The following is a 57,671-nucleotide window of genomic DNA, read 5'->3' as shown; positions in this document are numbered from 1 at the left end:
CCCGGCCCGACGCCATCGTGTGCGGCAATGATCTGATCGCCGTCGGCGTACTGGATGTCACCAGGAGGCTGGGCCTGTCCGTGCCGGGCGATCTCGCGATCACCGGCTACGACGACATCGAGGCCGCCTCCCTCGTCACCCCCGCCCTCACCACCGTGCACAACCCGGCCAGGGAGATCGGCCGGACCTGTGCCCGCATGCTGCTCGACCGTCTCGCGGGCGACTACGACGACGTGGCCCGCGAAGTCGTCCTCGCCCACCGGCTCGTCGTGCGCGAGTCCTCATGAGCCAACGCGTCGTCATGACCTCCACGGTCACCCGCACCACCGCACCACCGCACAAAGGAGAACCCCCGTGTCCCGCAACCTCGCCCGCCGCGACCTGCTGAAACTGGGTGGCGGCGCACTGGCCGCAAGCTGGGTGCTCGCCGCGTGCGGTTCGTCCGACTCATCCGGTTCGACGAGTTCGTCATCGGGCGGTTCCTCCTCCGGGGCCGTCAAGGACGTGACGTACTGGGCGGCGTTCGCCACGCCCGAAGGCCAGAAGTACTTCCAGCAGAACTTCGTCGACGCCTTCAACGGCAGCCAGAAGAACGTCCGCGTGAAGATGGACGTCAAACAGCTCATGACGCTCGGGCAGTTGACGAACACGGCCGTGGCCGCGGGCAAGGGCGCCGACGTGGTCTACGCCGACGGGCCTTCCGCCGCCCTGTCGTTCGCGAAGAACGGCAAGACGGTGGCCCTCGATGCCTACGCGACGAAGTACCAGTGGAAGGACAGGCTTCTCCCCTGGGCGTACGACGTGAGCGAGGTCGACGGCAAACTGCACTCCGTGCCGGTCGGGTACGGCTCGCTGGTGCTCTACTACAACCCCGAGACCTTCGCCCAGCACGGCTGGAAGGTGCCGACGACGCTCGCCGAGTTCGAGGCCGTGTGCGCCGACGCCAAGAGCAAGGGCCTGATTCCGGTCGGTGCGGGCAACAGCGGATACAAGGCGCAGACGGAGTGGTACCTCACGTGCGTCCTGAACGCCGCCGTCGGACCGAAGGCCCTGCACGAGGCGCTGACCGGGAAGCGGAAGTGGGACGACAAGGTCTTCGTCGACGCGATCACGCTGGTGAAGTCGTGGATCGACAAGGGCTGGTGGGGTGGTAGCTCCGACCGCTACTTCACCAACACCGACACCGACATGTTCACCGGACTGGCCGGTGGCAAGGTCGCGATGTATATGACCGGCACGTGGAGCTTCGACTCGGCCGACACGTTCTTCACCGGGGGCAAGAAGTGGGACTGGGCGCCGCTGCCCTCCCTCAACGACGCCGTGCCCGCGGGGGTCTATCCGCTGGCCATCGGCACGACCCTGTCGATCAACGCGAAGTCGGAGAACGCCGAGGCGGCGGCCGAGTTCATCGACTACATGATCGCCGACCCGTCGCGGATGCTCGGCATGCTCGCCGCCACCGGCACGAACCCGGCCCCCCTCAAGGTGGACGCGAACGCCTACCCGGCCGAGGTCGACGAGCGTGTCGCCCGCCTCTACAAGGCCATCCCGCAGACCAAGAACCTCGGCTACGCGAGCTGGAGTTTCGTCCCGCCCAAGACCGACACCTACCTCTACACCGAGTTCGACAAGGTCATCACGGGCGACATGTCGCCGGCCGACTTCTGCGCCGGGCTGCAGAAGGCGTTCGCCGCCGAACTGGCCGAAGGGTCCGTGCCGAAGCCTTTTACCCCGGAGTCGTGATCCGGCCCTTATGAGCACCACCACCGCTCCCCCTCCCGCGCGCCGGCGGCACGCCGCGCGCGGGAGGCTGACGGCCTGGCTGTTCATCGCCCCACTGCTGATCGTCAACGTGCTGGTCATCGCGGGGCCGGGCCTGATGTCCGTCTACTACTCGTTCACCGACTGGGACGGGCTCGACCAGGCGGACTTCATCTGGTTCTCGAACTACGCGGAGCTGTTCGGCGACCCCGATTTCCGCAGGGCACTCCTCCACAACCTGCTGTGGACGGCCTTCTTCCTTATCGTCCCCATGTCGATGGGTCTGCTGGGGGCGTTCCTGCTATCGCGCATCCGGCGCGGCCAGCTCGCGTTCCGGGTGCTCTTCTTCATCCCGTACGTCATCGCCACCGTGGTCTCGGCCACCATCTGGCGGCAGATCCTCAGCCCCACCAGCGGCGTCGGCCCGGCCCTGTCCGACCTGGGCATCCCCCTGCTCGACGACGTGAACTTCCTCGGCGACGGCGACATCGCCCTCGGCGCGGTGGCGTTCATCAACAACTGGCAGTGGTGGGGCTTCCTCGTCGTCATCTTCCTCGCGGCCATGCAGGGCATCGAACCCTCGCTCTACGAGGCGGCCCGCATGGACGGCGCGAGCACCTGGCGCGAGTTCTGGCACATCACCCTGCCGTCGATCCGCCCGACCTTCATGTTCCTGTCGCTGATGACCGTGATCTGGTCGTTCCTGGTGTTCGACTACGTCTACATCCTCACGCAGGGCGGCCCCGCGGGATCGACCGACGTGCTGAGCACCGTCATGTACCGCGCCGCGTTCGAGGAACAGCAGGCGGGCTACGCCTCCGCCATCGGCGTCATCCTGGCTCTGATCAGCGCCACCACCGTCTGCGGATACCTTTACCTTCGCCGCCGGCTGCGGTGGGACATTTGAGGTGCACTCCATGACCGCCGTACTCGACCGCACCCACGGCCGCCGCCCCGCCGCCCCCGGCAGACGCCGCCGGCGGGGCTCACGCCGTACGGCACGGAGCCCGATCGCCTACCTGATCCTGTCGATCCTGGCGTTATACGCCGTCGGGCCCATGCTGGTGTTCGTGCTGGCCTCCCTCAAAACGCCGAGCGAGATCAGCGAGAACCCTCTGGGGCTGCCCGGCGAGTTCCGGTGGGAGAACTTCACCACCGCGTGGGTCGAAGCGAACATGGGCGCCGGACTGATGAACAGCGCCGTCATCGCCATCTCGACCGCCGCAGGAGTGTGCCTCATCGCCGGGTGCGCGGCCTACGCCCTGACACGGTTGAACCTTCCGAAGCCCGGGGTGTTCATCCTCTATCTGCTGGTCGCCACATCTCTCCCGATCCAGCTGTTCCTGGTGCCGCTGCTCTCCCTCTGGACGAAGATCGGCCTCTACGACAGCCGGTTCGGGCTGATCATCATCTACTGGGCCATCTACAGCCCGTTCGCCACCCTGCTGATCAGGTCGTTCCTGCTCGCCGTGCCCAAGGAATACGAGGCCGCCGCCCGGATCGACGGCGCAGGCGAGATCACGGTGTTCACCCGCATCGTGTTCCCCCTCATCTGGCCCGGCGTCCTCACGGCCGGGCTCGTGGCCGGGCTCCAGGCGTACAACGAATTCCTCCTGGCCGTCACCTTCATCCAGGACAGCGCCAACCTGCCCGCCTCCATCTCGCTGTACTCCTTCCAGCAGGGCTTCTCCCCCAACTGGGCCCTGGTCAGCGCCGCCGGCCTGATCATGGTGCTCCCCGTCCTCGCCCTGTTCATCGTCCTCCAGCGCCGCTTCGTCGAGGGCTACACCTCCTCCGGCATGGCCGGCTGACCTCCACTCGGTGTGGAGCCGACACGCCGACAGAGACTCGCGATCGCCGGGATCGGCGCATCCAGCGCGGGTGATCTCTCGGAAGGGCTTCAGGTCGGGTCGGAGAGGTAGAGGGTACCGCCGGCGGATTGGATGCGGTCGGCGATGGCGCGGTTCTGGGCGAGCGCGTGGGTGATGGCGTCGGGGTCGTCGGGGGGCGAGGTGCGTAGGAGGGAGAGCAGGAACGCCTCAGGGTCGTCGGGCAGGGCGAGGCCGGGGGTGGCGAAGCGGGCGGTGGAGACGGGGTAGAAGAGGATGACCCCGCTCGGGCCGAGGTCGGCGGGGGTGAAGTCGGCGAGCAGGTCGGACGCCAGCCGTACGGCGTCGGCGCCGGGCAGGAAGGCGTTGAGCCACGGGTGGGGGTGGTGCCACTCGCCGGTTTGGCGGAGGTATGCCTCGCCTGCGGCCATGCGGTTGAGGAAGTCGCCGTAGGCCAGGTCTTCGATCTCTTCGCCGACGGCCCCGGGCAGGTGGTGCAGCCCCGCGAGGAGTACGGCGTCGCCGGGCGGTTCGCCCGGCCCGTGGTAGGCGGCGGCCTCAAGCCTGTAGGTCCAGCCGGTGGGGCCGGGCACGATCTGGCCTTCGACGTGGTCGAAGGCTCCTTCCGCGATGAGGCGGCTCTGGTCGGCGGCGAGGGTGGCGAGGTCGGGGTAGACGAGCTGGAAGCGCCGGGCCCGGGTGGGTGCGGGGACAAGGCGGAGGACGGCGCGCACGATGACGCCGTGGCCGCCGCGTCCGGCGAGGACGGCGTGGAAGAGGTCGGCCTTGTGATCGGGGCCGCAGCTGGTGACCGTGCCGTCGGCGCTGGCGACGTCGAGGCGCAGGACGTGGTCGGTCTGGGCGCCGTGGCGGTGCGTGGCCCCGCCGACGCCTCCTACGGAGAGGGTGCCCCCAACGGTGATCTCAAGGTAGTCGGTGAGCACGGGAGGCGTGAGGCCGCGCGGCAGGGTGGCTGCGAGCACGTGGCTCCAGAGGGCGCCGCCGTCCACGGTGACCGAGTCGGCGCCCACGTCGTGGATCTTCCTGAGGACGGTCAGGTCGAGCACGAGCCCGCCGGCCACCTGGCCTTGCCCCTGCGTGGAGTGACCCGCGCCGCGGGCCCGTGCGGGGATGCAGGCGCTCGCGGCGAAACGCAGCGCGTGGGCCACGTCGGCGCCCGATCCCGGGCGGAGTACGGCCGCGGGCAAATGATGCGTGATATGGCCGAAATCATCGGCGGCTGCGGCGAGGGACTCGGCGTCCAGCAGCAATTCGCCTGGTAAGCCGGACAGGCCCGCCGACCCTGGGAACTCGTCGGCGAGACCGGTGACCTCGGTGGACCCCGTGCTCTCCTTGGACATGCGGTCCCCTTACGTGGGTCGGATAATCGCGGCGGCCGAGTAGACCACGCCACTCGGTAACGGAACTTTAGATCTTGCCCACTGTTTTGGGTAGATCCGGAATCGGCCTCCTGCACGAGCTTTAGAAGTCCCCGTAGACCCTAGCAATGTCGTGGAACGCCTTCTTCGGTTCCCAGTAACCTGTGCCGTCGTATCTCCCGCCGCAGTGCTCCGGAATGGCTTGGACCACCGCGAACTCGGGCCTCCTGAAGGGGGCCCTATCAGTGTCATGGCAGGGTCGGAGAATGGCGTCGGCCGGGTTCGGCCGTACGCCTGGATACGTGCGTGGAGATAAACGCGCTGTCCAGGACTTCTCCCATGAACAGCCCGTTTCCATGGCCATTAAGGCCCCCGCGGGGTGTGCGGGCCCTCGCCTGCCGCCCGCCGTACGGCCGACGCCGACCGCCCCGGCGGACACCCGCCGCCGCGCGTGGACGGGCGCCGCGGCAACCCTCGTCCAGGGAAGGCGGTCCGCCCCGGCGGGCACGGGCTTGCGGCCCCGCGAGCCGCTCCCCCCGGCCGCCGCGCCCACGGGGGCGGCGGGTGGTTTGGGGCACCACTAACGGCACGCCGCCCGAGACCGGAACCACGAGTTTTCCAGGATTTCCCGACATGCCATCGCCGCCCGCCCCGCGCCTGGCATACTCCCAGTCGAGTGCCGCGTGATTATTCACGCGGCACCGGGCATGGCACGGCGACACCCTCCCCACCGGGCTCTCACTGGCCCGCGACGGGGGTTGCCCGCCAAGCCCGAGCGTCACCGACAACTTCACAGCACGTGTTGAACGACACCAGGAGACTCGCGTCCAGGTGTGATCACACTCTCAAAGGGCGGCCGCCGGAGACGACGGCCTGCGCCCGCCGAGAGGGGGGTCACCCTAGGGCGCCTTTTCATTGTGGAACCCCTTGTGGAGTTCATTGTGCAGCCCGTTGTGCAGCCCGTTGTGGAGTCCATTGTGGAGGCAGCGATCACGTATTCCATCCGGCGGCCGATGCCGCAGGGCCGACCGCACACCGTGGGGCCGGTCCTGCGGGGTCGATCGAAGGGGACCGGGGTCGCCCCGCGGTCGAAACAGGACCGGTCCCACCACGAGAAACGGAGTCCACGTGGCAGACGGCCACCCACGAGAATGCCCGGGAAAGGACAGGCACCGATGCCCTCACATGTGGTTGCTCACCATGCAGGCGGGGCTCATCTGGGTCGACTGGTTTCTGAACAGTAGCGGGCTCAGCTAACCGCAAGGCCAGCTGAGCCCACTCCCGCACCGCGGAGAGCCCCGATCACGATTCCACCCGGGTCGGGGTTCTTCGCATTCCCGGTGCTTCACTATCACCGAGGCGCACCCACATTACGCGGTTTCCCTCAGCCGCCGACGCATCACAGCACAACCCGGCGCCGTGAACCTGGCCCCCTCCACCCGACTGAACCGGTCGCCGTACTGGCCAGGGGCCGCAGCGGCCGTGCAGCGTTGCTGTGCCGCAAGCGCGAGCTCAGCGGCATTGGGCGAACCCGTGATTTCTGCATAAATCATGATCTTGGCTAGCCTGGGCGCGCTGTTGGACCGCCAAAGGGGGCACCATGCGCATCTTCCTCGCCATCGCCGCGAAGCACCACGATCGCGCGGCGACCCGCGCAGCAGAGCACGCGGCGGAACAGGTGATCGCCGAGGTGTTCCCCGTGCCCGCCGGGACGATCCGCCGGGAGGACTGGCGCTCCGCCGACGAGTCCCACGCCCTGCTCGTCTGGAGCAACGAACCCGACCAGGCGCTGGTCACGGGCCCCGGCGCCGCAGCCGGGACCGGAGGAGCCGGGGCCGCCGGATATGCCGGATATCTCGCCGACCCGCGGGACGCCTCGGCCCTGATGACCACGCGGTCGCCGTGGGACCTGGCAGGCTGCTTCTCCCTGTTCCGGGCGGACGAGTCTGGCGTGTTCGGAGCAACCCCTCTGACCCGGGCCTATCCCGTCTTCCACACCGAAACCCCCGAGCTCCACATCATCGGCAACCGCGCCCTGCTCGTCCACCTGGCGGCGGGCGCCGGTGTGCGGCTCGACGTCCTCGCCCTCCAGTCGATGGCCAGACAGGGATACTTCCTCTCAGACGAGACACCGTTCCAGGGCGTCGCCGCCCTCCCGCCCGCGTCCCGCTTCGAGACGCGCGGCGGCGTGGCCACGGTCACGACAAGCCCGCTCCCCACGGCCGGGGCCATGGATCCGCGCACCCGCCGTACCGCGGTCGAGGACCTCGCCGCCGCGCTGGCCGCCTCCGCGGCGCCGCTGCGCGACACGGCGGAACCCGTCAACCTCGCCCTCACCGGAGGACGGGACAGCCGCTTGATCGCCGCCATGCTCAGCGCGGCGAAGGTCCCGTTCATCACGACGACCTACGGATTGGACGACAACCCGGACGTGGTACTCGCCCGCCGGATCGCCGCCGTGCTCGGGGTCGAGCACCGGGTGATCCCGCCGGAACGCTCCGCCTCGCGGTCGGAGGTGGTCGTGGAGCACCCGGCCGACCGCGCGTTCGACGTGATCCGGGTGTGCGAGGGCATGACCTCCGCCTACGAGAGCATCGTGGGCGGCGGGCCGTACTCCAAGAAGCCCACGATGTCAGGGCAGAGCGGCGAAATCCTCCGAGGGGGATTCCTCTGCGGCATGTCGGCGATCACTCCCCAGGCGATCGATCGCAAGGTGCGCTCGCTCTTCCTCAACGACGAGGACCTTTTCACACCGGAAGCGAACGAGCACGCCCGTGCCCTCGCCGCCCCCTGGCTCGAACGCGACAACGGCCTTGAGGTGCTCGACCACACGTACGTCGTCTACCGGGTGGGCCGCTGGCACGCCTCCGCGCGGGCCGGCGCCCTGCGGCGGGGCACCTCGACCACCCCGTTCCTCGACAACCACGTGGTGCGGGCCGCCCTCGCCCTCGACCCGGCCTGGCGGCGCTCCGAAGCCCTCGTCCACGCGCTCCTCGGCGAGTTCGCCCCGGCCCTCGCCGACATCCCGCTCGAAGGCTCACCGTGGCGTTTCCTCGCCGAAGCGCCGCCACCGCCGGCACCGGCGGCACCCCCGACGCCCGAGCCGGGCCGCTGGGCGCGGCTCCGCGACCGCGTGCTCGGCCGCGAGGCCCGCGAGGCCCGCGAGGCCCGCGAGGCGCCCCGGGCGCAGCCTCCCGCGGCGAAGCCCCCCACAGCGAAACCGGCCGCGGCGAAGCGGAAACCGGCCGCCAAAGCGTGGAGCTGGCGCACCCACCCCAACGACGAACTCAGCGAGATCCTCTTCAAGGGAGTGTGCGCCTCACCGGCCCTGGAGCAGATCATCCGCCCCGACGAGGTGGCCAAGCTCTTCGCCGACGGCCCTGTGCGCCGCCCCGGCCTGGCCTGGAACCTCTACACCCTCGCGACCCTGCTGTCGACCGACCTCACCGGCCCCAGACCCCGGCCGCGGGACCCGCTCCACGTCCCCATCCCCAGACATCAATGATTTTGTACGGCACAGCCCGCCCCACGCACTCCCCGACCCCAGCGCGCTCCCCGGCGACACCGAACACGACGCCGAACACGACGCCGGGCACGACGCCGAACACGACGCCGGGCACTGGGCGACGAACGGGACAGCGGGCGGGACAGCGAACAAGGCGGCGGACGGGACGAATGTCCGTCCGCCCCGTCCGCGCCGTCGTCGTGCTCACCTCTCCCGGAACGGCCTCACGGCACAGCCCCGCGCTAGGGAGCGGATCTCACCTCGATATCGGCCAACAGTTCACGTGTCGCGGCCGTCACGGCCTCGACGGCCCGATCGAACGCCTCGGCGTTACGCGCCGACGGTGCTCGAAAACCCGACACCTTGCGCACATATTGCAGCGCCGCCTCCCGCATGTCAGCCTCGGTCACATCACTGGCGAACGGCTCCCGCAGAGTCTTGATACTCCGGCACATAGCCCGACACTACGCCACACGCCCGACACCCGCCTGACCGGCACCACCCGCCCCCCGATCTCCCGCTTAGACGCGATCCACGCCTCCTCCGTGCCCCCGGTGACAGGGCCGGGCCGTACGCGTGTCAGCCGGGGACGCGGTGGCGGGCGAGATGGGCGAGGATCGCCTGGTTGGCGGCCCAGCCGTCGGGGAACTTCACCGGCACGTTGAGCTGGACCCGCAGGCTCGACGGGTGGTTGTCGAGCAGGTCGGCGATGCCCGCGCGGGCCACGACGAGGCAGGCGTGGCGGTGACGGGAGGCAAGGACGCACAGCCGGCCGGATTCGAGGTGGAAGGCGGTGGCGTCGCGTCGGCCCGACAGCGGGTGCCACACGATGGTGACGTCGTATTCGCGCCCTTGCAGCCTGTTGGCGGTGTCGACGGTGACGCCGTCGGGGACGCCCGCCTGGCGTACGGCGGCCACCTGGTCGTTGTGGGCGCAGCCCACCGCGACGCGGTCGGGGGTGACGGGGCGGAAGCCGTACTCGTCGTGGGCGGTGGTGCCGCGCTCCAGCACGCGGCGGGCGAGGGCGGCGCAGGCCGCGGCCGTCTCGGGGTCGGTGCGCACGGTGTGGCGGGGCGGCAGTTCGTGGAGCGCCCACCCCGAGGAGGCGGCCTCCTCCAGTGCGGCGTCGTGGGGGTCGCGCGCGGCGGCCGGGGAGAGGCTCAGCCGCCGTTCGCCGTGCGCGGTGCCGGAGACGAAGGGGCTCGCCGGGTAGAAGGCGTCGGCGATGACGGGCGCGGCGGTGGCGGGCAGCCGCCAGGACACCGGCAGCCGGTGCACGGCGAGGTCGTTGAGCCGCTGGGTGACGGCGACCGCGCTCTGCATGGGGTCCCAGGCCAGGCCCGTCCAACGTTCGCTGTCGACGACGGAGAAGGGGTCGAGTTGTCCGGGGTCGCCGACGAACAGCGTGTGCCCGTCGGCGAAGAGCGGCGCGACGGCGAGCAGTTTGTCGGACCGCATCTGGTATGCCTCGTCGACGATGGCCCACGGCCACGTGCGCCCCGACACGTAGGCCCATTTGTCGGCGGTCGCGACGACGACCTGGCAGTGCTGCACCTTGTCGACCTTGTTGTGGAGCGTGACGTTCGAGTGGCGGGTCACGCGTTCGGGCGGCTGGAAACCCTCCTTGTGGAGGCGCCCGACACTGACGCCGGGGGCCTTGCCCGCGAGCCTGTCGACGAGGTCGTCCACCTGCTCGTTGGTCTGCGCGACGACCATGAGGTCGCGGCCCGCCTCGGCGAGCCGCATCGCGGTCGCCACGACCAGGGTCGTCTTGCCCGCACCCGGCGGCGAGTCGACGACGAGGCCGCGGTGCCCTCCGCCGGTGTAGTCGGCCAGGATCGCCGCGGTGGCGGCTTCGGCGGCCTGTCTGGGGGTCATGACCAGCTTTCCTGCGCGTCCTCGTCGGTGGGAACGTACGGCTCGGGCGGACCGCCGTGGGTCCACGGCGTGTCCGAAAGGGCGGGCAGAGGCGGGGTACGGCCTCCGCCGGGGTCGAGGTCGGTGTAGCAGACGACCTCGCCCAGCGAGGGCACGCTCCCCGGCGCGGGTTCGCGGCCCTGCCCCATGCCGTCGTTGATCTGGATGGTCACCGTATCCCCCGCCACCGACACGATCTCGGCTTTCCGCTGGGTACGGCGGGCTGGCGAGAACACCCGCGTGCCGGGCGCGAGCCGTACAGGGTCGCCGGTCCGGACGGTCACCAGGGGGCGCGGGACCGCTCGCTTGCCGCCGGGGGGCACGATGCGGCGGTCGGCCTCCACCGCGACGACCTCGCCGGCGAACGCCGCCCCTTCCACCCGGTATTCCGCCATCGCCAGAGGGTCGTCGAACGCCCGCGCCGCCTCGTAGGTCTGCTGGGCGATCTCCAGCGCGGCGAGCCGGCGCGCCGCCGCGACCGGACTGTCCCAGCGCCCCTGCGGCGTCGGGTTCTCGCCGAGCCTGGCGACCTCGCGGGCCAGCGCGGTGCGGTCCCTCTCCCACCGGCCGCTCACTCCGGCGGCCTCGGGCAGGCCGCGCAGAAGATCCACCGCGCGCCACATGAGGTCCCAGGTGGGCTGGAGATGCCGGCGCAGCGCCTCCTCCACCCGTTCCGGCGAGCCGGACGCGTCGTAGGCGTCGATCGCCGGCTGCAGGACCTTCCGGTCGAACTCGGGGTCGGTGTCGGGCCCGGCCGGTGGTGTGCGCGTCGGGTCCTCGGACTCGGCGGCGGCCTCGTGCCCGGTGGAGCCCGCAGGTGGAGCGATCCAGGCCAGCAGGGCCGCCAGCGTGCCGTCCTCGACGCCGCTCTGCCCCGTGACCCAGTGGGCGGCGAGAACATCGGTCATGGCGAGGAACATGGACGAGCCCGCGTGTTCCGCGCGTTCGGCGAGGAACGTCAGCCACTGCCCGAACGCCGGCACGGAGGGGGGGACGGCATAAGGGCCCGATGTACGGCGGAACCTCGTGGACCTTCCCAGAAGCCTGCTGAACGCCACCCCCCGGGGGTTCGGGACGAGGATCTGCGGAGCGTCGAGGCACCGCTCATAGGGGGTTTTCGCCTCGACCGTCTCGGTCTCCCCCGCGAACCGCTCGATGTAGGGCAGGACGACGGCGGCGAGTTCCGTCGCGAACGCGAACCGCAGCTCGCGGTTGCGCGGTTGCGGGACGACCAGCAGCGTCGGGGCCGCCCGGTCGCAGCCGACCATCGCCCCGAGCGGCGCCGCCGCCTCACCGGCCATCCGCAGCGGGACGAACACGAGCGGTGCGTGCGACAGGTGGACATGGCGCACGGTCGCCGACGGCTGCGCCCGGCCCTCGTGGAACGCCTGCGCCTTCAGGTAGGAGCGGAACATGCTCATGCGACCGTCTCCTGTGCGACCGTCTCCTGGTAGATCTTCCGGATGTGGCGGAGCCGCTCGGCGACGCCCTGTTCGCCGGCGGTAGCCGTACGGGTGCCCGTGGCGAGCCCGATCGCGGCGCCGACGGTCTCCACCCCGCCGAGATCGTCGCGTACGGCACGGCCCAGCGCATCCAGCGCGCCGCCCGACCTGGCCTCGGCCCGGCAGAAGTAGGCCATCTCACAGGCGGACAGGCATTCAGGGGCGTATCTCGCCGCGATCCCCGAAACCGCCTCGTCCAGGTCGGCGGCGGGCCGTGTGGGGACGCCGGCCTCGATCCGCAGGTCGAGGCTGAGCCCGGACGGCAGGCCGTCGAGGATGCGGTCGATCCGGGTGAGCCTCGCCAGTTGCCACGCCAGCACCGAAAGCTCGCGGCGCACGTCCAGCAGTGAGGCGGTGGGAACGTTGGAGAAGTTCTCCGGGCACACCAGCACGACGTCGTGCGAGACGCGGTCCGGCGCGAGCCCCATCCGGACGAGCAGGGCCCGCATGGCGTGCACATACACCGCGGCCTCGCGGGCCGCCGCCGACACCCTGCCGGTCTCCGCCTGTCCGTCGACGACGGCGAACGGCTTGATCGTCACCACGTGGAAGCGCTCACCGGCCTGGAAGACGAGGACGCCGGGCTCCAGGTGGACCTCGTGGCCCGCAACGTCGAGCCGCAGCAGCAGCCGGTCAAGGACCACGGCCGTGCCCGGGTCGCCGGCCGCGCGGGCGACGAGGGCCTCGGTGCGCGTGTGCCGTACGGCGTGCGCCTCGCCGGCGCCCTCCTCGGCGGACTCACCGCCGCCCTCGTCGGCGGACTCGTCGGCGGACTCCCACCGGGCCGTGTCGATCGACAGACCGAGCGCCTCCCGCAGCAGCGGCAGCAGACCGGCGCCCCCGCCGGCCCTCACGATCTCCTCGAACTGCCGTGTGCGGACCACCGCGAACGGCGACTGCCCGAACTGCGCCGAGTAGCCGAGGTGCACGGCCATGAGGTTCTTGTCGACGCCGACGGCGTCGAGCACCGCGCGGCGGTCGCAGGCGGGGTTGGCGGCGAGAGCGGCGATGCTGCGAGCGTTGTGGTCCAGGGGCGGCGTCGGACCGCGCAGCGCATCGAGCCGGCTCATGGGTGCTTTCTCTCCTCGTTCGCAGAGTGTCGGTGCGCCGGGTCCGCCGGGCCTCGTCTCCCGGCCCCGTCCCGTTCCGCGTTGCCGCAGACTACCGGGATACCGCGCCGATCCTCGCGTCATAGCGCGCGACAGAGTCGGCGGACCCCTACCTGAGAGCTAGACCGAAGTCCTGAGAGCTAGACCGAAGTCCACTCTCCAGGGCGGTGCCGTGGAGGCGAAGGGTTTCTAGGTTGTGGCTGGAAGGCCGTGTACAGGCCGATTCCTGGAGAAACCCCGGCGGAGGAAACATCGTGGACGTGGCAGCCAGAGTCCCGGATCTCGTGCATCGCACTCTCTTCCGTGCGGTTTCGCTGCTCGCCTCCGGAGGTCAAGGGCCACTCCTGCGCACATACTTCGACTGGTGGCATCGCAACCCCGATCCGTGGCGGCTCGCGACCGACCACTATGAGGCGCACAAGTACAAGACCACGCTCGACGCGGTGCCGGAAGGCCGTTACGAGCGCATCCTGGAGGTGGGGTGCAGCGAGGGGGTCTTCACCAAGCTTCTCGCCGACGCCTACCCCGACGCCGGGATCGTGGGCGTCGACATCTCCTCCCGCGCGCTCGGGCGGGCCCGCGAACGCGTCGGGGACACCGGCTCGCGCGTGCGTTTCATCCAGGCCGACATCCTGAACCCCGGGCTGCGCGGCGACTTCGACCTGGTGTTCTGCGCCGAGCTGCTCTACTACCTCGGGCGCACGCCGCGGCTGCGCCACGCCTCGTCGCGACTCACCGCGTTCATGCGCCCCGGCGCCCACCTGGTCGCCGTCCACCCGTGGCCGGAGGCGACGCGGCTCCATGCGTTCCTGGACGCCGACCCCGCCCTCTCCACGGTGGGCAACCACGTCGAGCGCAACGTGGACAGGCCGTTCGCCGTCTCCCTCTACCGGACCGCGCCACGCGACGCGAGCGACCGCGAACCCGGGGAGGCGTGAGCGGTCACCGCGTCGGGGGCGGGAGCCGTACGGGATCGACCAGGCCGATCCGGTAGGCGTGGACGGCGGCCTGCGTCCGGTCGCGCAGGCCCAGTTTGGCCAGGATGTTGCTCACGTGGGTTTTCACGGTCTGCTCGGCGATGACGAGCCGTTCGGCGATCTCCACGTTCGACATGCCGTGCGCGACCAGCACGAGGATCTCGGTTTCCCGCTCCGTCAGCTCCTCGACCCGATTCCCGCCCGCGCGTGCCGGAGGGCCCATGCGGGCGAAGGCACCGATGAGCCGTCGCGTGACCGAGGGCGCCAGCAGCGCGTCGCCCCTGGCCACGACCCGTACCGCCTCGCTCAGCTCGCGCGCCCCGGCGTTCTTCAGCAGGAAGCCGCTGGCGCCGGCGCGCAGCGCCTCGTAGACGTACTCGTCGAGGTCGAAGGTGGTCAGGACGAGCACCTTGGTGGTGGGCGACAGCTCCCGGGCGGCCTCCAGGCCGTTGAGACCCGGCATGCGCACGTCCATGACGATGACGTCGGGGCTCAACGTCGCGGCCTTGGCGATGGCGTCGTGGCCGTCCACCGCTTCGCCCACCACCTCGATGTCGGGCTGGGCGTTCAGCAGTACGGAGAATCCTTCTCGCACCATCGCCTGATCGTCGGCGATGAGCACTCTGATCGTCATGCGTCGTCGCCTCCGTGGAGGGGCAGGCAGGCGTGTACGACGTAGCCGCCGCCCCTCGGTCCCGCGGTCAACTCTCCGCCCAGCATGGCGGTCCTTTCTCTCAGGCCGAGGAGTCCGTGTCCCATCCCGGTCGTCGGCTGCGGCGATGTCCGCCCCGGACCGTTGACCACGTGCAGCTCCAGGTGTCCGGGACGGTGGACGACCTGGACGACGACGTCGGCGCCGAAAGCGTGCCGCAGCACGTTACTCAACGCTTCCTGCACGATGCGGTAGGCCGACAGCCCCACGCCCTGAGGAATCGGACTCGGGGTGCCCTCGGTGCACAGCACAACGTTCAGCCCGGCCTCCCGCACACCCTCGATCAGGTCATGGATGCGCTCCAGTGTGGGTTGGGGGCTCTCAGGCTCCTTGTCCACGGCATCGCTTCTCAGCAGGCCCAGGACGCGCTGCAGCTCGGTCAGCGCCTCCAGCGCTCCGGCGCGGATGACGGCGAAGCTCCGCGCCAGCTCCGCGGGCGTTTCGGCCACCCGGTAGGGGGCCGCCTCCGCCTGGATGGCGATCACGGTCATGTGGTGGGCGACCACATCGTGCAACTCACGGGCGATCCGGGTGCGCTCTTCGAGCAGGGCTCGCCGCGCCTGCTCCTCCCCGGTCGCCTGCTCCGCCCGCGCCACCCGGCGCAGAGCCTCGCTGCGGGACCGCAGCGCCCCGGCCGCGATGAGGACCGTACCGGACAGAACCGTCATGTCGATCAGCGACAGCGGATCCTCGTTCCCCGGCAGCACGATCGCGAGCACCACACCCACGCCCAACGTGATCAGCCACATCTCCACCGGCACCCGCGGCCGGGTCCCCCAGGCCACCAAGGCCAGCACACCCACGTGGAGCACCAGGCTGGGCGCCGGCCACACCGAGCTTTCCGGCACGGGATCGCCGGACGCCGAGGCCGACAGGGCCGCCGATACGGCGGCCGCGAACGAGGCCGACACGGCCATGCCGAGCGACACCCACCAGGCCGCCATCGGCCAGTACAACGCCAGCATGACCGCCGCGCCCTGCCCGACGCCCAGCAGACCGGCGACCTCGTTCCTGACGCCGTAGTCATCGATGAGGGTGTGCCAGGCGAACGCCGAGAGCGATATCGCGAACAGCCCGACTACGAGCTGCACATACCAGGCGAGGGAGGGGAACCGAGGGAAAGGCGGCGAGAACAACGGCGTTCCGCCGCCGGGAGCCAGGTCCCTGCGGAGCACTCCGAGCCAGGCCCGTAAGCGCCCGCCGGGCGGCCCGCCCCCGCTCTCCGGCCACCGTGTCAGCGTCGTCCTCCTCCACCGCCGAGACGGGCCCATTGTCTTGGTTTCGCCCGCTCAACGCTATCTTGCCCGCCGCCCGAGCGCGTCAGCGCGGAACGTCGGGTGAAACATCTCCGAGGATGTCGGCAGGGATGTCGGCGGGAATGTCGGCGCGGATGTCGGCGGGCGGCTGGACGGCGCCGCGGGTCAGGCCGTCGGCCACCAGGCGGGCGAGGCCGTCGCCGACCTCCGCCGCCTGCCGGAGCGCGGCCTGGAACGCCGCCAGGCGGCGGAAGGCCGTGCCGTACCGGCGCTGCTCGTCAAGAGGGAGCAGCGGCACCCGCGCGCGGCGGACGTCCACCCGGAACTGCGACGACAGCGAGCTGTATTCGCGCAGGTTCGCCGAGGCGCAGAGGAACCCCGCCAGGAAGTGGGGGTCCAGCCGCGCCGGGTCGGGCCGCAGGAGCGTGACATGCGTGCCGAGGACCGCACCGCCGCCCGAGACCACGCGGGCGACGAGGGTCTGCACGATCTGCGGCACGACGACGTCGCCCTCCTGGACGACGATGGAGTGCTGGACCGCGGTCTCGGGGGTCGTGCCCGAAGCGTCCTGATCCGTCACGACGTCCTTGGCGGTGAGCACGCGTGAGCCGGGCGGCACCTCCGAGGTGTCGCCGGGTTTCGCGGCGGCCTGCTGGTGCAGCGTGAGCATGCCTCGCCGTACGAGCTCGGACACGGGCACCGCCGGCAGGTCGCGGCCCTCGCCCTCGATGGCGGGCATCAGGCCGCGGGCGGCGTGGAGCAGCCCGGCCAGCCGGTCGCGGGCCCCCGTGACCCGTTCCGGCGACAACGCCTCCCCCGCGGTGGAAAGGTAGCGCCCCGGCGTGAGGTCGACCTCGTCGTCGAGCAGGTCCACCAGCGGCACCGTACGGCACACGCCCGCCTCGTCGAGCGACTCCCCCTCGCGGAACGCCCGCCAGGCCCGCAGCGCGACCCGCGCGAAGTCCTCGGGGTGCGAGGCGGTGTCCACCATCAGCAGGTGGCCAGGCGTACGGCTGTCGACCGGTTTGCGCAGCACCCACAGCGTGAGCGCCACGGCCATGTTGGGCACGCTCCCCGCCGGCAGCGCGATCACGGCGCGCAGCGCCCCGCGCCGCAGCAGTTGGGCGCGGATACGCCGGCCCGACCTGCGGTTGCCGACCGTGGGCGTCATCAGCAGTACGGCGGTGCCGCCCGCGGCCAGACGCGCGAGCGCGTGCTGGACCCAGGCCAGCTCGGACTCCATGCGGGGCGGCAGGCCGTATTCCCAGCGGGGGTCGGCGGTGAGCTCCTCGTATCCCCAGTTGCGCTCGTTGAACGGCGGATTGCAGACGACCGCGTCGGCGGCGAGGTCGGGGAACGCGTCCACGCGCAGCGTGTCGCCGGTGCGGATGTCGGCGTCGGCGGAGCGGAGCGCCAGCCGTACGGCGGTGAGCCGCGAGACGGCGTGGTCGATGTCCTGGCCCATGAGGCGGACCCGGCCGAACCGCTCGTGCGCGCCGATCAGGAAGCTGCCCGAGCCGCAGGCGGGGTCGAAGACGGATTCCGCCTTGTCACCGACGAGGTCCAAGGCCAGGTGGACGATCTCGGCGGGGGTGGAGTAGACGCGCCTGGTGTGCAGTTCGACGTAACGCTTGCGGAGGAACTCGAACGTGTCGAGCGGTCCGCGCTGGCGGGCCTGGTCGGCCACCTGTCTGAGCAGGGCGATCCGGCCTGCGGGAACGGTGCATGGGAAGGCGAGGTCGGCGCAGTGGAGCCGCACCTGTGCGGGGAGGTCGCGCGCCAGGGCGTCGTCGTCGGCTCTGGCGAGGCTCTTCCACGCCGCGGGCCGCCGCTGCAGGAAGAGCAGGAAGACGCCGATGGCGGTGATCCGGTCGGCGAGATCCTCGTCCTCTGTGACCAGCCGCAGCTCCTGCCAGAGCCATTCGTCGGCGGGGAAGGTCTTGCCCTCGGCGTGCGTGCGCAGCCAGTGCTTGACCTCGGCGTAGGAGAAGGACGGGCTGGTGGCGGTGCCGCCGGCCGGCTGCGGGAAGTCCTCGTGGCGGCGTCTCCAGTTGCTGACGGCCGCGCGGCCCACCCCCGCGAGCCTGGCGACATCCGCGGCTGTGAGCTGGACGTCCTTCTGCACGCACACCTCCTCATTGTGCATGTGACCATACTCCACCGGCTTAAACAGAATCAACGTCCCCGAAACTATTGGTTGATGGCATCAACACGTGTTCCAATGGAGGCAGTCCGACACCCACGCTTCGCGAGAGGATTGATGGATCGTGACCTCCCCCAGCCGCCGCCTGCGAGCGCTTCGGCACGGCCGCGCCATCCACCTTCTGGACATCGAGAACCTGACGGGCTCCGGCTGCCCCACCACCGAGTCCGTCCACGAGGTCATGGCCCTCTACGCGCGCCACATCGCGATCGGCCCCATGGACCACTTCATCGCCGCCGTCAGCCACCACTCCCTCATCGCGGCCGGAATCGCGCTCCGCGGCATGCGGCTCCTGGCCCGCTCAGGTCGCGACGGCGCCGACCGGGCGCTGGTCGAGACCGCGCGGCACGACCGCATCGACCTCCGCTTCGAACGCGTCGTCATCGGCTCCGGCGACCACTACTTCACCGGCCTCGCCACCTGGCTGCGGGGACGCGGCATCCACGTCACCGTGCTCTCCCACCCGAACCGGCTCAGCCGACAGCTACGCGCCGCGGCCCTCGACGTCGTGACTTTCCCGCCGGCCCTTTCAGCGCTCGATCAGGCGGCCTGAGAATCCCGCGAAAATTGAAATGTCAGCGTAACCCCCGACAAAGCCATCACTCATCCTGATAAGCGGAAGTCATCGCAGTTCAGAGCGCCAACGGTGATTCCCCCACGCCGCCCATTCACCGCGCCCTACGTACAGCACTATGTACAGCCCTACGTACAGCACTATGTACATCCGACGCGGCACGTGCCCATACTGACAATCGACACGCCCCGAATTCCCGCCCCCCTTCCTACGTGCCCCGGCACGCCCATGCGGGAAATCAAGCGTCGATTCACGAACGGCACTGGCACGCCACGGGGGAATAAATACGATGCCCGTCGCTCCGCTCGCTTCACATGACTTGCTGATATTCCTACTCCAAGTTGGAATTCTCCTTCTCCTCGCCCGCTTTCTCGGCCATCTCGCCGCCCGGTTCTCCATGCCCGCCGTCATCGGCGAACTACTCGCGGGAGTGATCCTCGGCCCCTCCCTGTTCGGCTGGATCACCCCCGACCTCGCCCGGTGGCTCCTCCCCAACGAACCGGCCCAGATGCACCTCCTCGACGCCGTCGGCCAGATCGCCGTACTCCTCCTCGTCGGACTGACCGGCATCGAAATGGACCTCGCCCTCCTGCGCCGACGCGGCGGCACCGCGCTCCGGGTCAGCGTGGCGGGACTCGTCATCCCGCTCATCCTGGGAATCGCCCTCGGCTACCCGCTCGCCCGGCTCGTCGGCGTCGCCCCAGAAGGCACCCAGGTGTTCGCGCTCTTCCTCGGCGTGGCCATGTGCGTGAGCGCGATCCCGGTCATCGCCAAGACCCTCATGGACATGAACCTCATCCACCGCAACGTCGGCCAGCTCACCCTCGCCGCGGGCATGGTCGACGACGCCGTCGGATGGTTCCTGCTGTCGGTCGTCTCCGCCATGGCCATGGGCAGCGTCACAGGCGCCGGCATCGCCGTCTCGGCACTCAGCCTCGTGCTGGTCGCGGTCGTCGCCGTCCTCATCGGCCGCCCGCTCGTCGGCCGGATCCTGCGGCTGAGCGGACGCTCCGACCAGGGCACCGTCGCCGCCACCACCATCATGATCCTTCTCAGCGGAGCCGCGACCCACGCCCTCGGCCTGGAGGCCATCCTGGGCGCCTTCATCTGCGGCATCCTCATCGGATCCAGCAGAGCGTTCACCCGGGCCCGCATCTCCGCCCTGCGCACCGTCGTCGTCGCGTTCCTCGCACCGCTCTTCTTCGCCATGGCCGGCCTGCGCATCGACCTCACCGCCCTCGCCGAGCCCGCCGTACTCGCCGCCGCCGCACTCGTGCTCCTCATCGCCATCGCCGGCAAATTCGCCGGCGCCTACATCGGCGGCCGGATGAGCAGACTCACCCACTGGGAATCGCTCGCCCTCGGCGCCGGCATGAACGCCCGCGGCGTCATCGAAGTGATCGTCGCGATGGTCGGACTGCGCCTCGGCGTCCTCGACACCGACACCTACACCATCATCGTCCTCGTCGCGGTGGTCACCTCCCTGATGGCGCCGCCCATCCTGCGAGCCACCATGCGCAAAGTCGAATACACCGCCGACGAGCAGCTCCGACTCCACGACCGTACGGCGACGCCCGTCTCGCCGGCGGAACGCGACTGACCCGGCTCCCGCCGTACGGCACCGCCCCGCGAGCGCGTCGCGTAGTCGGCCGACCGCGAACGGCTATCGACACGGACTGTCATAGCCTGGATACTCTTTGTGTCAAACCCCACCTGTCACACCGGTCACAACGCTGCCTGTGGAGCGGGCTGGGGCGAAACCGAAGAAGGAGTAGCAATGCAGCTCACCCGCGCAACTCTCGCCGTCATCGCCGTCGGCGCCTTCCTCGCGACGACCGGTCCGGCCAGCGCCACCCCGGCCACCTCCGCCGACAGGCACTCCCCCGCCGCCGACCGCATGTCCGCCGCCCCGCCCGGCTACCAGATCGTCACCCTGCCCAACGCCAACGTCCCCAACTTCCAACGCCGCACCGTCTACTGCCCCGGCTCCAAACGCGTCCTCGGCGGCGGCGCCGAAGCCCGCGGCAGCAGCGCCATCCTCGTCGGCTCCTTCCCCACCTCCGACGGGCGCGGCTGGATCGGCCTCGGCCGCCAGCAGAACGCCGACAACGTCGGCATCAGCGTCTTCGCCATCTGCGCCGACTGACCCCCGCCGACATGTGGGCACCCCACCACCGCGAGGGTGCCCATGTCGTGTCATAGCCCACCCCCACAGATCGTGGTAGCGTCGCGGAAGGGCCGACGCAGCCCGCCGCTTGCACCCGCCACGGGATGGTGAATGCGTCCACGTTCACACTGATCCGGTTCGCGTTCACGGCGAAGGAATCAGCAACGCAAGCACTGATGAAGGCTTCGCCGGAAAACAGGACCCGGACATGCGCACATTCCGCGACGCCAAGGCGATGGCGAAATCCCTCCGCACCGAAATGGCCGCCCGAGGCGTGCCCCTCTCCCACAGCGAAGCGCTGGAAATCGTCGCCCGCCAGTTCGGCCTCGACAACTACAACATCCTCGCCGCCCGCCTCCGCGACGCCGGCGAATCCGCCGTACGGCTCAACCCCGCCGTCCCCGTGCTGCGCATCTTCTCCCTCGACAAAGCCAAGGAGTTCTACCTGGACTTCCTCGGCTTCACCGTCGACTGGGAACACCGCTACGCCGACGACATGCCCGCCTACATCGCGATCTCGCGCGATGGCCTCACCCTGCACCTCAGCGAACACCACGGAGACGGCAGCCCCGGCGCCACCGTCTTCGTGCCCATCACCGGCATCGAGGCGTTCCACCGCGACCTGTCCGCCAAGCGCTACCCCTACGCCCGCCCCGGCCTCGACGAAGACCCCTGGCAGGCCCGATCCGTCACCGTCATCGATCCCTTCGGCAACACCCTCCGCTTCAGCGAGCCGAAGGACCTTTGAGGCTTCAAACGCCCTCTCAGAATTCGGTTCGCCCAACGGCATCGCAGGACGGGTCAGTTATCCGCCTCTGGGGACCACTCATCGGCGAATGCCTCGATCTGCTCAATATCCTTCTGGATAGCGTTAGCCGCCTGAATGCGCTTGATGTATTCGTCGTCCAGGTGCGAGAGGTCGGTCAGAAGAACATTCCACGAGTGGTCGCCGCGAGGTCGTCCAGGCTCCCCTGCTCCCGCGCGCGTTCGTTGTTGATCCACTCTTTTCCTTCGGCGGCGACACCTTCAAGGACGTGGAGGGTGTTTCCCAGCCCCGCCGCGTCGAGCGTCACCTGTGACGCGGTCGGCGTGTCCGCTTCCAGCTCGACGACGTCCGCCGGCGGGCCAGTCATCTCAAGCTTCATCGACTGGCCGTCCATCAGCGTCAGCTCCAGGCTCTTGTGTCCGTCGTCCGCCTCGGCGACTCGCACCGCGGCGACGGCGTCGTAGCGGTAGTTGGTCCGCCCCCGGTCGTGGAACGTGGCCTTCTCGAAGTCGAGCTCCGCGGTCACCTGCCGCACCCCGTCCGCGGTGAGCAGGAAAATCAACAGCTTGTATCTCGAATAGCGCCACGGCCCTTGGGGGACGCGTCCCCGGTCGTAGCGCGCCCCAGGCGCTTCGATGAACGCGTGCGCCACGATGTCGCGCGGGCTCAGCTTGTAGTGACGCATCGCCTCGTCCATCAGCGCCTTGCGGTCGCAATCGAGCCAATGGGCCATCTCCGCGTCACTGGGCCTGTCCGCGAGCTTGTCCTTCCACCGCTGGAGAGCCGCCTCGCGCCCAACCTTCAGTCGGCTGAGCTCGGCCTGCTCGGCGTCGAACCTCCTGCGTTCCGCGACAATGCGTGTCCAGCCGCTGACGCCGGCACACCCCGCCACGACGGCGATGAACATGGCGGCGATGACGGTCACCGGTCTGACGTGCAGCCCGCTCCAGGTCGCGATCGCCCCGCCCATCGAGGTCGCGGCGAATCCAAGGGTGAAGAGCATCTTTGTGGACGCCGGAACCCTCAACTGGTCGCGGTAGGCCCACAAGGTGCCGTTCACCCACCTGTTTCTCACATCGCTCGCGTGATATCTGGTGAGCCAGGCGACCCGCTCCGCGCCGATGCGGCTCTCGCGATACAGAGAGACCACCTCGTCGCGCAGAGTCTGCCGAATGCCCGCCGTGTGGGAGAGCCAGTCCGACCGGCTCACCCCCTCCGGAAGATATCTCCCGAAGTAGTAATCGAACTGCCGGTCGATCCTGCTCGCGAAGCCGCGCTGCGGCGCAGGAAGCGTGCGCCGCACTCCGGAGAGGTGTTCCCGGTCCTTGGCCTGGCGCCGATAGGTCAAGGTCTTCCATTCCGCGCCTGCCCACACGCACGTATGACAACCAGCGGCCATGAGCAGCATGGCGAACGCTGTCGCCGGCCAGGCGTGCTGCCAGGAGAAGCCGACGACAGCAAGCACCGACACCAGCGCCACCGCCATGGCCGCCGCCGATCGGATCCAATCGCCTGTCGTGCTCGCGACCGGACGCGGAGCGCGCACCCGCGCCTCCATCGGCTTGGGCTGGAAGAACTTCCAGACCCTGTCCAGACGTCGGCCGTCGCACCGGTCTTTCCTCGCCGACTCGAACGCGCGGATCCAGAGCCCGTCCTGCACGGGGCCGCTCAGAAACATCTCCAGATGCCGGAGAATCTCGTCTCGCTGTGCGGCGTCCAACGCTGCGAGCTCTTCGTCGATGATGTGAGGATCGACGTCTTCCTTCTGAAGGACGATCAGAAGGCGGTCGATCATCCTAAGCCCGTCGGTCCAGCGGTCGGCGCTCCTACCGGCGATCCTTCCCCGGACAGAGCGCAGCACGGAGAAGTCCTCCTTCGACACCTGCTGCAGGGTCCGCCCGCTGAGCAGGGCGAGCAGCAGGTAATAGCAGGAGCGGCTCGTCACATAGCCGTCGACCACGGCCTCGGTGATGTGCTCCCGCGCCTTCTCCGGCACCCCGCCGTGCAGATAGCGGACCCCCACCTCGAACTTCTCGTGCGGGGAGGCGTTAGGCGAAACGGTGTAGACATTGACGTCCCCATGGACCGCTTCCGCCTGAACGCCCACGGTGGCGAAGTCGCCCGCGACGTTGGTCGGACCGAAGCTCGGGTCTCTCATAACTCGCCCCGAACCGCGGCGATGACCGATGTCACCGCCGCCGCCAGGCCGACCACATCCAGCAGCAGACCGCGCAGCCTCTTGAGCGCGACCAGAGCCCTGTCCTTACCGGACTTCGCGCTCGCCCCCAAGGACTCGGCGACGACGATCATCTCCTCCTCCGCGGCCGCACAGGTAGCGTCGTCCACTTCCCCGGACGCATGCGCCTTTGCGAGCCTGTCGCGGAGATCGGCCAACTGCGCGGCCCAGTCGAGAACGGCCTCCGGCTGATGTCCGATCGACACATTGCCGTAGATGCGCCCGGCCTGCACACCCACGCGCGCGTATCCGTCGGCGACGTTCCTGACGCTCTCCGTCATCGTTTCGCCCTCCGCCTTTCCCGCCACCCCGGCGGACCGGCCATCGTGTGGTTCCCGTGCCAGTTCTTCGGCGAGGGCGGTGGCGAACGCGGCGGCGTTCGCCACCGCGTCCGCCTGCCACCCCCTGCCGTCGGTGGCCACCTTGGTGCCGTCGGCCCGATCGCTGATGCCACGCACCACGACCACCGGCAGTGACCTGTTCAGATGGCCGGCCTGCGCCACACCGGCCGCCTCCATCTCGATCGCCAACGCGTCGTTGTAGGTCTGGCGGACCCACTGAGCATGAGCGGAGATCGCGGAATCCTGCACGACCTCACCGGCCGCGATCGGTCCGAAACGCACACCTGGTACGGCTGCGCCGTCGGCGAGCCGCCGGGTCCAGGAACCGCTCCGGTAGAGGTGGCGCGCGATCTGATCCGGCGCATGCGAGATCTCCCACACGCGCGGGCGCGCCTTGAATCCGTCGTCCTCGCTGGTGCCCCCGTGGTAGGCGTACACATGGGTCGCCACCACCACATCGCCCAAACCGATGTCAGGCCAGAGAGCACCGGCGATGCCCACGAACAGCAGCGCGAACGGATCGAACTCATTGATGGCCCGCTCAGCGATCACCGCCGCGGGCTGGTTTCCCTTTCCGACCAGTCCCAGAACCGCTCGGCACCTGCCGTCCGCAAACTCACCGACCTCGAATCGCGTACCGGCGCGGTGGCGATGAAGTCGCGGCTCGGCCAGATACTTCCGAACGGCCTGATACTCCAGATCCAGCGCTGTGAGAATCACGATGGGGCGTTCGTTCAAGAGTTCACGCCTCCCGTAGGCATGATCTAGGCTGCCGGGCCCTCCGGGTCTTCACATACGGCTTGGGCCGTGCGGACCATCGGAGGATGCAGCACGTGAAGCGGACCCGCCGTAAAAAGGCGGGCGGGGCGACCGTTCTCTGTTCGTCGTGTGGGGCCGACCGCCACGATGAAACCGCGGGCACTCTGAACCTTGCGGTAGAAGTTCCGGGGATCGAGCTTGACCCCCCACACCGCCTCGTAGACCTGCTGGAGCTCCGAGATCGTGAAGGTGTCACCGCAGAACGCCGTCGCGAGCGGCGAATGCTCCAGCTTGGCGCGGGCACGTTCCACGCCGTCCACCAGGATTCGCCGGTGGTCGAACGCCAGCTCCACACCTGCGGACAACACCTGCTCCACGGGTTTCCAGCACGCCCCGGCCGCATCCGTGCCGGCCACCGGCTCCGGCAGACGCGGCGCGATCGCCAAATAGGCCACCGACACCACCCGCCCACGCGGATCGCGCCCCGGCTCGCCGTACACCCCCAAGGTCTCCAGATGCGGCGCATCCAGCAGCCCGGCCTCTTCCGACAGCTCCCGCCGGGCCGCTGCCGTGATGTCCTCCCCCTGATCGCGGAGGAAGCCTCCCGGCAGGGCCAGAGCTCCCAGATAGGGCTCGACTCCACGTTCGACGAGCAGGACATGCAAGGACGCGCCACGCAAGGTCAGGATCACCAAGTCGACTGCGAGCAGCACACTCGGCGGCTTCCAATGGTCGTCATCCACACGCCCACCCTAGCTTCTTGTCAGACTGACAGGAACCCCTGAACCGGGCGACTTTCATTCTGTTGACAAGGCGTGCGGGCGTCCTTAAAAGGAGATCCCCTCCTCGGTCCCCGCCACCGAAGGACGGGGGAGCGTGTCTCGGCTGGTGGCTCTTGGCGTCCTGCGTTGGCGCGGAATCACCCGAGCAGCTGAAGGACCCTGTCGGCCTGGCATTCCAGGGTGCCGACAGGGTTGTGGGGCGTCGCCGGTCCATCGGGGCCGAGTTGCAGGAACCATCCCAGCGCGATCAGGCGGCGGAAATCGCGCACCCGTTCGGCCTCTCCCGCCTGGCGATCGCCGAAAGGTGGGAGGCCGACCTCCCACGGGCGCGCCGCGACAGCCAGGACCTGGCGAAGCGGCGCAGCGAAAGCGTCACCGAGCTGGAACGGCTCACCCTGCGCCAGCTCCGGCGGCACGACGCCGCCATGCCCGCGGGAGCCGTACGGCTATGCGAAAACCCCGTCGTCGTCGCAGCGGCGGCCGACCAACTCGGCGCCGACTGCGCACCGCTGCTGTGCGTCAACGGCCGCCCGTCCGCCGCTGTCTGGCGGCTGCTGGACCTGCTCGCCCAAGGCGGCAGCCGCTTCGCCTACCACGGTGACGTACAAGCTGCGCGACGGGTTGGCGACCGTCAGGAAGACGCGTCTGCCCGTCCCTCTGACGTGACCATCCCAGTGACCGAGGTCCGGGAGATGGAGACGATCTCCACGCGCACGCCCATCCCCTCCAGAGCGGTCACCGCGTGCAGCAGCGAGACCTTCGCGAATGCGAACAGGGAAGCCGGGGTCAGCGGCACCCCGTCCTTGAGCAGGATGCCGTAAACCAGGGTCAGCGACCTGAACGTTCTATCCAGAGGGTGGCCCGGGGCGAGCCTGTCGACCTTGGCAAGGAACTTCTCCTGGGCCTCGGGGTCGAAGCGCAGGGTTTCCATGGCGACCCGGCCCTGCGCGAAGAGGTGGTTCAGCTCGGCGGTCGCTTCGGCCTTCTTCACGCAGATGAACTGGCATCGCGATCCTGCGCGGTGCGGGGGCACTTCCAAGGCTCACCCAGGTGGACCGGACCATCGGCACCCCACCGTACATGTCGCCAGAGCAGTCCATCAGCCAGGCCGTGGCCTCCGCCTCGGACGTCTACTCGCTCGGCTGCCTGCTGTTCGAGCTGCTCACCGGTGACGTGCCGTTCCACGGCACCACCGACAGACCTATGCGCTTCCACCACCTCCAGACGGCGGCACCGTCGGTACGGGCGCGCCGCCCGGACATCCCGGCGGAACTCGATGCGCTGGTGTCGTCGATGATGGCGAAGCAGCCGGCGGCTCGGCCCTCGGCGGAGGCCGTCTACGAGGAACTCCTCCCGTTCGTCACAGTGCCGGGCGGACCAGACGGTGGGGCGGGGAACTTCGACGAGAACCGTGACCCGACCCGTCCATTCCGGCGGCCACTACTGACTCCGGCCAAGCGTCAGGAGCGGGGCACCTGCCAGGACAAGCTCACCGAAGACGAATTCGAGGAGTTGCGAGCCAACGTCCAGGTCCTCCTGGAGAACGACCATCCATCCGAGGCAATCCGTCTCCTAGAGGACGGCGTCGCCCGTGCCGAGGACTCGTTCCTGGACTTGCGGCTGCGGCACTTCCTGGCCGCCGCGCTGTTCTACGCCGGGGAGTACACTCGGGCGGCCTCGCTGTTCGACGTCGTCGGACGTGACTACCGCAAGCGTCTTTCCCAGAACGACTTCTACGTCCTCGACTGCTCATATCACGCAGGTCACGCATACGCCGAGATCGGCAAGCCGGACAAGGCCCTGCCCCACCTGCGTTTCTACGTGGGCAACGCCGTCAACGCCAACCCCGCAGCGGACGACGACACTGCAGAGCGGATCCGAGAATCACGCTTCGTCATCGCGCAGATGCTCGCGGCGTCCGGATACCTGGACGAAGCGATAGCGGAATTCGAAGCCGTCCGTCCGCTTCTGACGGAGGCGTTCGGCACGGGCTCGATCCAGATACGGAATCTCGACAAGCAGATCGGGCGACTGAGATCAGTCCAAGGAGAGCCACTCTTCCTCGAATGATGTCCGGCTGTTTCTAGGAGCCGTCATCCTTTGGCTCTGGGGAGCCAGTCGAGTGTGCCCTGGATGAGAGCTTCTTCGGCACGGCGCTCGGTGGGCGGCTCGTGCACGGTTGCCAGTCCGTCCCGAACCAGACCGGCGGCGCGGTCGTCCCCTACGGTGCTCCGCTGGAGCGGTTCCGCGCCGAGCTGTCCGCCATGAAGGACAGTTGGATCGCGGCCGTCGAAGCCTGCCGCGTCCCCACCGCTCGATAAGGAAGGCCAAGGATCTTGGACACCATCGAGGTAGACGCCCTGCTCGCCCGGCTGCTGGACGACCTCGGACAGGGGCCGGCCGAACGCGAGGAGGTCCGTGTCTGGGCACGCTCGGGCGTGGAACGCCTTCACCTGGCCGACGGCACCTCGGTGGTGTTCAAGTACGCCGAAGGCCCCTTCGCCGCCGAACATCACGCCCTGGCCGTCGCCGAAGACGGCGGCCTGCCCGTCCCCGCACGCCTCGCGATCTCCCACCCACCCGAGCTGCTGGGAATGCTGCTGATCGACCTCGGTCCGACGGAGCGCGAGGCGACCGATGCCGAAGGAGCGGCTCTGGCCGTCCGCGTCCACGCCGTCACCGACACCAAGGACCTGCCGGTCCTCGATGAGCAGGGACTCGCGGCGATGCCCGAGAAGATCCGCACACGCCTCACCCGGCATGACCGAGGCAGGAGTGACCTCGGCCTCCTCACCGAGACAGCGCACGCTCTCACGAAAGTGGCCGACGCCCGCGCCGCCAGAGCCGAACTCGCACCGTTCGGCCTCTGCCACTCCGAATGGCACCCGACCTCGATCTACGTCACCGAGAACGAAACATACCTGCTCGACTTCGCCCGAGCCTTCCGCGGGCCGGGCCTTCTCGACCTGGCATCTTGGCACGGCACAATCGACGCTCCCGACCCGGCCAAGCTCAGCGAGCTCATCACCTCCTACATCGCCGCAGGCGGCCCCGAGGAGGCAGCGGCCGGCCGGGGCGGCTTGAGCCCGGCCCGCTGGGCTCTCGGCTGGCACCGCGTCTGGGTGGCCGACTGGTTCACCCAACAGCTCACGATCGGGTGGGCCGAAGGAGCCGAAGACGCATGGATCTCCGCGATCTCCCGCCACCTCACCGAAGCCGCACTCCTCCTGCGAGCCTGACCGTCCGCGACCGGTTCGAATGGACCCGCGCCGCAGGCATCGGCCCTCCGCCGACAGTCTTCGGCGATGTGGAGGGCAGGCAGGTTGTCGAACTCGGTTGCGGCAGCGGACACAACCTCGCCCACCTCACCGCCTGCCACCACGCCATAGCGGTCGGCATCGACCACGACCCCATCAAGGTCCAGCGTGCCCGAACGTTCTACGGAGAAGGGCAAGCAGGTGGGTGTGGACCGTACCACCGAGGCGTTGCTGATGCTGAAGCACCTCACCTCGACAATGGCAGGCTCTGGCTGCCACGGGGCGGCAGGCTCCCGGACGAGGGGAGGCGTCTGCTGGCGGCCGTCACTTCAAGCGCTGATACATGATGTGCAAGCCGACGAGGCCCTCGTCTGGGTGCTCGAACGCTTCGGGAACGGTGCCGATCACATCGAAGCCGAGGGAACGCCAGAGGTGGACGGCTCGGTGGTTCGACTCGACCACCGCGTTGAACTGGATGCCGTGGAACCCTTCGGCGCGGCACCAGTCGAGCACGTGCCGCCCCAGAGCCCGGCCTATGCCCCTCCCCTGGTGCCCGGGATCGACCAGGAAAGACGCGGTCGCCACATGCGAGCCCCGTCCGGGCCGGTTGGGGCCCATTTTGGCCGAGCCGACGATGGCACCGTCGCCGACCGCGACGACGGTTGTCCCCGGTGCCTGTTCCATCCACCACGGCCGGGCCTCTTCGAGGGTCTGCCCCTCCGGAAAGGGATAGGTCCTCCCTTCCGCCATGACCGCGGAGTAAAAGGGATAGATCTCCGGCCAGTCCTGATGGGTGGCATCCCTGATAATCACCCCGTAACGTTAGCCCGCTGCCCCATGGCCGTCCCAACAGGATTTTGATCTTCTCTGTCCGGTCGGCCAGTCCAGACGTGTCCACGGCCGAACAATGCCGCGCGGTCCAGGACCCATCGCCGGTCAGATCTCCTGCGAGCGGGCGAGGCGGTGAAACAGGCCATCCCGTTGGGACATGAGTTCGGCGGGGGTTCCCGTCTGCACGATCCGTCCAGCGGACAGAACGATGACACGGTCGGCTTGCGCGATGGTGGACAGGCGGTGTGCGATAACCACACGTGTCGCTTTCAGTCTGCGGGTGCTCTCCGCGACGATCGCCTGGGTCTCGTTGTCGAGGGCGCTGGTCGCCTCGTCGAAGAAGAGGATCTTCGGGCGCCGGATCAGGGCCTGTGCGATCATGAGCCGTTGACGCTGGCCACCGGACAGCGCTGGGGCGCCTTCGCCTAACAGGGTGTGCATGCCCATGGGCATTCGCTTGATGTCCTGGTCCAGACCGGCCGCCACGGCGGCGGCCCACGCCTCGTCGACGGAGTACGATTCGGTGCCGCAGATGTTGCTCATGATTGTGCCGGCGAACGGCTGGGCGTGTTGCAGGACGACTCCGCACTGCCGCCGGACCTCCGTGAGGTCGAGCTGATCGAGGTCGATGCCGTCGTAACGCACCGAGCCCGAGGTCGGTTTCTCGAAGCCGATGAGCAGCCGCAGCAGCGTTGACTTGCCGCACCCGGTGAGACCGACGACAGCGACGAATTCACCGGCATTGATCTTCACTGTGACGTCGTCCAGGACAATCGGGCCTTGCTCGGCGTATTTAAAGGAGACGTTCACGAGTTCGATATCGCCGGAGAGCGTCTCAGGTATGGTGCTCGCCTCGGAGACTTCGGGCAGTTCAGCCAGGAGCGGCTTGACCTTCTCAAAGATCGGATACACGTCCCCGGTCGAGGAGATGGCACTCGTCACCTGCGTCATCGCCGTCAGCATGGTGGTGAACGCCATGAGGAAGGTGAGGAAATCACCCAGGGACATGGTCTGGGCGGCCGGTCCGGCGAGCAGCAGGAACAGCACGAACGTGCCGGCCGGAACGGATACCGTGTTGATCACCGTGATGATGATCTGACCGCGCTCCACCTTGCGGGAGAGCTCACGGCTCTCGCTGAAAGCGGCTGCCCACCGGGCGTAGGCGTGGGCCTCCGCGCCCGCCATCCGCAGTTTGGGCAGTCCGCGCAAGGTCTGGAACGCCTGATCGGAAAGCCCGTACTCCACGTCGACCAGTCTGCGCTGCCACCGCAGGTGCCGCATGGTGACGGCGGCGAAGGCGGCGGCATGAACCGTCACCAGTGCCACCGCCACGAGGCCCAGCGGACCGCTGTAGACGATGAGGAGAACGAGGTTGACCAGCGCGAGTATGGTGGCGTTCACTACGACAGCGGCGACGCCGGTCAGCCGCGCCCGGATGGTGTTGATCCCCAGTGCCGCGTTGGCGAGTTCGCCGGTGGAGTACCTCGCGAAGAAGGACGTGGGCAGTCGCAGCAATCGGTCCCACACCGCGGCTTGGAGGGTGGCGTCCAGCCGGCCTTCGAGCCGAAGCATCGCCACTGAGTTGACGATTCCGAAAGCGGTCGCCACGACGCCGGTCATGAGCAGTGCCAGGCACACCTGCACCACCAGGTCGGTGCGGGCCGACGGGACGTACTCGCCGAGTATCTCTCCGGTCAGGACGGGGATTCCCAGACCCAGTCCGAACGCCACGAGCCCGCCAAGCAGAAAGCGGGCCAGATCCATTCCGCTTCCTCGCAGGCCGAACCATAACAATTGGACGCCGCCGATGCGGCGGTGCGGCAGGGGCGGGGAGAACATGACCGCGTCGGAGCACAGCTCCCGCGACATCTGTTCGGTGACCCGTTGGCGACGACCGTCCGGGTGGACGATGTCGTAGCCGCCTCGCCGCCACAGCAGGGCGACAGGGCATCCGTCCTCCGTCTGATAGGCGAGCAGCGGCCCGGCGTCTTCCCGCCACCACGAGTCGGCCAGACGCACTGGGCGGGTACGGATGCGCGAGGCCGCGGCGATCCTGGTGACCGGATCCACGCGGCTGTGTGCCGATCCGGGGGGCGGCGGCCGGACGTCCGTGACGCCGATCGCCCGGGCTACCACCCTGCAGATCGCCAGGGCGGTGTCGACGTCACCGGCCGCGGCGCCCTGGCGGCGTCGGGACGCCGACAGGGCGGCGTCGCGCAGGATCGAGGCCGCCTGCTGCATCGCGCCCTCACTGGCCTGACGGCCTGCCTTGGCGCGTTCCTCGGCGGTTCGGCGTTTCCGCTCGGCCCACCGGTCCAGGGTGATCATGAACTCGGCGTGGTGGCGTACGAGGTATTCCCACAGGACGCCGTCCGCCAGCAGTTCACCAGTCCGGCGCAGGGTCAGCTCGGTGTCGGAGACCGCGTTGATCCGGTCGCCCGCGGTCAGGGCGAGCACGTCACCGGCCATCTGCTCCCGGTGCCCGCCGGCGCCCGCCGGACGGATCCGGCCGGAGTCGATCATCGCCCACATCACGCCATTCCCAACACGGGCGACGTCGTTCGCGGCCAGCCGTACCGTCGGCCCGGCACCGAATACAATCGGTGTCTCGCCGGAAGCTTCGGACTCGACCCAGTCGTGCAGCAGCGTGATTCCGTGGTCCAGCGCCTGTACCAAGGTGTGCCAGTCGTGCGGTCCGGGGTGCGAACCGGCGCCTCCAATGTGCCGGTACTGCGCCTGCGCAAGTTGCGACAGAGGCACTCGGCGCAACCTGCAGCCCGCCTCTGGACGCGCCGCCAGCATGTGCCGCGTCTGGCGGGCTGAGCCGAGAATCACGGTGCCGGCCTTTGCCCGGCCGACGAAGTGCCATGGCCCATGCCGTACGGAGTCGACGACGAAAAGATCTGCCGGCGCTCCGACGATCACCCACAGGGTTCGGCCCCCGCTCAGCATGACATGACCGGCGTCACCGGCTTCCACCGCCTCCCCAAGCGCGGCGGGAAACCAGCGCTCGTCAGGGGGACCGGTATGGCCGGGCTCCCGGCCGGAGCGCTCTCTCCGGGCGTGGTACAGGGGAATAGTGTCATCCCGATCACCGCTCACGGTCGGCTCTCCCGAATCAGAGCCGCGTAGGCGCCACCGCGGTTCGCGAGCTCGTCATGCGTGCCGCGTTCGACGATCCGGCCATCGGCGAGAACGAGGATCTCGTCACTTCCGCGGACTGTGCTGAGCCGGTGGGCGATGACGACGCAGGCACAGCCGCGCCGGCGAAGCCTCTCGATGATGCGCGTCTCCGTCTCCGCGTCAAGGGCGCTGGTCGCCTCGTCGAGGATCAGCAGGCTGGGCATCCGGACGAAGGCCCGGGCGAGCTCCAGGCGTTGCCGCTGCCCTCCGGAGAAGTTACGCCCATCCTGCTCAACGCGGCTGTGGATGCCGCCGGGCCTGGCGGCGACGACCTCGTCAAGCTGGGCCTCCCGCAGCGCTTCCATGACGGCCTCGTCCGGGATGGACGGATCCCACAGGGTGACGTTGTCGCGTACGGTGCCCTGGAACAGATGGATCTCCTGATCGACGAACGCCACCGACGCGGTGAGCAGATCTTTGCTCACATGGGCCTGGGGCCGTCCGTCGAACAGGATCCGGCCCTCCCACGGGTCGTGGAAGCCCGCGATGAGCCGGCTGACAGTGGATTTGCCGCTTCCCGACCCGCCGACGAGGGCGATCTGCTTCCCGGGGTGGACCTTGAACGACAGCTCTCGCACTTGCGGTGGGGCAAGGGGGCTGTAGCCGAAGGTGACATTGTCGAAGCGGAGGTAACCGGTCAGGCGCTGTGAGATGTCGGACGAAGGCTGGTGGAAGACGTCGGCCTGCTCGATCGTCTCGACGTCACGAAGCCAGGCGAGGTCGGCGGACGTGTCCTGCATCTTGGGCACCAGGTTGATCAGCTCACCGACCGGCCGACTGAAATTCACGAGCAATGCCTGGAACGCCACCAGCGCTCCAATGGCGATCTGGCCTTCGATGGCCCGGAGTCCGCCGAGCAGCAGAACCGCCACGGCGGTCAGGGTGGTGAGAAGCAGTCCGGCGGCCGACAGGACGGCTGCGGGGAACGACGCCCGCTGTTGCTGGGTCAGGAGCGCGGCCTGCCGGTCACCCCATCGGCGGAAGTAACCGTGTTCGCCCCCGGTGGCCTTCATGGTCTCGATGAGCTGCAGCCCGCTGTAGGCGGTGGCATACAGCTTCGACCGTTCCACCCGCAGCCGCGCGGAGGCGTTCTGCCGCATCCGCACCACCGCGTACACCAGGGCGATGTTGAGCAGTGATGTCGAGACTCCGGCCACCGTGAGCAGCGGATCGTAGACCCACAGTAGCGCGACGTAGGAGCACACCACGATCGCGCCGGTGACGGCGGACGAGATGGTGCGGGTGAGTGCCTCTGAGACCGTGTGGTTCATGCCCAGCCGCTCTGCGATGTCCGCTGGGCTGCGCTGATCGAAGAAGCTGACGGGCAGACGTAGCAGACGGTGCATGAACCGGGCGCTGTGTACGGTGGACACATATGTCTCCACCCCCAGAAGCTGAGTCTGCTCGACCTTTATCAGCAGCGCCGTGAGCAGGATCATCCCCGCCATGAAGGTGAAGAACGGCACGATCGGGCCTGCGATACCGGCCATCAGGATGGAGTCGACGAAGCCCCGGATGAGCGCCGGAAAGCCCATGCTGACGCCGGCCAGAAGCAGGCTTGCCAGCAGGGCCGCCGCCAGCGCGGGGTAGGCGCCCACGAGACGGCTCCGGACATCCCGCCAACCTGAGAACCGCCGACCGCCGGGGTGGAAATGGGGGCCCGGGCGGAAGGTCAGCACGACACCGGTGAAGCCGTCGCTGAACTCCTGCGGTGTCAGCACCCGACGGCCTTGGGCGGGATCGTTCAGGCGCACCACCGTCTTGCCCAGACGGCGCCCGTACCCCTCCCAGACGACGTAGTGGTTGAACTCCCAGAACAGGATCGCGGGCGGCGGTAGCGCGGCGAGCGCCCCGAGGCTCATCTGCTTGCCCTGGGCCTCAAGGCCCAATGTGCGAGCGGCCCGCACGAGCTGCCCTGCCTTGGACCCGTCGCGTGACACTCCGCACAGCACACGGAGGTGCTGGAGACTGACGTGGCGGCGGAAGTGGGCGAGCACCATGGCGAGTGAGGCCGCCCCGCATTCCACAGGGTCCATCTGCAGCACTGTCGGGGTCCGCACCGGACGGTGCGCACCGATGGGGCCGTTCGGGCGAGCCGTAGGGCGGCGGAGGCCGCGCAGGCGCCTCGCGAAGGTCATCACGGCAGAATCCAGTCGATCGGACGTATGTCGGGTTTATGGATCGCTCCGTGGACCGTGGTGCGTGCGCGCGGGGCGGACGGCGGTCCGGATGCCGTGGACCAGACATAACCACTGGCCGTGACAGGTGATCGCTCCAGCTCCACCGTCACGCGCCGGACAGGGCCGGCAGGGCTGAGGAGTTCCGCCAGGCCGTCGTCACCCACAAACGCAGCCACCTCCTTACGGGTCCAGAGGGTGGAGTCGACGGCGGCAACACGGCCTCGGAGAACGCCGTGCGACATGACGGCGGCCGACTTCACGGTCAGGTCGACCCGCTGGCCGTCCTGTACGGCCATCGCCTCGGTGGTCGGCACGAAGAGCACTGCCACCAGGCGGTCTGCGGGGCCACCGGTGTATTCCGCCACGGCCAGCGTCTCGCCGGTGCGCACGACCTGACCGTGCCGGACCGGCACGGAGAAAACACGTCCCGCGACGGGTGCCTGCACCGTTGTCTCCAGGCGTCCGTTGCGGACGGCGGCGACCCGGCCGCCCGGCCGCACCTTGTCGCCTGGCTTCACGAAGATGTCGGTGATCTGACCGGCGTCGACCGCCTGCACGGGAAAGCTGCCGCGGGGCGACGTCAGGAGCCCTTGGCCGCTGACGGACATGCGCAGGCTGCCGGTGAACGCCCAGACGACGCCTGCGGCGACGACGGCGACAGCGGCAGCCAGAATCAGCCAGGTATACGGACGGGTCAGACGTACGGGTAGATCAAGGACCTCCGGCGTCTGGTGGCGCTCCATCGCCTCGCTGCGGAACTGCATCGTCGTGGGTCCTTCTCTACGGAGGCGCCGGCGCGCGGACTCGTCGCACCCCCGCCGCACCACGCCAGGCGTTTGCCGAGTAGCGCGACGGAGGCCGAATCACAGTCGACGAATAACGCGCCCACTCGTGTTTACCGAGCGGGCGCATTATTCATCAGATGAGGCGTCCCGCCGCGTCGCGCGCGCGCTTCTCCAGCTTCCCCGTGTACGAGCTGCCGTAGGCGCCGTTGATCGCATCGAGCTCGTCATCGGAAAGCGACGTCTCGGCGACGTCCTTCCACTCATCTTTCGGCTGCTTCGCTTCCGCCGACATGGCGACTCTCCTTTCCAGCCGACGGCTCTCACCGCCCGGCTTAATTTCATGGACACGGTCGAGAATAATCAGGAACGACATGAATGGCATATCAAAGAGTCAAATCTGCCCTTTTGGGCATCGCGTTCTGCCCCATGGGGTCTGAAAAGACTCTTCGCTTTCTCTTTCTCCATACAGACGGTTTCCATGCACACGCGATAAGCAACTCGCCACCCCAGGAATAAATCAGACATCTCCACCTGCCGCTGTCGCCTCACTCCCCGGCGAGGACACGAAGGCGGCGCCACACCGGAACCCGGCTGTCCCGGATGGCATGCAGAATGTCGACCGCTTCGGCCCGCGTCACCTCCGAGCTACGTTTGACAGCGTTACCGGAGATCTCAACTTGAATGTCGCAATCGTGCAGCCGTGCCAGCACACGTTCCACTGTGTCGGCCCCCAGGCCGGGATCGTCTCCGGTGAGCGCAAGATAGACCTGGGCCTGGATGAAATTGAGCGGGACCCCACTGCTGATCACCGGTGACGCCAGTGCGTAATGCGCGCTCTGAGGGGCGGCGGTCTGCGCCCGCTCGGCCAGGACGCGGTTCAGCCGCCAGGCGGGCTCCGCCGAGTTCGCCTGGGCAGATCGCAGATACGGACTCGTCCAGCCCTCGGCGGTCAGCCGTTCACCGAAAGCCACCACGGCGGCCATGCTCAAGCCGGAGAACGCGGGCACCTGAGCGATCTCGGTGAAGGTCATGGGCCGCTGCTCAAGAGCATCGAGCAGTGGGTTGAGGAGACGGCTTGAGACAGTGTGCAGATGCATCGCTCCGCGGCGTTCCGTCAGGCACAGCCCCACCTCGTCGCACCATTCCCCCCGCTCGCGCGGGGACAGCCTCCGCGGCTGACGCACGTAGACATCCTCCCGGAACTGGGTGTCGTCGAGGAAGTCGGCAACGACCTCCCGCAACGCGCGGTCGGTGATTCCCTCGAACAGCTTCCGCTGCTCTGGCGTGCGCCGCAGGGGACGTACGGGACTCACCGATCCGGCGAACTCCAGCCCCGCACCCGCCACCGCCCGCGCGACATCCGTGTGAAAGAGCGCCTGCCAGCCCCTGTTTATGAATTCGTGCGCGACATACCCATCCGCCCACTGGCCGAAGGAGTCGAGCCGGGGACGCAGGGCGGCTTCGTGTGATGAGAAGAACCGACCGTCGGCGTGGACGAGCCGGTCGACCCATTCCCGTGTCGCGGACAGGCGGTGCAGGACCCCGCCGTCCAAGGCTTCCGAATACTCCAGGATGAGCCGCTGCAGGGGCGCTGACACGGCCCAGCCCGGCATGGCGTTGTAGTTGATGTAGACGACGCCGCCCGGCTTGACGTGGCGGTCCAGAATGGTGAGCACGTGTTCGCGCTGCTCGGCGTCGACCCAGGAGTAGACGCCGCTCAGCGCGACGTAGTCGAACGCGGGCAGGGCCACCTTCCCCTCTGCGAGATCGGCGAAGCCGCACTCTAGAAACGACGCGTTGGTCAGGCCTGCCGCCCGGATCATCTGGGTGCCGGCGGCGATGTGCCGCGGATTGAAGTCCGTCCCGACGAACCGTCCCTCGGGATTGGCCGCGGCGAGCACCGCCGTGGTCATCCCTGCGCCCGCGCCGAGCTCTAGATACGTGAAACCGGGTTCGGGCCGCACGGCATCGAATCCGGCAAGGCGGCACAGGCTACTGAGCAGGAGCGGGCTCATCTGCGAGTGGAAGTAGTCGGGATAGTCGATGTCCGTGACATAACCGGTGTCTGTTATGACGCCTCCTCCAAGGAACGCGGATCGTGGTACGGCGGACGGCACGACGGCACGACGGCACGACGGCACGACGGCACGACGGCACGATCACCTCACTCGATCAGGCCGGTGCGCATCGCGTGCGCGACCGCGTGGGTGCGGTTGCGCAGGTTCAGTCGGTGGGTGATGTTGTACATGATGCTCTTGACGGTCCGCGTGGAGCAGCGAAGCTGCTCGGCGATCTCGGTGGTGTCCAGCCCTTCGGCCACCAACTGCAGGATCTCGATCTCGCGTTCGGTGAGTCCGCTCACCCAGGTGAAGGTCGGCTCGCGCGAGGTGCGCTGCAGCCGGTGCAGGTGCTCCAGGAGGCCGCCGGCCAGTTGGGGTGGCATGAGGCCGTCGCCGGCGGCCACCGCGGTCACGCCGCGTATCAGCAGTTCAGCGGTCATGGCTCGGCGCGGCAAGACGGCCATGACCTGGTAGCGCACGACGGTGAGCATGTCGTCGGGTGACAGCCGGTCAGTGATCAAGATGACCGGTGCCCCGAGGTCACGGGCAGCCCGCCTGAGGATCCCGTGGTTCTCCGCCATCTTTCCGGCGGCCGCGACCACGGTCACGTCGGCGCGCTCTCGGGAGCTGTCGGACAGCACGATCACATGGGCCGCCGCGTGCAGGAGAGCAGTCAGTCCGGCATGGCTGAGCAGGTCATCCGTCCGTACGGCGACGCGGAGGTGGTCTGCTTCATAGGCAGGGTCTCCTTCTTGGAGACCACCCGCTGACTTCGGCATTGATAGATCATCAGAGGTCGGCCCACGCCGATACAACCCCGCACGCTACCAGGAAGGTGGTACAGCAGGTACTACCTTCGTGGCTCACGCGGGGACGCCCTCACCACAAGCTCAAGACGCAAAAAACCCCAGGTCGAACCCATCGACCTGGGGTTTGTCGTTGGTGCGCCGCCAGGGACTCGAACCCCGGACCCGCTGATTAAGAGTCAGCTGCTCTAACCAACTGAGCTAGCGGCGCCCTTCGATGGCGTAACTCTAGCAGCAGGCGAACACCCCTCGCACATCGGCGAAGCCGGGGGTATGGGGGTGGACAACGCCGAGGCCGGACAGTCCCCCAACTGTCCGGCCCCGACTTGACGCGGCCCTTTCGGTGTCTTCCCCCCTGACACCGACAGGTCCGACTGTGCGGTAGCGGTCCCCCTCCGCATTCCGCACCGAGAAAAGCTTGCGGCTTTGAACCTGGTTCCAACATACAGAGGCGAACACCACGGACTCGTCATGGTGGGGTTGATTTCTCGCCTACACCCGGGCTTGACCTGGTACGCCGGGAGGTGGGAAGGCCCACCGATCATGGAGAGGTGGCGAATGTCCGTGCCTGCAGGGGGTGCCGACCGCGGGAGCGGGGCTGCGGGAGGTGGGCGCCGGGGCCGTACGGCGGGGCGGGATGGGGAAGCCTTTGCCGGCGTCGACGGTCGGCGGCCCGTCGAAACGGGCATCGGCAATCCTTGGGTCAAGTCCCCTACCGCCGGATAAGCCCCGAAACACCCTGAAAAATCCTGTCAAGCGTCGTCGTGTCTACCAAGGTAGTCGATGTACACCGGGCGGAGCGCCTCGCCCAGATGACCTTCCCCGGCCGAGAGGACGTCGCTGAGCAGCGCGGACACCCTGCTCAGGTCGTTGGCCGACTCTCCGCTGTGACCGCTCGCCGCCTCAGCGGCCGGGATGGCCTTCAGAAGGCGCCAGAGGAACCCGAGATCGCCGCGCCGTACCGCGTAGGCCACGGCCCGATCATGCAGTTCCCTGGTCGACAGCGCGGAAAGGTCACGTTCTTTCATTTCCATGGAAACTTCCACCCCCGTGAGCTACCTGCCCCTTCACCTACGATCTCACCCACCTGTGAACAACCGGCGGTGCGGTGGTGCCTACTTTCCGAATGGATGACTACGCGTAGTCACCGCCGGGCAGACTCACGGGGTGTCGCACCCTGATCTTGCCGACTCACTGGGCGGATCCATTCACATCCCGCGTCGGAATCGGGTCTCCACGCGTTCACGCCGGACCTATCAGACTGGCAAGCAGAGGCCGATCGGTGGGGGGTGCGGAAGGTGAACGCGGGCCACGTCGCCACGGGCGCGGTCGCCACCTCGCCCGCAGGGCCACGGGCACGGGCGCGAGAGCGTCGGTGGCCGCCAAGACCGCCGCCGGTGCCGATCCCCCCACCGGCGCCGGTGTTGCAAATGTACTGATCTATCCCCTACCGGCCTGCGATCCTCCGCACGGCCGATCATCGATGTGAGGATGCCCAAGCGTGATCAGATTCATTGTGAAAACCGTGATCGTGGCCGTGGCCCTGTGGGTCGCGACCCAGCTCGTGTCGGGGATCGAGGTGACGGCCTCGACCACGGCCAAGGGCCTCGGCACGCTGCTGGCCGTGGCGTTGATCTTCGGTCTCGTCAACGCCGTGATCAAGCCGATCGTCCAGACCATCGGATGCGCGTTCTACGTGCTCACCCTCGGGTTGTTCGCGCTCATCGTGAACGGGGCCCTGCTGCTGTTCACCAGTTGGATCGCCGAACAGCTCAATCTGCCCTTCCATGTGGACGGTTTCTGGTCGGCCCTCGTCGGCGCGGTCATCGTGGCCGTGGTGAGCTGGATCCTCGACCTGATCATTCCCGGCTGACGGGGCCCGTGGCGTACGCGGGACCGCCCCCGACCGACCCGCGTTCCCTGAGGTCGGGTGCCTGGACGACGCGACGCCGGCGGGTGGTCTGCCCGTCGGCGTCGACGGCCTCCACGACGAGGCGTACGGCGGCGCGCACAATGCCGTCGATGTCCCAGTTGACGCTGGTGAGCCCGGGCGTGAGCAGGGCCGACATCGGATGGTCGTCGTATCCCATGACGGAAAGGTCATCGGGGATGCGCAGGCCGCGCGTGGACGCGGCGGCGTACACGCCGTAGGCGATCGAGTCGGCGAAGCAGAACACCGCGTGGGGCCGCTCGTCCGCGGGCCTGTCGAGGAGGGCGCCGGCGGCCTCGGCCGCCCCGTGCGCCGACTGGGCGGCGGTGACCACGGTGATGTCGAGGCCGAGGCGGCGCGCTTCGGCGGTGACGTGGACGTCGGCCGGCCGGTCGGGGGTGCTGGCCCGGGTCGGTGTGAGTACGGCGATGCGCCGGTGGCCGCGGGCCCGCAGGTGTTCGAGCGCCATCGTCACCCCGGCGCGGTTGTCGAAGACGACCTCCCCTGCGGAGGGCGCTTCCGCCAGGGCGTCGCCGATGGCGACGACCGGCATGCTTTCGCAGAGTTCGCCCCAGTACGGCGAAGCCGGGTCGACCGGCTGCACGATGAGCCCGTCGACGCGCTGGTCGCGGAGCTGGCGCGCCAGCATGTATTCCCGGCGCGGGTCGCCCGCGGCGTCGAGAATGAGCGCGTATCGGTCGTTGTCCCGGAGCCCGCGGCCGATGCCGACGGCGAGGGACTGCTGCCAGAGGTCCTCCAGTGATCCGCAGAGCAGGCCGATCATGCCGGTGCGCCCGCTGGCGAGGGCGCGGGCGATGGGGTCGGCCTCGTAGCCGAGTTCGGCCGCGGCCCGCCGTACACGGGCGATGGTCTCCTCGGAGACCTGCAGGCCGCGCAGCGCGTAGGAGACGGCTGCCGGAGACAGACCGGTGGCCCGCGCCACTTCACGTATGGTCGCTCTTTTTCTCGACGGCATCAGATCAGCGTATGTCGTTCCACACAGGGCGAGATGGATTGCGGATCAACACAATGAGATTAACCTATATTCTCAGTAGGGATTAAGGGGAAGGATGTCATCTGTGGCCGTCGACGTGCACCAGCACCTGTGGACGCCCGCCTTCGTGCGGGCGCTGCGGTCGCGTTCCGCTCCCCCGTTCCTCGGCGGACCGGACGGATGGACGCTCCATCTGCCGGGCGAGCCGCCGTACAAGGTGGATCCCCGCGACCACGACGTGACCCGCCGCGCCGCCCGCAACCGCGGGCTGCGACTGGCCCTGGTGGGGCTGTCGAGCCCGCTCGGAGTGGAATACCTGCCTCCCGAGGAGGCGTGGCCGATTCTCGACGCTTACCACGAGGGGGCCCTGTCGCTGCCGGCGCCCTTCGGGGTGTGGGCGGCGACCTGCCTGAGCGAGCCGGATCCGGCTCGGCTCGCCGCCGACCTCGACCGGGGGGCGGTCGGCCTGCAGCTCCCCGCGACCGCGGTCGCCGACGCCGCCGGCCTGCTGCGGGCGGGGCCGCTGCTGCGCGTGCTGGAGGAGCGCGGGCTGCCGCTGTTCGTGCATCCGGGGCCGGTGGCGGCGCGGGCCGCCGGGGAGCCGGCCTGGTGGCCGGCGCTGGTGCCGTACGTGCAGCAGATGCATGCGGCCTGGCACGCGTTCCTGGCGGTCGGGCGGGCGGAGCATCCGCGGCTGCGGGTGTGCTTCGCGCTGCTCGCGGGGCTCGCGCCGCTGCACTCGGAGCGGCTGATCAACCGCGGCGGGCCCGGGCGGGGCCGCGTGGACCCCGGCGTCTTCGTGGAAACCTCGTCGTATGGGCCCCGGGCGATCGACGCGGTCATCCGCGAACTCGGCGTCGACGTCGTCGTGAACGGCTCCGACGAACCTTATGCCACCGCCCCGGATCCGGGGCTCGGCCGTGCCGCCGAACGCATGATCCGAATCGCCAACCCTCTCCGCCTGCTCGGCCGCGCGGGCGCGGCCGTACGGGCGGGCGCAGAGACTCCGGCCGACATCAGCGCCGGAACCGCGAGAACCAGGTAGTTCCCACGATGGAAGGAGTCGCGTCGATGAACACGAGCCAGGTCCCGGGCATGACATCCTGTGCGCGGCCCTCCGACCGGGGAGTGCCGCGATGAGCTGGGTGGGACTGCCCGAGCGGGCGCTGGACCGCAGGGAGCTCCACGACCTCGTCGACGGGGTGGCGGCCTCGCCGGAGCTGTGGAAGGAACACGTCGGTTTTCCCGATGCCGAGGACGGGCGGCACTACGTGTCGCTCTACCGGGACGCGTATGTCGACATCTGGCTGCTGTGCTGGCGGCCGGAGGACGACACAGGCTGGCACGACCACGACATCTCCTCGGGAGCGGTGCGCGTGGTCGCGGGAGCGCTCCGCGAGTGCAATCCGCGCATTGGCGGCGAGCACCTGGAAACCGTGGTGAGCGAGGGCGAGTCATTCTCGTTCGGACCTGACCACATCCACCGGCTGACCGGCGCGCTGGAGAGCAGCGTGTCGATCCACGCCTATTCGCCGCCGCTGTGGCGGCTCGGGCAGTATTCGATCAGCGCGACGGGGGTGATGCGCAGGACGTCGGTGAGTTACGCCGACGAGCTGCGCCCCCTGGACGGCGAGGCCGGCCTGGCCTCCCTGGACAGCGAGGCCGACGAGGCCCACGAGCCCGCGGAGAACGTGGCCTGACGAGGCGGGGGTGTGCGCTATCTGGCGAGACAGCAGGTGGCGCACGCCTCCGCGCCCGGCACCTTCACCCACATGCAGCACGTGCGCCGGCGGTAGCCGGTGCCGCTGTCGATGATCTGGATGAGGTTTCTGACCGGCTTGTCGACCAGCCCGAGGAGGGTGGGCACGTCGACGACGGGGTCGCCCGGCAGCTCGGCGGCGTAGGCCCGCAGCGGTTGGACCAGCGCTTCGGCGGTCGATCCCCACAGGGTGCGCTCCCCGACGCGGGACACCGCGTTGATGGCCTTGATCACCGGTGCCTGCACGGCGCGGAGGGACTGCCTGAGGGTCTCCCCGAGATCGCTCACGACGATGGTGCCGGGTGCGCCCGCGAACGCGTCGTCGGGCAGCACGGCCATGGTGACCGCGGTGGAGGCGATGGTCACCCGGCCGTCGTCGGCGATCCGGTAGAGCATGTCCTCGAATCTCGTCAGCGGCACTCTGCGGTTGAGCGCCCAGCCGAGGGTCATGGGCAGCGTCTGCCAGTAGCCGAACCCCTTCCACAGCAGCGCGGCGGCCACGTGGAGGGAGGCGTCCTGGTTGCGCCGGGCGTGGGCCTCGATCAGCCCGCGCAGCTCGTCGTACGGCTCCCGCACGAGGTCGGCCGTGCGCGACCAGTCGGCGCAGGACTCCACCACGAGGCCGGGATGCACGCCGAACGTGCCACCGCGATCCTCGGCGGCCCTGGCCAGCAGGCCGGAGAGCCCGCTGAGCGGACTGTCGGCGACGACGGACATCCAGCACCCCTGTCAGACTCGGCTTAGGTAAGCCTAACCTTAGTTTCAAGACCGGTGGACCCGCCGCCCTCCTGAATGTCCTGCTCTCACGGGCAGGCCGAACAGACCGGTCTCTCACGGCCCCCTGCGGGCCGGAGCGGTAAGGTAAGCCTAATCTAACCGATGGAAGGATCTCCCGTGGAATCGATTGCGACGGTGGCGACGGACCGCCCGGAGCGCTACCTCAAGCAGCTCTGCTCGCACCTCGGCCGCAAGATCCAGGCCGACTACACCGAGACGGAGGGCCACCTCACGTTCGACATGGGCCGGGGCGTGGTGTCGGCGGGCGAGGGCGTGCTCACCATGCGGGCGATCGCGGACGACGCCGAGAGCCTCGCCATCGTGGAGGACATCATCGGACGCCACCTCGAAGGCTTCGGACAGCGCGACAACCTCAAGGTCATCTGGCAGTTCGTCCCCACGCTCTGACACGCACACGCTCTGACACGCACACGCTCTGACATGCACATGCTCTGACACTCACAGGCTCAGCCGGCCTCTGACATGCTCTGACGCGAACCCCCGCCCACGCCCGCGCCGTGTGCCCCGGGTCACGTTTCCCGGACCGGGCTACCCGCCGAGGGCGGTGGAGACGCCGCGCGGTGAGCCCCTTCCGGGATCCGCCCTCCTGCGCCGGACGGCGTGGGCGACACCGCGACGCCACCGGGTTGGCCAACGTGCGCTCGGGGCGGCAGCCTCGCACACCAGCGGGAGACCATCCCGTCCGCGTAAGCCGGTCGCGGGGGCCTCGCCGCCAATGGCGGTCAGGCGCGACGTCGCGGCTCGCGCAGCATCGGCCAGATGGTGGGGCCGTCGGGAAAGACGATCGGGTCTCCGAGCGGCTCGAACGCATGCCGTTCGTACAGCCTCACGTTTTGCGGCGAGCCCGCTTCCAGGAAAACGGGCAGGCCGGCGTCGTCGGCTCGCGTGAGGCCGCGGGCGAGCAGGGAGGAACCGATGCCGAGCCCTTGACTGTCTGGGTGCACGCCGAGGAACTGCAAGTAAAGGTGATCGCGGCCACTCGGGTGCCGGGGGGCGGTGAGCTCCACGTATTTCCTCAGGCGGAAAGGCAGGTGCGTTGGCGGCTCGGCCTGCGGGTCATCCGCGGGCCATGGGAGCCATACCGCCGCCGCGACCTCGTCCAGAACGTCAAGACCACCGACAGCGGCAGATTCGGCCACCACGGACTCGAACAGCCGGCTGGAGGTGGACGGCATGAGCCAGCGGATGAGGTCGTCCTTGGAGAACGCGGCGGTGAGCACGCGTACGGCGCGCCTGGCGGCGTCCTCCGATGCCTGGTCGTGGTCGCCGGGGTCTGCCGGCATAGCGTCGCGCCTCATCGCGCGCTCTCCTCCTCCGGCGTGGCCGCCGCGATGTCAGCCGCGGTCTCAAGAAGTCGCCGACGCTCGTCCGGCCCGACGTACCGGCCGGCGGCGACGACCGCGTGGATGCGCCGGGTGTTCCGGATGTCGGCCAGTGGGTCGGCGGAAAGGATCACGAGGTCGGCCGCCTTGCCCGGCTCGACCGTCCCGGATGTCCGCTCACAACCGAGGAACCTGGCGGGTTCGAGTGTCGCGGTCTGGAGGGCGCGCATCGGCGTCAGCCCGGCGCCGACCATGAACTCGAGCTCATCGTGCAGCGCGAAGCCCGGGAACAGGCCGGGGGTGACCGCGTCCGTACCGGCCAGCAACCGCACGCCCGCCTCGTCCATGGCCGCGACCGCCGCCCGCCGATGGTCGAACAGCATGCGCCGCTTCGCCGCCTCGTCGGCACTTCGTCCTCCGCCATGGAAGATCTGGTCCCGGACGAATGACCATATGGCAGGCGTATCAGGGGTCATGTAGGCGAGCCGTTCGTCGTCCAGCCGCATCCACTCCGGCAGGTCGACCGCCGCGTGCATGGTGAGCGTCGGGCAGTAGGCGACGTCCTCGGCGACCATGCGCTCGAACAGCGCCGCGGCGGACGCCGGACTGTAACGCCCTACCGACTCCCACTCCACCTCGTTGATCCGCCTGAACCAGTCGGCGTAGTAGAAGCCGGGCTGAGGGGAGATCCTGGCCATGGCGGCCTCCAGCCGCTCCACGTCGTCGGAGGTGGCCGGCCACAGGCCGTGGACGTGTTCGAAGGACCGCTGGCCCGAGCCGATCTGCTCCGCGAGCGGCACCCGGTCCGACCGGTGGCCGACGACTGTCATGTCCTGCCTGGCGGCCTCCCGCAGCAGCGCGAAATACGGCTCACGCTCCAGCCGGGAGTACACCTTCACGAAGTCGGCCCCGCCGTCTCTGGCCGCACTCACGGCACGCCTGGCCTCCGCCTCGGTGGTGACCGTGGTGATCGGTGCATCTATGGGGACGTCCTCCCACAGGGCGGGAGATCCGTCCACGATCGGGCCGGCGATGAACGAGCGAGGTCCGAGCATTTCGCCGGCAGACGTCCGTCGCCGCCATTCGTGGAGGTACGGTTTCCCCCACATCTCGCGGACCGTCGTCACGCCGTTGGCGATGTAGACCGCGGGGAAGTGCCGTTCGTCATCCCCGGCCGACTCGCTGTGCACATGCATGTCGGTCAGGCCCGGCAGTACGTGCCGCCCACTCAGGTCATGGATCCTGGCCCCGGGCGGGATCACGACGTGCGGCTCGGGACCCACCGCCGCGATCGTGCCGTCGACCACGAGGACGGTCTGGTCCGGTTGAGACGGGCCGCCGGTGACGTCGATCACGGTGACATGGGTGAGAGCCAGGGGTGTTCTGTCGTGGGTCATGTATACACCGTATGGATGGGCGAAAAGACCGGGTAGCCACGGCAGTGCACTTGCTCAACCGTACTGCTGGCTAGGTGCTGAACTCCCAGCCTCGGATCCGAGGCGACCTCCGTCCGAACTAGTACAGTTGGGCCCGTGACAGTGGAGGATGACGAACTGCGGCCGGCCCAGCGCGTGGCTGTCGAGCTCCGCCGGAAGATCGTCGAAGGCGTGCTGCGCCCCGGGGAACGGGTGCCCTCGACACGGCAGATCGTGCGCGACTTCGGCGTCGCGATGGCGACCGCGAGCCGCGCGCTCACCCTGCTCCGGGACGAGGGCCTCATCGTCACCAGACCCGGCTCGGGCAGTGTGGTGCGGGCCGCCGCGCCCCGCGCCCCACATGCTCCACGGCTTTCGCCCCGCGAGCTGACGAGGCCGGGGATCGTCGCGACGGCCATCGCGCTCGCCGACCGCGAAGGGATCGACGCGGTCTCCATGCGCGGTCTCGCGGGCCGGTTCGGCGTGACGCCGATGTCCCTCTATCACCATGTTTCCGGCCGCGATGAGCTCGAACTCCTCATGATCCGCTCGGTGTTCCGTGCCGAACCGCTGACGACGGCCGCTCCCGCGGGGTGGCGCGAGCAACTGGAGCAGGTGTACCGACTGCAGTGGCGTCTCTACCGCCGCCACCACTGGCTGGCCGAACTTGTGCCTCTGACGAGGCCGCCCCTCGTCCCCGAGGCGATGGCGCACAGCGAGCGGACCCTCCACGCGCTCACGCGGGCCGGCCTCTCGCGGGCCGAACGCAACCGCGCGACGTTCGCCCTCCCGGCTCTCGTGCGCGGCCTCGCGTTGGCCGCGGCGGACGAGCTGCGGGCGGAGCGCGAGACGCGCATGCGCACGGCCGAGTGGTGGACGGCGATAGACGCCGAGGCCCAGCAATGGTTTCGGTCAGGGCGCTTTCCCCGTCTCGCGGCCGAGGGAGAGCAGTTGGCCACCGATGACATGGACGCCCTGTTCGAGCATTCTCTCGCGCGCTACCTCGACGGGCTCGCGGTCATGGCCAAGTGATATCAGGGCCCCGCCGCTTAGGGAATCCGGCCGAATATGACCAGGACCCAAGGTCTGCGCGGTCACGTTCGCCGCGGCTGGTCTCGAGCTCGTCCGAGAGTGCTTGAGAACGGAGAAAGTCGGCGTCGACGGCCTCCACCACCAGCCGTACGGCGGCGCGCACGATGCCGTCGATGTCCCAGTTGACACTGGTGAGCCCGGGCGTGAGCAGAGCGGACATCGGATGGTCGTCGTAACCCATGACGGAGACGTCATCGGGGATGCGCAGGCCCCGTTCGGCCTCCGCGGCGTAAACCCCGTAGGCGATGGGGTCGGCGAAGCAGAACACCGCCTCGGGCCGCTTCCCCGCGGGCCCGTCGAGGAGTGCGCCGGCGACCTACTCACGTGGACAGGGCAGGCAGACCAGTCCCACGAGGCCCTTGCGGACCTTCGGCCAGTAAGGTAAGCCTAATCTAACCGATTGGAGGTGCGAAGGTCGCGACCCAGCGCCCCGAGCGCTACCTCAAGCAACTCTGCTCCCACCTTGGCCGCAAGATCCACGCGGACTACACCGAGACCGAGGGCCACCTCACCTTCGACATGGGCCAAGGCGTCATAGGCAAAGGCGTCGTCTCCGCGGGCGAGGGAGTACTCACCTTGAAGGCCATCGCGGACGACGCCGAGAACCTCGCCGTGGTGGAGGACATCATGGGAAGCCACCTTGAAGGCTTCGGGCAGCGTGACAACCTGAAGGTCGTCTGGGAGCTCGTCCCCTCGCTCTGAGGCGCGTCCTGCGGACGGCTCACAGACGGGTGATCTCGCCCCCCGGCAGAGTGATCACCGTGACGCCGAAGTCGTGGGCGGTTCCCGCCAGCTCGGCCCCGCTCCCCCCGGGGGCGGCGACGACCAGACACCCTTTGCCGAGGGCCAGTCCGACCAGCGCCGGCAGGTCGGGGTCGCCGTCCGGCTGCCAGGTGACCAGCACGACATCGGACTCGGTGAGAACAGTCCCGCCGTCCAACTCCGCCATTCTGCCGAGCAGGTCGCGATGGGTCAGCACCTGTCCGTCGACGGCCGTCAACGCGGGCTGGGTATTCGGATCGAGCACCGGCAGCGGCCCCGGCTCCATGTCGAGCAGATCCCGGAAGGCCACCGTGTCGACCGCCGCGCCGAAAGAGACGACCTGCCGCACCCGGCTGTCCTCGGCCAGCCTGACCGCCGCCCCGGCCAGGTCGGGGCCCGTGATCAGCATCCTGGCGTCCACATCCACCAGCCGCCGCGCCGTCTCACACTCCTGCGCCCCGACCGCGAGGAGTACGGCACAGCCCCCGGCGGCGATCGTCGCCTGCACCGCCACGGTCTGGAACGCCACCGTGCCGACGTATACACCGACCGCCTGCCCGCGGGGCGCTCCCCGCCGGACCAGTGCGGAGGCCGCACGCGTCACATCGGACAGCAGGCGGCGGTAGCCGTACATGACTCCCCCGCCGAGGTCGACCAGGGCCGGCCGGTCGCCTCTCTCGTGGGCCCGGCCGAGCACGTGCTGGAGCACGGTGCCGGTCGCGGGCGGGGTGAGGGGCATCATGCCGTGACCGTATGACGCGATCGCCGGCGGCGGCATCGGCAGATGTATGTATGCCGATGTGTATTCCCCCAGTCAGGAGTAGGCGTCGGCCTGAAGCGTGTACAGCTCGGCGTAGACCCCTTCCTTGTCCATCAGCTCCTGGTGGGCGCCCTCCTCGATGACCACTCCGCGGTCGAGGACGTAGATGCGGTCGGCGTAGCGGACGCTGGCGAGCCGGTGGGTGATGAGGAGCACCGTACGGCCGTCGGCGTGGCGGCGCACCCGTTCGAACAGGGCGTGCTCGGCCCGGGCGTCGAGGGCGGCGGTGGGTTCGTCGCAGATGAGCAGCGGCGCCTCGCGGTGGAATCCCCGGGCGACCGCGACGCGCTGCCACTGCCCGCCGGAGAGCTCGTGGCCCTCCTTGAAGCGCCGGTCCAACAGCGTGTCGTATCCGTGGGGCAGTTCGGCGGCGACCTGGTCGGCGCCGGCGACCTCGGCAGCGGCCAGCATCGCCGCCTCTCCGCGGTCGGTTCCCATGGTGATGTTGTGGCGGACCGAAAGCGGCCAGTGGGTGTGGTCCTGGGCGATGACGGCGATGCCGCGGCGCAGGGCGTCGGTGTCGACGTGGGCCAGGTCGCGGTCGTCCCACAGCACCCGCCCGCCCTCGGGCGCGTAGAGTCCCGCCAGCACCTTGGAGAGGGTCGTCTTGCCGGAGCCGTTCTCCCCGACCAGCGCGATGATCTCGCCCTTGTCGATGTGCAGGGACACCCCGCGCAGGGCGGGCGTCTCGGCCCCGGGGTAGGAGAACGTGATGTCGTCGACCGTGATCCGCTCGAAGGCCGCCGGGGTGTCGGCGGAGGGCACGCCGGGCAGGCGGCGTTCGGCCTCGGCGCAGAACTCCACGTAGTCCGTGAAGTACAGCCCTTCCTCGTAGAGCCGGTTGGTGGCGTACATCAGGTTCTGCAGGGAACCCTGCCCCGATCTGATGGCGAGTACGGCGGTGCCGGCGACCGCCAGCGGCACGATCCCGAGGCCCAGCAGCAGGCCGAGCGCCACGTAGACGGCCAGCGTGCCGACCCCGCCGAGCGCCTCGCCGACGAGCCTGGCGACGGTCTGCCGGCCTGCCACGTCCAGCATGACGTTCTGTTCGGCGCGGGCCACGGTGTCGTACATCCGCATCAGGAAGCCGCGCATGTTGAACGAGCGCACCTCGGCGGCGGCTTCCCGCCGGGCCATCAGGTCGGCCAGGATCCATTTCCGCCGCCGTGCCGGGATGAGCGCGTAGCTCATCTCGTAGTTCATGCGGGCCGAACGGATGGCGGCCCACCCGTCGGGCAGCACGGCGATCACGAGCAGCGGCAGGAGCACCGGGTGCAGCAGGCCGAGCACGCCGCCGGCGGCGAGGATGCCGGTGAGGGCGGTGAGGGTGTCCAGCGTGGTGTCGACGACGGCGTCGGGCCCGTCGACGCCTCGGTTGCGGGCGCGCTGCAGCGCGTCGTGGAAGTCGGGGTCGTCGTAGGCGGCGAGCTCGACCTGGCTGGTCAGGCCGTACATCCTCTCCTCGGCGATGCGGGCCACCTGCGGCCGGAGCCTGGCCTGGGAGAAGCCCGCGCCGGCTTGGAGGGCCGTACGGAGCACCGCGGCGGTGGCGACGAGGATCAGGCTGGGCAGTGCGGCTCTGATCCGTTCAGGCGTGGGGCCCACGCTGAAGAGGGCTTCCAGCACGCCGGTGGTGGCGAGGAGGCCGAAGGCGGTGAAGACTCCGCTGAGCAGGTTGAGCGTGATCACGGCGATGGTGTCGCGCGGGCCCGCCTCCCAGGCCATGCCGAGCGCCCGGCGGATCAGCGAGGGCAGTTTCCTGGCAATGGCGACAAATCCGATATCCGATAGGTTTCCGGATAACGCAAACCAGTTGGGCGTTTTCAGTTCCGGCAGTTCCGCTGTATTCACCTGTGTGTCCGCCATGATTGAAGTTTGCGATGGCGGACGCTAATTAGCCACTCCTTATTTATCCGGCCTGGCACAGCCCGTCGGGGAGAGCCGACATCGAGCAGGCCGGCGAGACCGGCACCCTAATCGGCAATATGACGAGAAATGTTTCAAGCGCCACGGGATCTCCGGATTTTGGAGGCACGATCGTGTATGGATGACATCTAGCTCCGACGGACTCCGAAAAGGTACCGTCCGAAAACACCTTTGTCTGGGCGAGGCGAGTAATCGATGTCACACTTTCGGTGACCGGCGCCATTGCTCCATCCCTGCACCGCCTGTGCCACCGACCCCCACAGACCATTAAGGGCCGATGACTCCTGACACCGATCTCCCGATAGAGCCGAACGCTTTCGTCGGCCGCGAGGCCGACATCGACGAACTCGCACAGTTGATGACCGCGACCCGCATGGTGACGCTGTGCGGTCCGGGAGGCATCGGCAAGACCCGCCTCGCCATCCGGGTGGCCACCCGGCTCCGCGACGGAACCCGCAGCGTGCGGCTCGTCGACCTGGCCGACGCCGAACACGTCACAGATCCGGGAAGCAGGCTCGCCCTCGCCCTCGGCGTCGACCACGACGGCGACAGACCACTCCTTTCCACCCTCATCGACGCGATCGGCGCACGGGACTACCTCCTGGTGTTCGACAACTGCGAAACCGTCGTCGACACATGCGCACGGCTGTGCCAGCGGCTCCTCGACGCCTGCCCGGGACTGCGCGTGCTCGCCACCAGCCGGGAGCCCCTGCGCGTGCCCTCCGAGACCGTCTGGCGCGTGCCTCCCCTGTCGCTGCCCCCGGACGACCGGCCCGTCCGCGCCGCCGAAGCCGCCGCCTGCGAAGCCGTCCGGCTGTTCCGCGTGCGGGCTGGCGCGGCGGGCTGCGAGATCCCCCTCACCGACGACAACGCCGCCGACGTGAGCCGCATCTGCGTCGCCCTCGACGGCATGCCCCTCGCCATCGAACTCGCCGCCGGGATGACACGCGTGCTTTCGGTCGGCCAGATCGTCGCCCGGCTCGGCGACCGGTTCCGGCTGCTGTCCCAGGGGGACCGTACGGCACCGGCCCGCCAGCGCACCCTCCGCGCGACCGTCGAGTGGAGCTACCACCTGCTCGCACCCGAGGAGCGGCTGCTGCTGCGCCGATGCACCGCGCTCTACGGAGGGTGGACCATCGACCTGGCCGAACGGGTCTGCCCGGGCGACGGCATCGGCCTGCGCGACGTACTCCCCCTGCTCACCGGCCTGGTCGACAAGTCGCTGGTGGTCGTGGACGGCGAAGTGGACAGGCAGGCGCGCTACCGCCTGCCGGAGACCATACGGGAGTACGCCCGCGAGCAACTGGCCGCGGCGGGCGAGGAGGACGCGCTGCTGCGCAGGCACCGCGACGCGATCGCGGCCGTCACCGGCGAGATGCGCGATGCGCTCAGACCGGGCCGGCTCCAGCCGGGGAGCGTCATCCACGCCATGGCTGGCCGACTCGCCGCCCTCGCGCCCAACGTCGTCGCAGCCGTCCAATGGTCGATCGCCATGGGCGAGGCGGAACCCGCGCTGCGCATCCTCACCGACATCCGCTACACCCTGCTCGGCACCGGCCGCATCTTCGGCGACGCGGCGGACCTCCTCGACGCGGCGCTCCGCCTTGACGCCCCCGGCATGCCGCCGCACCTGCGCGGACAGGCCCTCATCCTGCGCGGCGACCTCGCCCTTGCCCGAGGCGAGGCCGTCGAGGCGCGGAGGTACGGCGAAGCCGGCCTCGCCCTGTGCCGCGAAGCCGACGACGCCTACGGCGAGTCGGTGGGCTGCGTGCTGCGGGCACTGGCCACGGGCGACGACGCCCCTCTCGACACCGCCGCCGCGATCAGCCGCGGATCCGGGGACATCCTCGTCGAATCAACCGTGCACAACGCGCGCGGCTCACTCGCCCTCGCCCACGGCCGCCTCCGCGAGGCCCAACGCTGCTACGAAGAGACCCTCAAGCTCCTCGCGCCGCTCGACGTCAGGTACGGCATGGCGCACGGACACATCGGCCTCGCCCAAGTCGCCGGGCGCCGGGGCGACCTCGCAGGCGCCCGGCGACACTACGAGAGCGGACTCGACCTGCTGCAGAACCTCAACGCGCGCCAGCAGGTCATCCGCTGCCTGTCGGGGCTCGGCGGGATCGCCCTGCGCCAAGGCGACGTCGCCGAGGCGCGGCACAGGCTGACCGACGCGCTCGTCCTGAGCAGAGACGCCGGGCTGCGGCCCGGCATCGCCCGCCGATTAGAGCTCTATTCGACATTGGTCGCGAAAGAGGGAGACCTGCCGCGCAGCGTCCTCCTCGCGGCGGCGTCGGTGTCGCTCAGGGCAAGCGCGGGCGCACACTCCCCCGGTCTCGGGGCACGCCTGGAGGAACTCCTCGCACCCGCCCGCCGTGAACTGGGCGAACCCCTCGTCACCCGACTCTGGACCGCGGGCAGCGCCATGACCACCGACCAGGCCGTCGACTGCGCGCTGGAAGGCACCCGGCCGGACAAGGCCGCCGCCGTACCGTCCGCCGCCGCGGCCTCCGCCACGCCGGCCTCCGCCACGCCGACCTCCGCTGCACCGGCTTCGCCCCCGGCGAGCACCCTCACCGCGCGAGAGCGGGAGGTCGCCGGCCTGGTGGTCCGCGGCCTCGGCAACAAGGCCATCGCCGACGAACTCGTCATCAGCCCGGCCACCGCCGCCCGGCACATGGCCAACATTCTCGGCAAGCTCGGTTTCAGCTCACGTACACAGGTCGCGGCGTGGATGCTCGAATCCCAACGGCGGGAAAAACCATGACGTACACACCCTGGGCGTGACGGATACATACGCGGATACGCATCTCAGTGCATGTGGGGGCCGACCTACCGCGCTTACGGTTGTCACCAGTGGCCGACCGGCACCGTGTCACGGTAGCCCACACCGGTCGGCCCACCGGGTCGTCGTGCCGCCCTCACCACAGTGGGGCCTCCTCGGAGGGGTGGAGTCCCCGCCGCGGGCGCGCGCGACAGCGGGCTCGGGTCGCGCAGGATCCGAGCCCGCTCCCGGCCCGCCGTACAACGTGACAGGAAGGCGGCCTCACGCGCCTCACGCGCCTCACGACGCGGAAAGCGCGGCGCGTATGACCGCACGGGCGATCGGCGCGGCCACCTTGCCTCCGGCGCCGCCCTCCTCGACCAGCACCCCCACCGCCACCCGCGGATCGCCCGCCGGGGCGAAAGCCGAGATGAGCGCGTGACTCCGGCCGCCCTCGGCGTTCTCCGCCGTGCCGGTCTTCGCCGCCACCTTCACCCCCCGAACGGCGGCTGCCCTCCCCGTGCCGCCGCGCTGGGTGACCTTCACCATCATCGCCGTCAACGCGTCGGCGACCTCCTCGCTCATGGTGTCGCGGTAACGGGACGGCTCGGCGCTGTCGATCACGGCGCCGTCAGGAAGGAGCACCTCCTCGACGAGGTACGGGCGCATGAGCACCCCGCCGTTGGCCACCGCCGCCGACAGCATCGCGACCATCAGGGGCGTGGCCCTGACGTCGTACTGCCCGATCGCCGCCATCGCGGACTGCGCCTTATCCATCTTCGCGGGGAAGCCGCTGACCGCCACCGGCATCGGCACCACAAGGTCGTCAGCATTGAACCCGAACCGCTCGGCCTGCGCCCGAAGCCTGCGCTGGCCCAGGTCAAGCCCGATGCCCGCGAAGGCGGTGTTGCAGGACGCCTGGAAAGCGTAGGTCAGCGACGGCTCGCCGTCACCGCACGCCGCCCCCTCCGCATTGCGCAGCGACACGCGGGTGCCGGGCAGGCGGAGCGCGACCGGAGCGCGTACGCCACCGCCCGGACTGTAATCGCCGGACCGGAGCGCCGCCGCACCAGTCACGATCTTGAACGTCGACCCCGGTGGGAACGTGCGCGCCAGGGCCCGGTTCAGCAGCGGCTGAGCCGGGTCCGACTGCATCCGCCGATCAGTCGCGACCAGCCCTTTCATGTCGACATCCGCGAAAGCCGCAGGATCGAACGACGGGTAGGAGGCCATCGCGAGGATCGCCCCGGTCGCCGGATTGAGCGCCACCACCGCGCCGGCCCGACCCGTCGCCCGCAGCCCCTCATAGGCGGCCCGCTGAATACGCCCGTCGACCGTCAGCTTCAGCGACGCCCCCGCCATCACCCCACCCCTAGCCAACGACCGCACCCTCACCCTCGCCGCGGTGCCCGCCAGCACGGCATCCTCGGCCCTCTCCAACCCGGCACGGCTGAAGAACGACAGATAGCCGGTCACCGGAGCGAAAACCCGCCCCGCCGGGTAAGCCCTTCGATACCTATACGTCGACCTGAGCGTCCGCACACTCTCGGCGATCACCGTGCCGTCCCGCAGCAGGAGCCGCCCCCTGGGGTGGTCGAACCTCGCGATCAGAGCGCGAACATTTCGCTTGTCCTCCCGCAGCCGCTCGGCTTCGAACGCCTGGATCACCGTCACCCTGCCAAGCAGCGCGAACAACATCACCCCGCACACCACGGCCACCCGCCGGAGCGGGATATTGATCCGTTCCGCCCGTGGCCCGACCATCCCCCACCCCCGATCCGCCTTCCGGTCTAACAGCCCGACCGGAAAGCGCCACTCCACTCCACCCACGTGGCACGCAAAGCCCCCCGCCCCTACCTATCGGGAGTCGGCCACGTGCGGGTTACGTATTCGGGAGTTGCCCGTTTCGGCCCGTCTCCGTTCGGGAGTCACCCAGCCAGGGAGCGCGAGGGGGCGCCGGTGCTTGGACTGAGGAGCGCCGGGAGCGCAGCGACCAGAGCGACGAGGGAAAGCACCGGGTCAAGAGCCCCCTCGCCGCGACGCGCAGCGTCGCTATAAAAGGGCGGTCAGGCGAGATGGCCGGCGAGGTAGCGGCGGAGGAGGAGTTTGCATTCCGCGATCAGCTCTGGGGCGCCTTGGGGGTTGAGGCGGAATGCCAGTTTGAGCACGGCGTCGGCGGCTTCGACGGCGACGAGAAGGGCTCGTTCGAGGTCGGGGCCGGCGGGGGCGTTGAACGTTTCGACAGCGAGTCGGCGGAGGCGTTCGGCGACGACGGCGTTGTTTTCCATTACGGCGTCGAGCATGTGGTGGGTGCCTTTGAGTGCGGGCCCGCCGGGGCTGGGGAGCACTTCGCCGAAGTCGACGACGGCGAATCCGGGACGGGATTGTTTCATGGCGACGAACTCGTCGACTGCCAGGTCGATGATGCCGGTCCAGTTGGGCGGGCCGTTGTCGGGGAGTCTGCCGATGACGCGTTCCAGAAATGCTTCGAGGTTGCGGAGCGCGAGCGCCCGAACCAGTGCCTGCTTGTCGGAGAAGAACTGGTAGAAGGTTCCGATCGGCACCTCGGCTCTTCGCGCCACCTCTTTGGTGGTCAGCGCGTCATAACCCACTTCGTCCAACAGGTGCGCACATTCGTCCAGCATGCGTTCGACCCGTTCCAGGCTGCGGCGCTGGGCGGGGCGACGGCGCAAGGTTCCTCCGGAGACGCTCGTCATGGAACCATCATCCTCCCTTTTCGACCTACGGAGCGGTAACGTGAGGTCACCTCATATGCGCGCCCGCACGACAAGCTTTTTCCACGCCATCTCACGAGCTGCAGACGAAAATGCTCGCGTGAACGCACTTTTCTCGCAATATGTAGACGAGGCCAGGTGCACATCTAAAGCGAGCGCCGACTACGTACAGCAGGCCACCCGCATCGACATTTCGGCGAAACGGCAATGAGCTCTGGGGGGCGAACTACCCCCTTACCTGAATGCCACCTGTGAAAACCGGAGAGAGCTTTACTCCGGCGCCATGCGGGCACGCCGCATCGCGGTGCCGTGACGCCGGAGGGGGCGCGGCACCGGCTTCGACGCCCGTGGCGTACGAATGCGGGCGGTGGCGCTCCGGCCGACACCGCCAGGCGCTCCGGAGACAGGGCGTGACGCGGCGCCACCGCGCGAAAGCGCACGATGACGCGGGAAGGTCGATGCGGAAAGGTTGACGCG

General features: G+C 69.1%; 50 protein-coding genes, 1 tRNA gene and 1 pseudogene (1 of these 52 only partly in view). 21 read left to right on the top strand and 31 right to left on the bottom strand.

The features are described 5' to 3' along the window. From BLQ73_RS16170 to BLQ73_RS16155, 4 genes are all read left to right on the top strand, one after another. Positions 1 to 287, top strand: partial view of a LacI family DNA-binding transcriptional regulator gene (locus tag BLQ73_RS16170; protein WP_093171281.1) — the 3' end only. It extends 724 nt beyond the left edge of the window; the window shows 287 of its 1,011 coding nt (coding positions 725–1,011); its start codon lies beyond the left edge, outside the window; its stop codon occupies positions 285 to 287. A 67-nt stretch (positions 288 to 354) separates the two neighbouring features. After that, a complete protein-coding gene (locus BLQ73_RS16165; RefSeq protein ID WP_176955485.1) occupies positions 355 to 1,743 on the top strand; it encodes an ABC transporter substrate-binding protein in 1,389 nt (462 codons plus the stop codon). A gap of 10 nt (positions 1,744 to 1,753) precedes the next feature. Continuing rightward, positions 1,754 to 2,668 (top strand): carbohydrate ABC transporter permease, encoded by a 915-nt coding sequence (locus BLQ73_RS16160; protein WP_245691117.1) that lies wholly within the window; start codon positions 1,754 to 1,756, stop codon positions 2,666 to 2,668. A 10-nt stretch (positions 2,669 to 2,678) separates the two neighbouring features. Continuing rightward, positions 2,679 to 3,572, top strand: coding sequence for a carbohydrate ABC transporter permease (locus BLQ73_RS16155; RefSeq protein ID WP_093171279.1), 894 nt, complete (start codon positions 2,679 to 2,681; stop codon positions 3,570 to 3,572). Between the two features lie 89 nt (positions 3,573 to 3,661). On the opposite strand, the gene BLQ73_RS16150 is transcribed toward BLQ73_RS16155, so the two are convergent. Further along, entirely contained in the window at positions 3,662 to 4,951 is a 1,290-nt protein-coding gene (locus BLQ73_RS16150; RefSeq protein ID WP_093171278.1) for an FAD-binding protein, read from the bottom strand. A gap of 1,618 nt (positions 4,952 to 6,569) precedes the next feature. Between BLQ73_RS16150 and BLQ73_RS16145 the strand changes: the two genes are divergently transcribed. Further along, on the top strand, positions 6,570 to 8,474 hold the full coding sequence (locus BLQ73_RS16145) for an asparagine synthase-related protein (protein ID WP_093171277.1): 1,905 nt from the start codon (positions 6,570 to 6,572) through the stop codon (positions 8,472 to 8,474). Between the two features lie 242 nt (positions 8,475 to 8,716). Here BLQ73_RS16145 and BLQ73_RS16140 read toward each other — a convergent pair whose 3' ends face one another. The 4 genes from BLQ73_RS16140 to BLQ73_RS16125 all read right to left on the bottom strand — a co-directional run bounded on the left by BLQ73_RS16140 (position 8,717) and on the right by BLQ73_RS16125 (position 12,963). Then, positions 8,717 to 8,929, bottom strand: coding sequence for a DUF2277 domain-containing protein (locus tag BLQ73_RS16140; RefSeq protein WP_093171276.1), 213 nt, complete (start codon positions 8,927 to 8,929; stop codon positions 8,717 to 8,719). 124 nt (positions 8,930 to 9,053) lie between these two features. Continuing rightward, a complete protein-coding gene (locus BLQ73_RS16135; protein ID WP_093171275.1) occupies positions 9,054 to 10,352 on the bottom strand; it encodes an AAA domain-containing protein in 1,299 nt (432 codons plus the stop codon). Next, positions 10,349 to 11,812: a hypothetical protein gene (locus BLQ73_RS16130; protein ID WP_093171274.1), complete on the bottom strand. Its 1,464-nt coding sequence runs from the start codon at positions 11,810 to 11,812 to the stop codon at positions 10,349 to 10,351. Before BLQ73_RS16130 ends, BLQ73_RS16135 begins: the two co-directional genes overlap by 4 nt. After that, positions 11,809 to 12,963, bottom strand: a complete 1,155-nt coding sequence (locus BLQ73_RS16125) for a hypothetical protein (protein WP_093171273.1) — start codon at positions 12,961 to 12,963, stop codon at positions 11,809 to 11,811. Before BLQ73_RS16125 ends, BLQ73_RS16130 begins: the two co-directional genes overlap by 4 nt. A gap of 299 nt (positions 12,964 to 13,262) precedes the next feature. On the opposite strand from BLQ73_RS16125, the gene BLQ73_RS16120 reads away from it, so the two are divergent. After that, on the top strand, positions 13,263 to 13,940 hold the full coding sequence (locus BLQ73_RS16120; RefSeq protein ID WP_176955484.1) for a class I SAM-dependent methyltransferase: 678 nt from the start codon (positions 13,263 to 13,265) through the stop codon (positions 13,938 to 13,940). A gap of 4 nt (positions 13,941 to 13,944) precedes the next feature. On the opposite strand, the gene BLQ73_RS16115 is transcribed toward BLQ73_RS16120, so the two are convergent. The 3 genes from BLQ73_RS16115 to BLQ73_RS16105 all read right to left on the bottom strand — a co-directional run bounded on the left by BLQ73_RS16115 (position 13,945) and on the right by BLQ73_RS16105 (position 18,093). Then, complete coding sequence (locus BLQ73_RS16115) at positions 13,945 to 14,613, bottom strand: response regulator (protein WP_093171271.1); 669 nt, start codon at positions 14,611 to 14,613, stop codon at positions 13,945 to 13,947. Beyond that, positions 14,610 to 15,866: a sensor histidine kinase gene (locus BLQ73_RS16110; protein WP_176955483.1), complete on the bottom strand. Its 1,257-nt coding sequence runs from the start codon at positions 15,864 to 15,866 to the stop codon at positions 14,610 to 14,612. The genes BLQ73_RS16115 and BLQ73_RS16110 overlap by 4 nt, the downstream gene beginning before the upstream one ends. A gap of 145 nt (positions 15,867 to 16,011) precedes the next feature. Beyond that, complete coding sequence (locus tag BLQ73_RS16105; RefSeq protein WP_093171269.1) at positions 16,012 to 18,093, bottom strand: N-6 DNA methylase; 2,082 nt, start codon at positions 18,091 to 18,093, stop codon at positions 16,012 to 16,014. Between the two features lie 121 nt (positions 18,094 to 18,214). Between BLQ73_RS16105 and BLQ73_RS16100 the strand changes: the two genes are divergently transcribed. The 4 genes from BLQ73_RS16100 (at position 18,215) to BLQ73_RS16085 (ending at position 21,639) form a co-directional block, all read left to right on the top strand. Beyond that, a complete protein-coding gene (locus BLQ73_RS16100; protein WP_093171268.1) occupies positions 18,215 to 18,703 on the top strand; it encodes an NYN domain-containing protein in 489 nt (162 codons plus the stop codon). A 340-nt stretch (positions 18,704 to 19,043) separates the two neighbouring features. Next, positions 19,044 to 20,324 (top strand): cation:proton antiporter, encoded by a 1,281-nt coding sequence (locus tag BLQ73_RS16095; protein ID WP_245691116.1) that lies wholly within the window; start codon positions 19,044 to 19,046, stop codon positions 20,322 to 20,324. Positions 20,325 to 20,501: 177 nt separating this feature from the next. Next, positions 20,502 to 20,870 carry a hypothetical protein gene (locus BLQ73_RS16090; RefSeq protein ID WP_093171266.1) on the top strand — a complete coding sequence of 123 codons (369 nt, stop codon included), beginning with the start codon at positions 20,502 to 20,504 and terminating at the stop codon, positions 20,868 to 20,870. A gap of 229 nt (positions 20,871 to 21,099) precedes the next feature. Further along, a complete protein-coding gene (locus BLQ73_RS16085) occupies positions 21,100 to 21,639 on the top strand; it encodes a glyoxalase superfamily protein (protein ID WP_093171265.1) in 540 nt (179 codons plus the stop codon). Positions 21,640 to 21,814: 175 nt separating this feature from the next. Here BLQ73_RS16085 and BLQ73_RS16080 read toward each other — a convergent pair whose 3' ends face one another. From BLQ73_RS16080 to BLQ73_RS32470, 4 genes are all read right to left on the bottom strand, one after another. Then, positions 21,815 to 23,815 carry a hypothetical protein gene (locus tag BLQ73_RS16080; protein ID WP_093171264.1) on the bottom strand — a complete coding sequence of 667 codons (2,001 nt, stop codon included), beginning with the start codon at positions 23,813 to 23,815 and terminating at the stop codon, positions 21,815 to 21,817. Next, positions 23,812 to 24,954 (bottom strand): 5'-methylthioadenosine/S-adenosylhomocysteine nucleosidase family protein, encoded by a 1,143-nt coding sequence (locus BLQ73_RS16075; RefSeq protein WP_245691126.1) that lies wholly within the window; start codon positions 24,952 to 24,954, stop codon positions 23,812 to 23,814. Before BLQ73_RS16075 ends, BLQ73_RS16080 begins: the two co-directional genes overlap by 4 nt. Positions 24,955 to 24,998: 44 nt before the next feature. Then, a complete protein-coding gene (locus BLQ73_RS16070; RefSeq protein ID WP_093171262.1) occupies positions 24,999 to 25,736 on the bottom strand; it encodes an NUDIX hydrolase in 738 nt (245 codons plus the stop codon). A gap of 176 nt (positions 25,737 to 25,912) precedes the next feature. Continuing rightward, positions 25,913 to 26,191, bottom strand: a complete 279-nt coding sequence (locus BLQ73_RS32470; protein WP_176955470.1) for a hypothetical protein — start codon at positions 26,189 to 26,191, stop codon at positions 25,913 to 25,915. A gap of 9 nt (positions 26,192 to 26,200) precedes the next feature. On the opposite strand from BLQ73_RS32470, the pseudogene BLQ73_RS16065 reads away from it, so the two are divergent. Further along, positions 26,201 to 26,320 (top strand): annotated as a pseudogene (locus tag BLQ73_RS16065) (DUF2399 domain-containing protein); the annotation flags it as partial. An 86-nt stretch (positions 26,321 to 26,406) separates the two neighbouring features. Here BLQ73_RS16065 and BLQ73_RS16060 read toward each other — a convergent pair. Beyond that, positions 26,407 to 26,808: a DUF6119 family protein gene (locus BLQ73_RS16060; RefSeq protein WP_275936293.1), complete on the bottom strand. Its 402-nt coding sequence runs from the start codon at positions 26,806 to 26,808 to the stop codon at positions 26,407 to 26,409. A gap of 17 nt (positions 26,809 to 26,825) precedes the next feature. Between BLQ73_RS16060 and BLQ73_RS16055 the strand changes: the two genes are divergently transcribed. The 3 genes from BLQ73_RS16055 (at position 26,826) to BLQ73_RS16050 (ending at position 29,014) form a co-directional block, all read left to right on the top strand. Beyond that, on the top strand, positions 26,826 to 27,845 hold the full coding sequence (locus BLQ73_RS16055; RefSeq protein WP_218125881.1) for a protein kinase family protein: 1,020 nt from the start codon (positions 26,826 to 26,828) through the stop codon (positions 27,843 to 27,845). A 101-nt stretch (positions 27,846 to 27,946) separates the two neighbouring features. After that, a complete protein-coding gene (locus BLQ73_RS32465; RefSeq protein ID WP_176955482.1) occupies positions 27,947 to 28,096 on the top strand; it encodes a hypothetical protein in 150 nt (49 codons plus the stop codon). 15 nt (positions 28,097 to 28,111) lie between these two features. Beyond that, positions 28,112 to 29,014 (top strand): phosphotransferase family protein, encoded by a 903-nt coding sequence (locus tag BLQ73_RS16050; RefSeq protein WP_176955481.1) that lies wholly within the window; start codon positions 28,112 to 28,114, stop codon positions 29,012 to 29,014. A 342-nt stretch (positions 29,015 to 29,356) separates the two neighbouring features. On the opposite strand, the gene BLQ73_RS16045 is transcribed toward BLQ73_RS16050, so the two are convergent. From BLQ73_RS16045 to BLQ73_RS16010, 9 genes are all read right to left on the bottom strand, one after another. Next, the gene (locus tag BLQ73_RS16045) at positions 29,357 to 29,845 is read right to left on the bottom strand and encodes a GNAT family N-acetyltransferase (RefSeq protein WP_093171258.1); all 489 of its coding nucleotides are present in this window, start codon (positions 29,843 to 29,845) and stop codon (positions 29,357 to 29,359) included. A 123-nt stretch (positions 29,846 to 29,968) separates the two neighbouring features. Continuing rightward, entirely contained in the window at positions 29,969 to 32,842 is a 2,874-nt protein-coding gene (locus BLQ73_RS16040; protein ID WP_093171257.1) for an NHLP bacteriocin export ABC transporter permease/ATPase subunit, read from the bottom strand. Positions 32,843 to 32,961: 119 nt separating this feature from the next. Continuing rightward, entirely contained in the window at positions 32,962 to 35,184 is a 2,223-nt protein-coding gene (locus BLQ73_RS16035) for an NHLP family bacteriocin export ABC transporter peptidase/permease/ATPase subunit (RefSeq protein WP_093171256.1), read from the bottom strand. After that, entirely contained in the window at positions 35,184 to 35,990 is an 807-nt protein-coding gene (locus BLQ73_RS16030; protein WP_093171255.1) for a biotin/lipoyl-containing protein, read from the bottom strand. The genes BLQ73_RS16035 and BLQ73_RS16030 overlap by 1 nt, the downstream gene beginning before the upstream one ends. Positions 35,991 to 36,144: 154 nt before the next feature. Then, positions 36,145 to 36,384: a hypothetical protein gene (locus BLQ73_RS31385; protein ID WP_143020290.1), complete on the bottom strand. Its 240-nt coding sequence runs from the start codon at positions 36,382 to 36,384 to the stop codon at positions 36,145 to 36,147. Positions 36,385 to 36,556: 172 nt separating this feature from the next. Beyond that, positions 36,557 to 38,152 (bottom strand): class I SAM-dependent methyltransferase, encoded by a 1,596-nt coding sequence (locus BLQ73_RS16025; protein ID WP_093171254.1) that lies wholly within the window; start codon positions 38,150 to 38,152, stop codon positions 36,557 to 36,559. A gap of 23 nt (positions 38,153 to 38,175) precedes the next feature. Then, complete coding sequence (locus tag BLQ73_RS16020; protein WP_093171253.1) at positions 38,176 to 38,850, bottom strand: helix-turn-helix transcriptional regulator; 675 nt, start codon at positions 38,848 to 38,850, stop codon at positions 38,176 to 38,178. Positions 38,851 to 39,011: 161 nt separating this feature from the next. Then, positions 39,012 to 39,088 (bottom strand) — tRNA-Lys (locus BLQ73_RS16015). Between the two features lie 541 nt (positions 39,089 to 39,629). Beyond that, entirely contained in the window at positions 39,630 to 39,911 is a 282-nt protein-coding gene (locus BLQ73_RS16010) for a hypothetical protein (protein ID WP_245691115.1), read from the bottom strand. A 470-nt stretch (positions 39,912 to 40,381) separates the two neighbouring features. On the opposite strand from BLQ73_RS16010, the gene BLQ73_RS16005 reads away from it, so the two are divergent. Next, positions 40,382 to 40,750: a phage holin family protein gene (locus BLQ73_RS16005; protein WP_093171323.1), complete on the top strand. Its 369-nt coding sequence runs from the start codon at positions 40,382 to 40,384 to the stop codon at positions 40,748 to 40,750. On the opposite strand, the gene BLQ73_RS16000 is transcribed toward BLQ73_RS16005, so the two are convergent. Next, on the bottom strand, positions 40,737 to 41,750 hold the full coding sequence (locus BLQ73_RS16000) for a LacI family DNA-binding transcriptional regulator (RefSeq protein WP_245691114.1): 1,014 nt from the start codon (positions 41,748 to 41,750) through the stop codon (positions 40,737 to 40,739). The genes BLQ73_RS16005 and BLQ73_RS16000 overlap by 14 nt on opposite strands. A 127-nt stretch (positions 41,751 to 41,877) precedes the next feature. On the opposite strand from BLQ73_RS16000, the gene BLQ73_RS15995 reads away from it, so the two are divergent. Beyond that, positions 41,878 to 42,846 carry an amidohydrolase family protein gene (locus BLQ73_RS15995; RefSeq protein WP_093171250.1) on the top strand — a complete coding sequence of 323 codons (969 nt, stop codon included), beginning with the start codon at positions 41,878 to 41,880 and terminating at the stop codon, positions 42,844 to 42,846. Positions 42,847 to 42,937: 91 nt separating this feature from the next. Then, entirely contained in the window at positions 42,938 to 43,501 is a 564-nt protein-coding gene (locus BLQ73_RS15990; RefSeq protein ID WP_093171249.1) for a cysteine dioxygenase, read from the top strand. A 17-nt stretch (positions 43,502 to 43,518) separates the two neighbouring features. Here the strand turns inward: BLQ73_RS15990 and BLQ73_RS15985 are convergent, their stop codons facing one another. Then, entirely contained in the window at positions 43,519 to 44,277 is a 759-nt protein-coding gene (locus BLQ73_RS15985; protein ID WP_093171248.1) for a (2Fe-2S)-binding protein, read from the bottom strand. 177 nt (positions 44,278 to 44,454) lie between these two features. On the opposite strand from BLQ73_RS15985, the gene BLQ73_RS15980 reads away from it, so the two are divergent. Further along, on the top strand, positions 44,455 to 44,745 hold the full coding sequence (locus BLQ73_RS15980; protein WP_218125879.1) for a DUF2218 domain-containing protein: 291 nt from the start codon (positions 44,455 to 44,457) through the stop codon (positions 44,743 to 44,745). A 335-nt stretch (positions 44,746 to 45,080) separates the two neighbouring features. Here the strand turns inward: BLQ73_RS15980 and BLQ73_RS15975 are convergent, their stop codons facing one another. After that, complete coding sequence (locus tag BLQ73_RS15975) at positions 45,081 to 45,656, bottom strand: GNAT family N-acetyltransferase (protein WP_093171246.1); 576 nt, start codon at positions 45,654 to 45,656, stop codon at positions 45,081 to 45,083. Then, positions 45,653 to 47,077 carry an amidohydrolase family protein gene (locus BLQ73_RS15970; RefSeq protein WP_093171245.1) on the bottom strand — a complete coding sequence of 475 codons (1,425 nt, stop codon included), beginning with the start codon at positions 47,075 to 47,077 and terminating at the stop codon, positions 45,653 to 45,655. The genes BLQ73_RS15975 and BLQ73_RS15970 overlap by 4 nt, the downstream gene beginning before the upstream one ends. Before the next feature lie 135 nt (positions 47,078 to 47,212). Here BLQ73_RS15970 and BLQ73_RS15965 point away from each other — a divergent pair, with 135 nt between their 5' ends. Next, positions 47,213 to 48,127, top strand: coding sequence for a TetR/AcrR family transcriptional regulator C-terminal domain-containing protein (locus BLQ73_RS15965; protein ID WP_093171244.1), 915 nt, complete (start codon positions 47,213 to 47,215; stop codon positions 48,125 to 48,127). Here the strand turns inward: BLQ73_RS15965 and BLQ73_RS15960 are convergent. Next, positions 48,114 to 48,455, bottom strand: a complete 342-nt coding sequence (locus tag BLQ73_RS15960; protein ID WP_245691113.1) for a substrate-binding domain-containing protein — start codon at positions 48,453 to 48,455, stop codon at positions 48,114 to 48,116. The genes BLQ73_RS15965 and BLQ73_RS15960 overlap by 14 nt on opposite strands. A 131-nt stretch (positions 48,456 to 48,586) precedes the next feature. On the opposite strand from BLQ73_RS15960, the gene BLQ73_RS15955 reads away from it, so the two are divergent. Next, positions 48,587 to 48,889, top strand: a complete 303-nt coding sequence (locus BLQ73_RS15955) for a DUF2218 domain-containing protein (RefSeq protein WP_093171243.1) — start codon at positions 48,587 to 48,589, stop codon at positions 48,887 to 48,889. 19 nt (positions 48,890 to 48,908) lie between these two features. On the opposite strand, the gene BLQ73_RS15950 is transcribed toward BLQ73_RS15955, so the two are convergent. After that, positions 48,909 to 49,691, bottom strand: a complete 783-nt coding sequence (locus BLQ73_RS15950) for an AMP-binding protein (protein ID WP_176955480.1) — start codon at positions 49,689 to 49,691, stop codon at positions 48,909 to 48,911. A gap of 72 nt (positions 49,692 to 49,763) precedes the next feature. Next, positions 49,764 to 51,635 (bottom strand): ABC transporter ATP-binding protein, encoded by a 1,872-nt coding sequence (locus BLQ73_RS15945; protein ID WP_093171241.1) that lies wholly within the window; start codon positions 51,633 to 51,635, stop codon positions 49,764 to 49,766. Between the two features lie 337 nt (positions 51,636 to 51,972). Between BLQ73_RS15945 and BLQ73_RS15940 the strand changes: the two genes are divergently transcribed. After that, the gene (locus tag BLQ73_RS15940) at positions 51,973 to 54,462 is read left to right on the top strand and encodes an ATP-binding protein (protein ID WP_093171240.1); all 2,490 of its coding nucleotides are present in this window, start codon (positions 51,973 to 51,975) and stop codon (positions 54,460 to 54,462) included. A 297-nt stretch (positions 54,463 to 54,759) separates the two neighbouring features. On the opposite strand, the gene BLQ73_RS15935 is transcribed toward BLQ73_RS15940, so the two are convergent. Together BLQ73_RS15935 and BLQ73_RS15930 are read right to left on the bottom strand one after the other, a co-directional pair. Beyond that, complete coding sequence (locus tag BLQ73_RS15935) at positions 54,760 to 56,223, bottom strand: peptidoglycan D,D-transpeptidase FtsI family protein (protein WP_093171322.1); 1,464 nt, start codon at positions 56,221 to 56,223, stop codon at positions 54,760 to 54,762. 302 nt (positions 56,224 to 56,525) lie between these two features. Next, a complete protein-coding gene (locus BLQ73_RS15930; protein WP_093171239.1) occupies positions 56,526 to 57,176 on the bottom strand; it encodes a TetR/AcrR family transcriptional regulator in 651 nt (216 codons plus the stop codon). Positions 57,177 to 57,671: the final 495 nt, after the last annotated feature.

The organism is Sinosporangium album, assembly GCF_900100605.1.
GTDB classification, from domain to species: Bacteria; Actinomycetota; Actinomycetes; order Streptosporangiales; family Streptosporangiaceae; genus Sinosporangium; species Sinosporangium album.
Note: the sequence above shows the minus strand (reverse complement) of the source record. Positions and strands in the feature narration are given on the sequence as shown.

Coding starts and splice junctions, on each gene's coding strand:
- BLQ73_RS16020 (WP_093171253.1), bottom strand. CDS start 38,850: ATGCCGAAGTCAGCGGGTGGTCTCCAAGAAGGAGACCCTGCCTATGAA.
- BLQ73_RS15995 (WP_093171250.1), top strand. CDS start 41,878: ATGTCATCTGTGGCCGTCGACGTGCACCAGCACCTGTGGACGCCCGCC.
- BLQ73_RS15930 (WP_093171239.1), bottom strand. CDS start 57,176: ATGACGAGCGTCTCCGGAGGAACCTTGCGCCGTCGCCCCGCCCAGCGC.
- BLQ73_RS16155 (WP_093171279.1), top strand. CDS start 2,679: ATGACCGCCGTACTCGACCGCACCCACGGCCGCCGCCCCGCCGCCCCC.
- BLQ73_RS16080 (WP_093171264.1), bottom strand. CDS start 23,815: ATGAGAGACCCGAGCTTCGGTCCGACCAACGTCGCGGGCGACTTCGCC.
- BLQ73_RS16105 (WP_093171269.1), bottom strand. CDS start 18,093: ATGCACAATGAGGAGGTGTGCGTGCAGAAGGACGTCCAGCTCACAGCC.
- BLQ73_RS15985 (WP_093171248.1), bottom strand. CDS start 44,277: ATGTCCGTCGTCGCCGACAGTCCGCTCAGCGGGCTCTCCGGCCTGCTG.
- BLQ73_RS16030 (WP_093171255.1), bottom strand. CDS start 35,990: ATGCAGTTCCGCAGCGAGGCGATGGAGCGCCACCAGACGCCGGAGGTC.
- BLQ73_RS15945 (WP_093171241.1), bottom strand. CDS start 51,635: ATGGCGGACACACAGGTGAATACAGCGGAACTGCCGGAACTGAAAACG.
- BLQ73_RS16085 (WP_093171265.1), top strand. CDS start 21,100: ATGCGCACATTCCGCGACGCCAAGGCGATGGCGAAATCCCTCCGCACC.
- BLQ73_RS15990 (WP_093171249.1), top strand. CDS start 42,938: ATGAGCTGGGTGGGACTGCCCGAGCGGGCGCTGGACCGCAGGGAGCTC.
- BLQ73_RS15935 (WP_093171322.1), bottom strand. CDS start 56,223: ATGGTCGGGCCACGGGCGGAACGGATCAATATCCCGCTCCGGCGGGTG.
- BLQ73_RS16125 (WP_093171273.1), bottom strand. CDS start 12,963: ATGAGCCGGCTCGATGCGCTGCGCGGTCCGACGCCGCCCCTGGACCAC.
- BLQ73_RS15975 (WP_093171246.1), bottom strand. CDS start 45,656: ATGAGGCGCGACGCTATGCCGGCAGACCCCGGCGACCACGACCAGGCA.
- BLQ73_RS16160 (WP_245691117.1), top strand. CDS start 1,754: ATGAGCACCACCACCGCTCCCCCTCCCGCGCGCCGGCGGCACGCCGCG.
- BLQ73_RS16150 (WP_093171278.1), bottom strand. CDS start 4,951: ATGTCCAAGGAGAGCACGGGGTCCACCGAGGTCACCGGTCTCGCCGAC.
- BLQ73_RS15950 (WP_176955480.1), bottom strand. CDS start 49,691: ATGATGCCCCTCACCCCGCCCGCGACCGGCACCGTGCTCCAGCACGTG.
- BLQ73_RS16010 (WP_245691115.1), bottom strand. CDS start 39,911: ATGGAAATGAAAGAACGTGACCTTTCCGCGCTGTCGACCAGGGAACTG.
- BLQ73_RS16090 (WP_093171266.1), top strand. CDS start 20,502: ATGCAGCTCACCCGCGCAACTCTCGCCGTCATCGCCGTCGGCGCCTTC.
- BLQ73_RS16115 (WP_093171271.1), bottom strand. CDS start 14,613: ATGACGATCAGAGTGCTCATCGCCGACGATCAGGCGATGGTGCGAGAA.
- BLQ73_RS15970 (WP_093171245.1), bottom strand. CDS start 47,077: ATGACCCACGACAGAACACCCCTGGCTCTCACCCATGTCACCGTGATC.
- BLQ73_RS16130 (WP_093171274.1), bottom strand. CDS start 11,812: ATGAGCATGTTCCGCTCCTACCTGAAGGCGCAGGCGTTCCACGAGGGC.
- BLQ73_RS31385 (WP_143020290.1), bottom strand. CDS start 36,384: ATGTCGTTCCTGATTATTCTCGACCGTGTCCATGAAATTAAGCCGGGC.
- BLQ73_RS16145 (WP_093171277.1), top strand. CDS start 6,570: ATGCGCATCTTCCTCGCCATCGCCGCGAAGCACCACGATCGCGCGGCG.
- BLQ73_RS16035 (WP_093171256.1), bottom strand. CDS start 35,184: ATGACCTTCGCGAGGCGCCTGCGCGGCCTCCGCCGCCCTACGGCTCGC.
- BLQ73_RS15940 (WP_093171240.1), top strand. CDS start 51,973: ATGACTCCTGACACCGATCTCCCGATAGAGCCGAACGCTTTCGTCGGC.
- BLQ73_RS16140 (WP_093171276.1), bottom strand. CDS start 8,929: ATGTGCCGGAGTATCAAGACTCTGCGGGAGCCGTTCGCCAGTGATGTG.
- BLQ73_RS16135 (WP_093171275.1), bottom strand. CDS start 10,352: ATGACCCCCAGACAGGCCGCCGAAGCCGCCACCGCGGCGATCCTGGCC.